This is a genomic window from Zhengella sp. (assembly GCF_041397485.1).
Lineage (GTDB): Bacteria > Pseudomonadota > Alphaproteobacteria > Rhizobiales > Rhizobiaceae > Zhengella.
This window is the reverse complement of sequence record NZ_JAWKWO010000002.1, coordinates 1-55,412: the sequence shown is the minus strand read 5'-3', so window position 1 is coordinate 55,412 and position 55,412 is coordinate 1. Positions and strand designations below refer to the sequence as shown.

Here is a 55,412-nt window from a genome sequence, read left to right as displayed (position 1 = left end):
TCATTGCCATATGCTTGAGCACGCAGCGGCCGGCATGACGACGTGGTTTGAAGTCATCTGAGTTCTCAGTGGAAAATAAATTGGAAGGGCATTATAGTTTTTTCATGCGCAAGTTGTTGTCATTGCTCATGTTTGTCATGCTGGTCTTCGGGGCATTTTTGCCGCCGACAGCGCAAACGCATGCGGGCGGGCCTATTTCAATCAGTACGGCGCATGACAATATGGAGATTGCCGATCTTGCGGCCTCCATGAAGTGTTGTCAGAAATCCGAGACGGGCATGGATCACAGGGCAGGCAATTGCGGGATGGATTGCCACTATCTGCCAGTGTTCCTGGCAAGTCAGCCATCGCCCGTCATGGCAAACGTGCGTAGCACGGCCCATTCAGGACTTCAGCGACAGCCAGTCTATTTTCCGCTGCGCCCTCCCATTTCAATCTGAGTTGTTTTTCACCGCCGCTTTAGGCGTCAACAAACACTTTCGATTGAGAGGGAAACATGCTTTCCAAACGCAGTTTCATGCTGGGCCTGGCGGCCTCGGCACTTTCGCCAGCATCAATGGCAAGGGCACACAAGCGCCCGTTCAAGCTTGATCCGCGGTTCGAGCCGCAGACCGTTCGCTTTTCCGGATACAGCCCGGGTACGATCATCGTCGATCCACGCAACCATTTTCTCTACCTGCAGACTGGCGTGGGAACCGCACGTCGGTATGGCGTCGGCGTCGGCAAAGCCGGATTGGCGTTCCGGGGTTCTGCAAAAATCGGGCGCAAGGCCAAATGGCCAAGCTGGACCCCGACCAAGAACATGATCCGCCGGGAACCGGGGAAATATGCCAAATACGCTAATGGCGTTCCAGGCGGTCCGGACAATCCTCTCGGTTCGCGCGCGTTGTATTTGTACCGCAATGGCCGCGACACAATGTACCGGATTCACGGCACAACCCAACCGTCTTCAATCGGGCGTTCCGTTTCAAACGGCTGCATCCGGATGATCAATGCGCATGTCGAGGACCTCTATGAGAGGGTTCCGGTGGGCGCAAGGGTGGTGGTGCTATGATGGAAAACAGTCCGCAAAAACTGTTCCCCTATGCGCTCTCCTCCAACGTGGCGAGAGTCCATGCGCAACCCATCGAAGGCGTTCGTGAGACACGCAATACCGGCCATTGGATCATGATCGCATGCTGCATTCCGATGGTCGGTGGTGCGGGATTGCTGCTCTGGGCCATGGGCCCTGACGCAAATTGGGCTGAACGGCTCGGCGCATTAGTACCAATCGGCATTTGTCTTGGTGCGCACCTCGTCATGCACAAGATCATTGGTCGGACCTGTCACGGCCAACACTCACAAAAAGGACAAGACCAGAAATGAAAACACTGATCAAAATCGCGGCCACTTCCTTGCTGGCTGCCAACCTGCTTACACTCCACGCCCATGCAGGCGAGACTGATGACAAGCATATTACCGTCTTCAAGACACCCTGGTGCGGATGCTGTCAGGTCTGGGTCGAGGCCGTCGAAAAAGCCGGCTACACGGTCGAGACCAAAGATATGGAAGACCTTTCCTCCATCAAACAACAGGCGGGGGTCGGCAAGGATCTTGAGGCCTGCCACACGGCGGTGATGGGCGGAGAGCGCAAATACGTTCTCGAAGGCCATGTGCCGCTGGAAGCGATGGAGAAGCTTATGTCCGAACTACCCGACATTCGTGGCATTTCCACACCGGGCATGCCGATGGGATCGCTCGGCATGGGTTATGATCCGAAAGCGCAGTACAAGGTGTTGGCCTTCACCGGCAAAACCGGAGAGACGCCTACGGTATTTTATGAGGCCGGAAAGCAATGAACCGGCGCAGCTTTATCATCGGGGCGAGTGCGACATCCGCACTTGCCCTGACTGGGTGTTCTACAATCGATGCCGTCGACCTTGAGCGCAAGGCAGCGCCCGCCGGGCCGCCGCCCGGTTTCGTCTCCATATATGGACCGATCCCCAGCGAGCAATTCCCGATACCGGCTGTCGATTTGACAAAGGTTCCGCAGCAGTTCTGGCGCAGGCAGGTCGATTATTCGTCACCCCACCCTGTCGGCACACTGATTGTGGATACCAACACATTCTATCTTCATCTGGTGCAGGAAGGCGGCAAAGCCATGCGCTATGGCGTCGGACTTGGGAGGCAGGGTTTTGAATGGTCTGGACGCGGCATGATCCAGTGGAAACAGGCTTGGCCCAAATGGACCCCGCCTGCTGAAATGATCGAACGTCAGCCCGAACTGGAGAAATGGAGCGCTGAGAATGGCGGCATGCCGCCCGGCCTGGATAATCCGTTGGGTGCAAGAGCGCTCTATATTTTTCAGAACGGCGAAGACACGCTTTACCGGATCCATGGATCGCCCGAATATTGGACCATCGGAAAAGCGGTCTCCAGCGGCTGTGTCCGTTTGATGAATCAGGACATCATCGACCTCTATAGCCGTGTACCCGGCGGTTCGACCCTAATCGTTGTGTAGGTCTTGCCATGTTTTCAAAACGCATTTTGATCATTCTTCTGGGCCTTTGCGCAGCCGGTGCAATGATCTTCTTCGGCGTGGAGTTGCTTGGACGGGACGATGCGCAGGCCAATGCACTGCTTCGTCCAGAAGATCGGAGCCTTGTTGCCTTGGGCAGCACAATTTACGCTGACAATTGCGCGTCCTGCCATGGCGCCAATCTGGAAGGTCAGGTCGAGGATTGGAGATCGCCGGGGCCCGACGGATTGATGCCGGCGCCGCCACATGACGAAACGGGCCACACATGGCACCACCCTGACGAAATATTGTTCAAGATTACCAAGCTCGGAATCGTCAAGGCTGCCAATTTGAAGGACTACAAATCGGCGATGCCCGCCTACGAGGGTATCCTGTCCGATGCGGAAATCGTTGCGGTTCTATCCTATATTAAAAGCACATGGCCGGACGAAGTCCGCGCCGGACACGACGAGATGAATGCACGTTATGCCATGGAACCGGCGGAGACGCGATAGAGGCTGAACAACCAGCCAACTTGAAAGGAATATCCCCATGCTGACACGCCGCAAAGTACTTGCAGGTGGCGCGGTTCTGGCTGCGGGTGCGGCTGCTTACGGCATCATGGATGGCCGTAGCTCCATAAGCCTCGCCAAAGCAGCAAATCTGCCGCGCCTCAAAATGCCGCCATTGCTGGATACACTGGCGTCTGGTCGATTTGAGCTAATGGCTCAAGCCGGTGAAACCCGCTTTTTCGATGGGAGATCGACACCGACACTAGGTTTCAACCAAGCCTATCTTGGTCCGGTTGTGCGAATTCAGAATGGACCGCTGCAACCGAAGGTCGCCAATGCCCTCACGTGGCCCGTCAGTTCGCACTGGCACGGCCTGCTGGTTCCCGGCGAACACGACGGCGGGCCGCATCTTCCGATTGCACCGGGTTCCAGTTGGTCGCCGGACATGGAAATCAGCCAACAGCCCTGTACCGCCTTCTTCCATACCCACATCCATGGACGGACTGCACAGGATGTTTATGCCGGGCTGGCCGGCGTAATCCACATCGTTGATGGCCGCGATGGCGAGCGAGGCTTGCCGGAATCTTATGGCACGGACGATCTGACACTCATTGTTCAGGATCGAAGGTTCACCGGAAACGGCAACATGGTCTACGCGAATTCCATGATGGACATCATGCACGGAATGACCGGCGAAACCATTCTGGTGAACGGCCAATTCGGGACCGCTGCCCATGTGCCCAAGGGCATCGTGCGACTGCGTCTCGTCAACGCCTCGAACGCGCGGATTTATTCATTTTATCTCAGTGACTCGCGACCGATGCATCTCATCGCCACGGATGGCGGATATCTTCCCCGGCCCATGGCACTTGAAACTTTGCGTATGGGACCTGGAGAGCGCGCTGAGATCCTGGTCGATTTCACGAGTGGGCAGGCCGTGTCGCTGATGAGCGATGGGGATCCCAATCAAGGGATGGGAGGCATGATGGGCCGCGCGCGTGGTATGCTCGACGGTTTGACAGGCGCGCGGCGTTTTGAGGTTTTGCCGTTCTTGGTCGATGAACGTCTTCCTGCATCTGTCGACCTCTTGCCTGATGCGATTGGAGGCGAACCGCCCGCGCTCGCGGATTCCGAAACCATCAAAACCAGACGCTTCTCGCTCGACATGGGCATGGGAGGCGGCATGATGGGACGCGGCGGCATGATGGGGGGAGGCATGATGGGCGGCTTCGCCATCAACGGCGATCCGTTCGCGATGAACGTGATCAACGAACGTGTGAACCTTGGCGATACCGAGAGATGGGTCGTGAGCACTAACATGCTTGCTCATCCGTTTCACATTCACGGAGTGGCGTTTCAAGTCATTCGCGAAAACGGCAGGGATCCGTTGCCCGAAAGTACGGGGTGGAAAGATACGCTTGTGATCGATCAGGAGAGCGAATTACTTGTTCGGTTTACCCATCCTGCGGGCTATGAAACGCCGTTCATGTATCACTGCCATATCCTCGAACATGAAGACGGAGGTATGATGGGGCAGTTTACGGTGAGTTGAGGCGCATCAGATGACAGACTTGGAGGAACATTGGGAAAAAGCTTACGAAAAGGGCGACAGTAGCGTTTCCTGGTTCCAATCGACGCCCGAACCGAGTCTGGGACTGATCCTAGAGCATCGTGCAATTGCTAAACGCGGCGTCATCGATATTGGCGCCGGGGCATCCGCATTGGGAGACGGACTTTTCGAGGCCGGACTTAGCGACATCACACTTCTGGACATATCGGCCCGTGCACTTGAGATCGCGCTGGTGATCAGCCCCACTTGAGTGGTCCGGTTTGATTGTTAGTGCATGATCGGCCTTTGGTCCATTGGGATGGTGGTTTCAGGGGCCGGCGGGCGGTAGCCCAGTGCACTGTGCGGTCGTTTCGTGTTGTAGTGTCTCCTCCATTGCTCGATCAGGATTTGCGCCTCCTTGAGGCTATAGAAGATCTCGCCATTGAGCAGTTCGTCTCGGAACCTGGCGTTGAAGCTCTCGCAGTATCCGTTCTCCCATGGGCTACCAGGCTCAATGTAGGCCGTGCTGGCACCGACAGCTGCAATCCAGTCGCGAACTGTTTGCGCCACGAACTCCGGGCCGTTGTCTGACCGGATGTAAGCTGGAACCCCTCTCAGGATGAACAGATCGCTCAGGGCATCGACAACGCTGGTTGCATTGAGCTTGCGATCAACCTTGATGTCCAGACACTCCCGGCTAAACTCATCAAGGATGTTCAACGTGCGGAACACTTTGCCATCATCGGTTCGACAATGGACGAAGTCGTATGACCAGACGTGATTGCGATACTCCGGCCTGAGCCGAACGCATGAACCGTCATTGAGCCAGAGCCTGCCCTTCTTCGATTGTTTCATGGGAACTTTAAGCCCCTCCCGCCGCCATAGCCGTTCGACACGCTTGTCGTTTACCTGCCAGCCCGCATCTCTCAGCAGTGCAGCAATCCGACGGTATCCATAGCGACCATACTGACGAGCCAGCTCGACCATGTCCGCGATCAGGAGTTCTTCATCAGCACGGCCCCTTGGTAGCTTGCGCTGGGTGGAACGATGCTGACACAGAACCCTGCATGCCCGGCGCTCCGAGACGTTCAACCGGTGGCGAACTTGGTCAATGCAGGCACGGCGACGGGAAGGGCTTAGAAGTTTCCCCGGGCAGCCTCAGCCAGGATGAGCTTGTCCAGCGTCAGATCCGAGACGGCTTTCCTCAGCCGCTCGTTCTCCTTTTGAAGCCGTTTGAGTTCCTTAAGTTGGTCGGTTCCCATCCCACCATACTGCTTGCGCCATCGATAGAACGTCTGCTCGGTAATGCGAACCTCCCGGATCGCATCAACCCGGGCCATGCCTTGGCCGACAAGCACCTCAACCTGCCGCAACTTCGTGACAATCTCTTCCGGCTTGTGTCGTTTCGTAGCCATTATGATCCTCCGTTTTCCTAACTATAACGGCGGACCACTTCATTGGGGGAGGATCAGCCGGCCGGGTAGGGTCGGGGCCGTAGGCGCCATCGCGGACAACTCTCTTGCCGTCGCCAACCACAACTTACATGAGGTAGAGGCGGAACGGCCTTCACGCGGTCGAACAGGATCAGATCAACTGTTGACGCACCGCAAGCGCCACGGCGTGAGTGACATTGGTGGCATCCAGCTTTCGCCGAGCATTTTGCAGGTGATACTCGACCGTCCGGACCTTGGTTCCGACGATTTGCGCGATTTCGGACATGCGCTTGCCTTTTGCCATCCAGCTCAGACAAAGCCTCTCTCTGGGGCTTAGCTTGACGGTGACAGCAGGCATCGGCTCGAGCATCCAGCGCCGCGCATAGACATCCACGTGCGCTGCAATCGAAGCGGCAAGGAAGGGGCATTTTACCAGGCAATTGTCACACCGGTTCGAGGACGCGAGCGTGAATAATACCGTCCTGCCAAATCCGGCCGACACGGGCACTGATATCCCCGATGCGATGCCATGATCCCCGGCTTCTCCAAGGAAGCGCACCTGGTCCGGCGACAATGCTCGTCCAAGATCGCGTTCGGACCACGCAAAGCAGCGTTCAGAACGGCGGGCTTCCTGCACGACGGGATCGATGCTCGCGTATTTCTTGTTGATATAGTGGCCTTGCCATGCGCGCGGGTACGTCGAAAACGTGTCGATCTCCGGCCCACAAACCGAGAGATAGGCAAACCAGTCAAACCCCAATTCGCCGGCGAACTCCTTCACCGCGGCTTTGACCGGCGCCATCCCCTGGGCCGTTTCTAGTGCGTCTCGCAACTGGTCGAAGGCTTTGCTCGGCAACGATCCTCTCCGGGTGTTTTTGTCCTCAATTCGGGTAGTCGCAATTTCGAGTTGCATCGCAATTCAGCCATAAGTGCGGCAACGGCCCCTGGGCACTCCCCCCTGTCTATCACGGCGACGACTCTCCATCCCCTGTGACTTTTCACAGCTGGCGGTGCGCCGCCGCACGGGATTCAAGAGACCGCAATTCAATGGGTTAAGGATTGGGTCATGCGCGTCGTCGCCATTTGCCGCACGAGGGCTACAAGTAGTGAGCAACGTCTGCTCGAGCGCATGCACGAACTGCGCGCCAAGGTCTTCAAGCAAAGGTTAGACTGGGACGTCCAGGTCGAACACAACCAGGAAAAGGACGAGTACGACCGGCTCGATCCGACCTATCTCGTGCTCGTCGGCCACGATGGTCAGGTGATCGGTTGCGCCCGGCTGCTGCCGTCCACTGGACCAACGATGCTCGGTCAGACATTTCCGTTCCTGGCCGACGCTTCCTGCGTGCCCAAATCGGGCCGCGTGGTCGAGAGCTCGCGCTTTTGCATCGACACTGAACGCAGCGACATCGTTTCCGCGAGCGGACTGCGCGATGCGACCCACACTCTGTTCGCCGGCATTATCGAATGGTCGGTGGCCAATGGTTTCGACCGGATCGTCACTGTTACGGACGTTCGGTTTGAGCGCATTCTCAATCGGGCGAAGTGGCCACTGGAGCGGCTCGGGTCTCCACATCCCGTCGGCAATACCATTGCTGTCGCGGGCCTCCTACCTGCCGACGAAGCCAGTCTCGAGCTGGTGCGGCCGTCGAGCTACCTCCCCCTTTTCCCGGCCGCTGTTGAAGCCGCCGCGGCCTGACCTGAGCAGCTCGGGGGGCGATTCATGAGCGAGTCGACACGACGGCTGATCCTCAGCCTGCAGGACGCACTCGGCGCCTCGATCACGAGCGCGCTCGATGATCCGAAGGTCGTCGAGGTGATGCTGAACCCCGACGGCAATCTATTCATCGAGCGGGTAGGGCAGGGGATAGCGGCGGCGGGGCGGATGGCCTCCCATGACGCCGAGACCGTCATCGGCAAGGTCGCCCACGCCCTCAAGACCGAAGTCGACCAAGACCGGCCGATCATCTCCGGGGAACTGCCCATTGGGGGGCATCGCTTCGAAGGGCTCTTGCCGCCGGCAGCGCCCGCGCCAATGTTCACGATACGCAAGCGCGCCTCGATGCTGATCCGCCTCGATCAGTATGTCGCCGATGGCATCATGACACCCGAGCAGGTCGATGTGATCCGCGATGCGATCGTCAACCGGCTCAACATCGTCGTGTCTGGCGGCACAGGGACAGGCAAGACCACGCTCACCAATGCAATCCTGGCGGAGCTGGTCGAGACCACGCCGGAGCATCGGTTGGTGATCCTGGAAGACACCGCCGAGATCCAATGCGCGGCGGAAAACCATGTGATCCTGCACACCACCGACACGGTCGATATGGGCCGTCTATTGAAATCGACGATGCGGCTGCGTCCAGACCGCATCATCGTGGGCGAGGTCCGCGATGGCGCGGCCCTCACTCTCTTGAAGGCGTGGAACACCGGCCATCCGGGCGGTATCGCGACGGTTCACTCGAACTCGGCCGCCGCCGCTCTTACCCGCCTTGAACAGCTCGTTGCCGAAGTCAGCTCCCAGCCGATGCCGGAAGTCATCGGAGAGGCGGTCGACCTGATCGTCTCGATCGAACGCGCTCCTGGCGGGCGAACCGTTCGCGAGATCCTGAAGGTCGAAGGCTTTCACGACGGGCGATACCTCACCACGCCGGTCGGCGCGTCGAAATCGGAATCCATGCAGGGAAGAAATCTTCATGTCGTCTAAGAAGGCTCTCACGCTTCTCCTTGGCCTCGCGGCCGCATCGCTCGTCATGATCGAACCGGCGCTCGCCAGCAGCGGGGGAGGGGGCCTGCCCTGGGAAGGGCCTCTCGAACAGATTCAGGAATCCATCACCGGCCCGGTCGCCGGCGCCATTGCGCTCGCGGCGGTCGCCATTGCCGGCGGCATGCTGATCTTCGGCGGCGAGTTGAACGATTTCGCCCGCCGGCTTTGCTACATCGTGCTCGTCGCCGGCATCCTGCTCGGCGCAACACAGATCGTCGGTCTCTTCGGTTCCAGCGGCTCGTCCATCGGCGTGCCGCTTAAGGCGCACGAACAAGCGCCGGCGGTTGCCCCGCATGGCTGAAAGGGAAAGCCGGCTGGCGACGGCGCGGATACACCGCGCCCTTTCGCGTCCAACGTTGCTCTTTGGGGCTGACCGTGAGCTGGTGCTTCTGACTGGGCTCGCCGCGGTCATTCTCGTCTTCGTCATCCTGACGACCGTGTCGGCGCTGCTCGGCGTGGGTGTCTGGATCGTGGTAGTCGGGCTACTGCGCATGATGGCAAAAGCCGATCCGCTGATGCGCCGCGTCTACCTGCGCCACATCAAATACCGGCCCTACTACCGGCCGACCTCCACGCCCTGGCGGACGTTCTGACTATGGTTGCGCTCAAGAGGTTTCGCCATTCCGGCCCGTCCTTTTCCGATCTGCTGCCGTATGCGGCCTTGATCGACAACGGCACGCTCTTGCTCAAGGACGGGAGCCTGATGGCCGGCTGGTATTTCGCCGGTCCGGACAGCGAAAGTTCGACCGATTTCGAGCGCAATGAGGTCAGCCGCCAGATCAATGCCATTCTCGCCCGCCTTGGCACCGGCTGGATGATCCAGGTCGAAGCCGTGCGCGTGCCGGCGACGGCCTACCCAGCACGGGACAACTGCCACTTCCCTGACAAGGTGAGCGCACTGATCGATGAGGAACGGCGCAAGCGTTTCGAGGCAGCGGACGGGCACTATGAGAGCCAGCACGCCATCATCCTGACCTATCGCGAACCGGAGAAGCGCAAGTCCGGCCTCGTCAAATATGTCTATTCGGACGATGAGTCCCGCGCGACGACCTTTGCCGATCGCGCGCTCGATCACTTCCGGCGTTCGATCCGCGAATTCGAGCAATATATGGCAAACGTCGTCTCGATCCGCCGCATGGTCACACAGGAGACCATGGAACGCGGCGGCAGCCGCATCGCCAAATATGATGATCTGCTGCAATTCGCCCGCTTCTGCATCGTCGGCGAAAACCATCCGGTCCGCCTTCCCGACATTCCGATGTATCTCGATTTCGTCGTCACGGCCGAGTTCCATCACGGTCTCTCGCCACTGGTCGACAACCGCTATCTGGCGGTCGTGGCGATCGACGGCTTTCCGGCCGAAAGCTGGCCGGGCATTCTCAATTCTCTGGACCTGATGCCGCTCACCTATCGCTGGTCGAGCCGCTTCGTCTTCCTCGATCCGATCGAGGCCCCCCAAAGGCTCGAGCGCACGCGCAAGAAGTGGCTGCAAAAGGTGCGGCCGTTCATGGACCAGCTATTTCAGACCAATTCGGGCGCGATCGACCAGGACGCGGCGCTGATGGTGGCGGAGACCGAAGACGCCATTGCCGAGGCCAATTCACAGCTCGTCGCCTATGGCTACTATACGCCGGTCATCGTCATGTTCGACGACGATGAAGCTCGTCTTCGCGAAAAGACCGAAGGCGTGCGCCGGCTGATCCAGGCCGAAGGCTTTGCCGCGCGCATCGAAACGCTGAACGCAACCGAGGCTTTTCTTGGGAGTGTGCCCGGCAACTGGTACGCCAACATCCGCGAACCGCTGGTCAATACCCGCAACCTTGCCGATCTGGTGCCGCTCAACTCGGTGTGGTCGGGCTCACCGGTGGCGCCGTGCCCGTTCTATCCCGACGGCTCGCCGCCGCTGATGCAGGTTGCAAGCGGATCATCGCCGTTCCGTCTGAACCTCCATTCTGGCGACGTGGGTCATACCCTGATCTTCGGTCCGACCGGATCGGGCAAGTCGACGCTGCTAGCGCTGATCGCCGCGCAGTTCCGCCGCTACAGACAAGCCCAGCTCTTCGCCTTCGACAAGGGCAAGTCGATGTACCCGCTGACGGTCGCCGTCGGCGGCGATCACTATGATGTCGGGGCAGGGGGGGCGCTAACCTTCTGCCCGCTTTCCCAATTGGAAGATGATGGCGACAAGGCCTGGGCGGCCGGATGGCTGGAAACCCTTGTCGAGCTGCAGGGTGTGAAAGTGACGCCCGACCATCGCAATGCGATCGCCAGGCAGATCGAGCTTATGGCCGCCTCGACGCGCCGGTCGATCTCAGATTTCGTGTCGGGTGTGCAGGTGCGGGAGATCAAGGACGCGCTGCGCCACTACACCGTCGATGGTCCCATGGGGCATCTGCTCGATGCCGAGCGGGATGGCCTGACCCTCTCGGATTTCCAGACATTCGAGATCGAGGAATTGATGAACCTCGGCGACCGCAACCTGGTGCCGGTGCTGCTCTACCTCTTCCGTCGCATCGAAAAGCGCCTGACCGGCGCCCCCAGCCTCATCATCCTCGATGAGGCCTGGCTGATGCTCGGCCATCCGGCCTTCCGCGAGAAGATCCGCGAATGGCTGAAGGTGCTGCGCAAGGCCAATTGCGCCGTCGTTCTGGCAACGCAGTCAATCTCGGACGCGGAAAAGTCCGGCATCATCGACGTGCTCAAGGAAAGCTGTCCGACCAAGATTTGCCTGCCGAACGGCGCAGCGCGCGAAAGCGGCACGCGCGAGTTCTATGAGCGCATCGGCTTCAACGAGCGGCAAATCGAGATCGTCGCGACCGCTCTGCCAAAGCGTGAATATTACGTCGCTTCGCCTGACGGCCGGCGTCTGTTCGACATGGCCCTCGGGCCCATCACCCTGTCTTTCGTCGGCGCGTCGGACAAGGCCGCCATCAAGCGCGTCGATGAGCTGCGCGTCCACCATGGCGACGAATGGCCCGTCCACTGGCTCAAGCATAGAGGTATCGAAAATGCCGAAGCTCTTCTTGCGTAGTTCTCTCGCAAGCGTCCTGATCGCTGTCAGCCCTGCCGCGCCGGCCCAAGCCAGCGGGGCGCTCACCGGCGCGACCGAGTTCACGCAGATCCTCAACAATGGGGAGCTGATCGCGCTCGGCGGGCAGAACGCCGAGCAGATCGCAAATCAGGTGACGCAGATCTCCAACCAGGTGGAGCAGATCGCAAACCAGATTCGAATCTACGAGAACATGCTGCAGAACACCATGCAGCTTCCCGATCACGTGTGGGGACAGGCTCAACAGGACCTCGCCAACCTGCAAGGCATCGTGCAGCAGGGCCAGGGCATGGCCTTCTCGATGGGAAACCTCGACGATGTGCTCAAGCAGCGTTTCGACAGCTACGCCGATTTCCAGAACGGTCTTCCGAACGGGCAGGATTTCTCGTCGAGCTATCAGTCCTGGTCGGACACCAACCGTGACACAATCGGTGGAACGCTGGCGGCGGCTGGCCTCACGGCCGATCAGTTCTCAACCGAAGAATCCACCATGGCGCAACTACGCTCCCAATCGGAGTCGGCTGATGGCCAGATGAAGGCCTTGCAGGTCGGGCATCAGATCGCGACCCAACAGGTCGAGCAGATGCAGAAGCTTCGCGGTCTCGTTTCTCAGCAGATGACCATGATGGGCACCTGGTATCAGTCGGAGCAGGCTGAAAAGGATCTCGCTCAGGCTCGCCGCGACGCCTTTTTCGGCTCTACCGCACCGTCCACCTCCGGCGGCCAACAAATGCAGCCTCGGTGGTGACCCCATGGCAACGCTCAAACTCCCCATCGTCGTCGTGATCGCGATCGTTGCCGCCCTTGCAGGCGGCGCGGCGTCCTATGTGTTCATCCCGAGCACCGATCCGGAAGTGAAAGCGCTCCTCCAGCGCCAAGTCGAACTTGCCGAGCAAGAAGCGGCGGGACGCGAGGCAGCCGCCGAGCGGGCAAAGGACTTTTTCAACGCCAATCCCGACGACTACCCCACCTCGGGAGGCCAGCAGATAGCGCCCCGCTGGGGCGACAACTGAGTCATGCGCGCTTCGATGCTATTGAGATTGGCTGGGCTGATGATCGCCGGGCTTGCCATGGTCGATCCGGCCTTTGCGCAGGACGGTTCGATCCTGACCGATCTCGAAAATCAGGTCGCCAGCGCAGCGCAGGGCTGGCAGGACACCGTCATCAATGCGGCAACCTCGCTGTTTTGGATACTGGCCGGCATAGAAGTGGGTATCGCGGCGATCTGGCTCGCGATCCAGGCTCCGTCGCTTGACACATGGTTTGCAGAGCTTGTGCGGAGAAGCCTCTTCATCGGCTTCTTCCTCTTTGTTCTGCAGCAGGGTCCGGACTTGGCCAAGTCGGTTGTCGATAGCCTGTTTCAGCTCGGCGCGGATGGCGGGTCGGCTTCGCCGGCCGACGTCTTTAATGCCGGCGTCAAAGTAGCATCCGAACTCTCAGAAAATGCCCGGTTCGGCCTTTGGGAGGACAATGCCCTCGCCATGGCCTCGGTCTTCGCGATGATCGTCGTTGTCATCTGCTTTGCCCTCGTAGCGGCGATCTTCGTGGCCGTTCTGGTCGAAATGTATGTCGGTCTGCTCGCCGGCATGATCATGCTTGGCCTTGGTGGCTCGTCCTTTACCAAGGATTTCGCGGTCCGCTACCTCGTTTACGCCTTCTCAGTCGGCATGAAGCTGATGGGCCTCGTGATGATCGCGCGCATCGGCTCCGAGGTGCTAATCGGCCTTTCGAACGATACGGCTTCCGACGATCAATTCCTCACTACCCTGACGATCGCGGGCATTTCGGTCGTCGTCTTCATGATCTCCATGTACGTGCCGAACATCATTCAGGGCGTCGTCCAGGGCGTTTCCGTCGGCAACGGCATGGAAGCCATCCGCAGCGGTGGCCAGGTTGCCGGGTTCGCGGCGGTCGGTGCTGGCATGGCGGCCGGCGGCGCCGGCGTCGTCAAAGGTGGGATGGCTGCCGCCTCGGCGGCATCGCAAGCCGGCGCATCGCGTGGCGCGGCTGCAATGGCCGGGTTGAAAGCCGCGGGTGGCGCGGTCGGCTCCGCGGCGACCGACAAGTTGATGGGCATCCCCGGCGCCAAGATGGGTTCGACCCTCGGCCTTGCCAACGACAAGCTGCGGCAAGGCACCAATCCGGGCACCAGTTCCAGAAGTTCAAACAAAAAGATGGACGCCGACTCGTGAGGTCGGCCGGCCGTATCAGGCGAGGCTAGATGGCGAAGCGAAAATACCCCGACAATCCGTATCTGGCCGCCCGCTATGAGTGGAACGAGCGCTACGGCAGCTACATGCGCGCGGCCTCGGCCTGGCGCACCGTCGGCCTGCTTTCGATGAGCATGGCGGTGATCGGGTTCGGCTATGCCCTCTATCAGTCGACACAAGTCAAGCTCGTTCCCTATGTGGTCGAGGTCGACAAGCTCGGGGCGGCTGTCCTGGCCGGCTTCCCCGCGCAGATCGAATATGCCGACGAGCGCGTTGTGCGCTCGATGCTCGGCGCCTGGGTGTCGAATTTCCGGTCGATCACCCCGGATGCGACCGTGCAGAAGGGATATATCGACCGCACCTACGCGATGCTGAAGCAGCAGGACCCGGCGACCGAGAAGGTCAACAACTGGTTCCGCAACAATTCGCCTTTCGATCGCGCCCGCACCATGACGGTCTCGATCGAGGTCAACAACGTCGTCGCCCTCTCGAACCAGAGCTACCAGGTCGACTGGAGCGAGATCGAGCGCGACCGCGCGGGCAAGGAACTACGCACCCGCCGCTTTCGCGGCATCGCCACCGTGACTCTTTCGCCGCCCCAGGACGAGGCGGTCATTCGTCTGAACCCGATCGGCCTCTACCTCAAGGATTTCGATTGGACAGCCCAGCTTTGAGAAACGCTCGCGGAGTAAGAGTAATGTTCAACCTCAAGAAAATGCACGCGGGCGTGTGTGCGGCAACCCTGTTGCTGGGCACGTTCGCCCTCAATGTCGCCGTTGCGGCCGATCAGCAGGGCCTCAGCGGCAACGAAGCGCGGGGAACCGGACTTTCCACTCAGTGGCAGGGCACGGCCGCGGTGATGACGCGGGGGCCGGACGGCAAGGTCATTTACCTCTACGGCCAAACGCAGCCGTCCGTCGTTTGCTCGCCCCTCCAGCTCTGCGAAATCGAGCTGCAGGCCGGAGAAGCCGTGCGTGACGTGCTGGTGGGCGACACGGTTCGCTGGAAGGTCGAGCCGGCAACCTCCGGCTCGGCCGAAGGCCAGAAAATCCACCTGATCGTCAAGCCTTCGGAACCCGGGCTCGAGACGTCCATGGTGGTGACGACATCGCGGCGCACCTACCACATCCGGCTCAGGTCGCATCATCGCGACTACATGGCCCGCGTTGCCTTCGAATATCCCGAGGACGTGCAGGCCAAGTTCGATGCCCTCAACGCGCGCGTCGAGGCGAGCATCATCCCCGGCGCCGGCGTCCCGGCCGAAAACCTGAGCTTCAATTTCACTATCAGCGGACAAGCCCGCTGGCGCCCGACCCGCGTCTACACCGATGGCGCCAAGACCTACATTCAGTTCCCCGGCCAGATGATGAGCGGCGATGCGCCGGTGCTGTTCGTCGTCTCGGGCGGCGAAAACCGTATCGTCAATTACCGGCTCAACGGCACGATGATGATCGTGGACTATGTGTTCGATCGCGCCGTGCTGCTTTCCGGCGTCGGCTCCCGCCAGCAGAAGATCACCATTTCGAGGAGGGGCTGATCATGCGCGCCATCCACCGACTTTCCCGTGTTCTGGCACTCGTTCTTCTCACCGGCGCAACAACCGGATGCACCACCACGGGCGGAGGATACTTCACGCCGACCGTCAGTGCCGATGCCGCCAATCTCTCGCCGGCCGCGGCTGCGGCCGTCGCCGGCGACATGGTCTCCAAGCTCGCCGAGCATGTTGGCCCGGGCACCGGGACGATCGTCATCAAGCCCGACGATTCCGCATTCGGCCTCGCGCTCGAAGAGTCGCTGCGCGGCTGGGGCTATGCCGTTGCTTCGAACCAGGAGGCCTCCGGCGACACGATGATCCCGCTCGCCTATGTCATCGACACGTTCGAGGGCGCCGTCATGACCCGGATTTCGACGCCTTCGGTGGAGCTGACCCGCTCCTATGCGATGTCGGCGACCGGCGCGACACCGACAAGCCCGCTGTCTGTCATGCAGCGTACGACCTGAGGGGGGAGCCATGAGTTCGCTCGATCTCTCTCCCGGCGCCGAAGGCGGCGACGAGAAGCCCAAAATCCGGCGCTTGAACAAGCTGCCGGTCTTTCTCTTCATCGGCCTGGTCGTCCTTTTCTTCGGCGTTATCATTTGGGGCCTCTCGATCCGCGGCCTCAACCGGAGTGGGGGCACGCTCGATACCTCGACCGGCGCGCCGGCGACCGATTTCGCCGACCAGCTCAAGCGCGGCGTTTCGGACGGCGTGATCGAGGAGCCGCGCCCCGCGCAGCAGATTCAGGTGGTGCAGCCGGTCGAACAGGTGGAGAAGGAGCCACAATCCACCAATCCTTTCCCGCGCCAGCCGACAACACAGCAACAGCAACAGACGGCGCCGGTCGAAAGTGAAGCCGACTGGCGTGAGCGGCTGCAAAGGGAACAGGACGAGCAGATGTTTCGCTTGCTGCATCAGCAGCGTATGGCCAGGCTCCAGGCCGACGATGCTGCCTACGATAGCCCGATTGCGGTCAATATCGGTAACGTAGGGCAAGCGGCACAAGCGGGAACGCAACAGGCGACGACGGGGCAGGGCGCGCCTGGCGATCGCGCCGGCATGGCCGATCTTTATGCGGCTGCGCTGCGCGCCGGCGGCGCCGGGCAACAGGCCGACCCGAACAACCAGGCCGGCAAGACTGACTTCTTCAATCAGAGCATTGCCGATCTCGGTTATCTGCCGAACCGCGTCGTGCCGCAGCAGTCGCCCTTTGAGCTCAAACGCGGTTCGGTGATCCCGGCAACGCTCGTGACCGGTATCAACTCCGACCTCCCCGGCCGGATCACCGCCCAGGTCAGCCAGAACGTCTATGACAGTGCGACCGGCCATCGGCTGTTGGTGCCGCAAGGGGCCAAGCTCTTTGGCCGGTACGATTCCAATGTCTCGTTCGGGCAAAGCCGGGTGCTGGTGATCTGGACTGATCTCATTTTCCCGAATGGATCGACACTGCAGATCGGCGGCATGGCCGGCGTCGACGCGCAAGGCTATGGCGGCTTCCGCGATCAAGTCGATAACAAATTCCTGCAGACATTCGGCTCCGCGATCCTCATCGCCCTGATCGGCACCGGCATCGACATGGCGGTGCCAGAAAGCTCGACGCTTGCGACGCAGGACACCGCCTCGGATGCCGCACGGCGCAATTTCGCGGAAAGCTTCGGCCGGGTAGCGGACCAGACCATCTCCCGCAATCTCAATGTCCAGCCGACCCTCACCATCCGCCCAGGTTATGGGTTCAACATCATCGTCGAGCAGGACATCATTTTCCCGGGAGCCTATCGCTGATGGCCAGGCTGTTTTCGCTCGCCCGCAATGCCGCCGCGGCCATTGCGGTTGGAGTGCTTCTGACCGGTTGCCTCGTGCCGGAAACCATCGACGCCAACATCGTGCTCGAGGGGTACGAGTACGACATGCGTGTCGAAACCCGCCTCGCTGATCCCCGCGTCGCTAAAGCGCTTGCCGACGGCCACGTGCTCACAGAACAGGAAGAGGACCGGATGCGGGCGGAAGAGCGCAAGGCCGCTCGAATGCCCGGCTTTGAGCGCTTCACCTATGCCGGGGAAGGGCGCTTTGATCTCGTCGTCAATCTCACCGGCGAGCTGGACGCAAGCGGGTCCGCAATCGGCGTGCCGAATACGCGGGCGAAGTCGCAAGCCGATAACTTCCTGAGCATTCGGCGCATGGACGACGGAACCATTGAAGTCAGTACGCCAGAGATTCCGGAACGAGCCCGCGCCGAACTCGATCAGATCGCCATTGTGCCCAACGGAACGTTGACCGTGACCGTGTCCGGCACAGTCATCCAGACCAACGCCGACGAAACGCCCGGGTCCTTCGGCGGAGCGTATCGCTGGAACATCTCGTCTTGGGATGACCGTGTATTTCTCAAGGTCAACCCGGCTTCTGATTGATGCAGCTTGGCCCCGAAGGAGGATGAATGCCCCGCTATTACTTCCACATCTACAGCGGCGAGGAGGAGTACCTGGATCGAAAAGGAGAACCGCACGATGACGACGCTCGAGCGATCGCGATGGCCCACCGGATCGTGTCGGAAATAGCCGAAGAACCGGAGCATCGTGAGATCGAGGTAAGAGTGGTTGGCCGAAAGGGAAGGGCGGTCGCAACGGTCGACACAAACGGCTTAAAATAGCGACGAAGTGCCAGCATATCCGTCTACACGGGCAAAGCACACAAGCCGCAGCTTCGCAGTGTGCTGGGACGAACGCCGGCACCGCGAGGGCGGTTGATCGGGCTCTGCTGCTGGAAAATGGGCTCCCGAAGCGTGCCGCTTTGATGACTATCTCAACTCGAATGGCCCTTCATCCCATTGGGCTTCCGTGAATAGGTTGAGCATGTCGCCTATGCGTCCGGGATCGGTGACCAGAAGGTAGTGCCAAGTGCCGTTTTGCCCCAGACGGTTGACGGCCGCTGTCCACCGTTGCGCGGCTTTGGCTTTGGCGTCCGCGCCGTCGGTCACCTGCCCCTTGATCTCCACAACCACGTTCTGATCCGTGTCAGTGACGAGAAGGAAGTCCGGGATATAGCGCGCCGGAAGTCCTCGATTGCGGTAGGGAATGAAGAAACCCAGCCGATCGTTCTTCACCCATTTTTTCACGCCGGGATGGCTGTCGAGAAGGAAGGCCGAGCTCTGCTCCCACTTCTGGGTGTCGGCGACCATCGCGTTGAGATGGCAGCGTGTCACCGGATAGATCGGCTTGGTCGTGTGGAAATCCACGAACAGCGTGCTTCCCCGACCGGCGGCCCCCTGCGGCACAACGGCGACTTCGGATTGGGCGGTCGAAGATCCCTTCTTGATCGCCTCAAGAAGAGAACCGATCGCAGCCTGCATGTACTCGCCGACCAGAAGCACGTCGCAGGGCTGGCTACCGCCCTTTCGATCCAGTTTCTCGGCCAGAAACCGCTTGGCCGCAAACGCGACCTTCGGGAAGAGCTGCTGTATCGGGACGGCTGCCGCTCCGTTGTCGGCCTGCCAGCGCGTGCAGATTTCCCGCGCCAGCCGGAACGCCACCTGCTGATCGCGGAACATCGCCCGCCAGTCTTTCAGTGAGAGAACCGGCTTCTCGCCGGGACCGTAGGCCGCAAGAGCGCCATCCGGGGTCGTGAGCGGGGTCAACTCAACGATCTGCGGAATCTTCATCGGATCGATGGTCACCTTGGCGACTTGATCCCAATCGACGAAGACCTCGAACTGACCGGACTGATGATAGCCAGTCACGATCGGAAAGGTGATCTCGAATGCCGCCTTCTCCGGCACGGAATAGATATGGTTGGGGTCTGGCTGCGGCGGCGTCGGCCCCGCCGGAGCGACCTTGAACGGGATCAACTCGAACGGCACGCCGAAGACCTTGGCCGTCTCTTCGGCGAACATCTGGGTGTCTTCGTTCAGCGCGTAGCTCTTGCGGCGCAGCGCGCGGCCCACGACCTGCTCGCATAGAAGTTGCGAACCGAACGGGCGCAGTCCGACGATGTGGGTGACAGTGTTGGCGTCCCAGCCCTCTGCGAGCATGGCTACAGAGACGATACAGCGCACGTCCCTGCCGGGCGGGATGCGCTCGTCGATCCATTTCAGCGCGCCGTCATTGTCGTCGCTCTCGACCTTATCATTGTGCTTGCGTACCAGTTCCGACCAATCCTCCGGCACCTTGCCGCCCGGCCACTCGGCCTTGCCCACGGTGTCGAGGATGAAGCGCAACCGGCGCGTCTCATCCTTGGTGCCGCCTTCCTCGATGTCTTCGATGACTTTGGAGTCGATGCGGACCGTCACTTCCTGGCCCGGCGTGTTGCGGAACCATGGCGGCGACACGCCGTAGCCGTCATTCCCGTTCGCCAGCCAAGCATGAACCTCTTTCGCGACGGCGGTGTCACGGCAGACCACGATGAACACCGGCGGCACAGGGTGCTTGTGTTGCTGCTTCGAGAACTGCTCCCATTCTACGAATCGCTGATGCCACTCCGCCGCCAGAAGATTGATCGGCGCGCTGGCATAGTTCATCACGATTTCGGGGGTCAGGTTGGTGCCGTAGCCCTCTTCCTTCGCCTTTGCTTGCACCCATCTCCAGATGTTGAAATAGGCGGCCTCTTCGGCACCCGTCACGTCCCGCGCGGGGAGCTGCGGGATTTTGACCAGCCCGGATTCGATCGCGTCGAGCAAGCCAAAATCGGACACGACCCACGGGAACGGCTTGCCGACCTCGTTGCCGGAGCCTTGAATGTAGAAGGGCGTCGCGGATAGGTCGATGCAGAGATTGATGCCACGCCTACGGCTGCCGCCCGCGAGCTTGTTGATCCGGTCGAGCCCTTCAATCCAGATTGTCGCTTCCCGCTCGTTCTTCTTTGCGAGGTCCTTGTCCTCGTCGAGTGACTGGTCGTCAGCCTCCGCGTCGCCGCGACGGTAGGCGTGGTGCGCCTCGTCATTGAAAATCAGCCAGTGCGGGCCGCGGCCTTTGCCGCTCCCCAGCTCGCGCCGGATGTCGTTGAGCGCAGCGACCATGTCAGGGTCCCACTCTCCGGGCTCGCCCTCTTCCATGATCAGCGTGATGGTCACAGGCGGGAGCGCGCGGGGATCTCCATCGGGGTCGGGCCGGTGAACGTCGTTCTCAGTGAAGCCCGTGCCGCGCTGCCCCCACCGCCTTGTCAGAACGATGCGGACAGAATCAATGATCGCGGTTTTCCCGGCGTTGTTCTGCCCGATAAAGACGGTGGTCTCGCCAAGGTCGATGGCGAGGTCTTTAATGCAGCGGAAATTCTGAATGTGGAGCCGGGTGATACGCACGGGTCAGACCTTAGGCAGCGTTCGGGGCGTTAGGCCCCGACGCTCCGGCCCGCACCGGCAGCCGCGCGATCTCCCGCCCGGCCCTATCTTCCGCGACGCGGATTTCAAAGGCGCTTTGCAGGTTGAGCCAGAACTGCGGATCGGTGCCAAACCAATGCCCGAAGCGCAGCGCGGTATCGCCGGTGACGGCGCGCTTTCCGGCGATAATCTGGCTGACACGGTTTGGCGGCACGTCGATCTGCCGCGCAAACTCGGTCGGCGATACGCCCAGCTCTTCCAACTCGTCCTTCAGGACTTCGCCGGGATGTACGGCTCTCATAAACATGGCCTGATCTCCTTCCTCAGTGATAGTCCACGATTTCAACATTGCTCGGCCCGGTCTGATCGGCCAGCCACTCGAAACAGATGCGCCATTGCTGATTGATGCGAATGGAATACTGTCCGGCGCGATCACTTTTGAGCGTTTCGAGCCGATTTCCTGGCAGGGCGCGGAGCGTATCGAGCGAGAGTGCCGCGTTCAGAATAGACAGCCGCCGGGCTGCCTGATCTTCAAAACCCTGAAAGGCCTTGACGAACTCTCCCTTCGCGAACTGCTCAGTCTTCTTGTCTCGATAGCTCAGGATCATGCATCATAGACCGTATAGGCCTTGACGCTTTACGTCAAGCGTCAATGGTCGCGTCAACTGCATGCGCAGCAAAACAGCTCCACCCTGCGACGTAGAGTGACTAGGCTGGCAATCGCATGGGCACGCGATGCACCATGGTCTACAGCCCTGACGCGGGTACGCTGCCTGCGAAGCAGACGCTGCGGGTGTCCAACGACTGCCCCTTGGATACGCCGGTCAAGAACGCCGAGCTGTATGTCATCGAAGCCTTCCCCGGCAAGCAACTGCGCGTCATCCTGACCGACCCGCCTGAGCGCTATCTTCGTTGAAGGTCCATTTTCAGCACGCCAGGTCGAAAACGGCCACTCCAAAAACGTTCCATAAGGTTGGACGCTCGCACGTCTCGTTAACACCACGGCTCGCGCCGGCCGCTCCACGTCCGCGCGAGGCCTTCGCGAACAAGAATGTCACCGGCATCCCGTCCGTTGACGCGGACTACGGCGAGCGTGCGGCCATAGCGATCGGCCCCTTCGCGCAGGATCTCCACGCGCTGACCGGCCAGCAGCTCTGCGAGCCTATGCTTCGAGTGCTGCGCCAGATCGCTTTCATAGGCACACTGTCCCTCGATTTCCGGCGCATCGATGTTGAAGATTCGGATCGCCTCTGCCTCCTGCGTCATGCCGAGCCGCAAGGAATCCCCGTCCCAGACGCGGATTTCGGTAGGTTCGCACGACAATACGCAAAGCATGATGGTGACGGTGATGTGGCTGCTCATTGCTCTTTATTGTTGTTGCTGATTCCGGAGAGATCGATGCGGATACCGGCCTTGTTCGGGTCTTCCTCCGAAAGAGACGGCTCCGATGGCCCGGTGCCCTCGGCCGCAACCCGCTCGCCAAGCTCCGCTGACTGCGGTTTGGCAAGCTCGGTTTCGCCAGGGTCGGACTCATAGAAGACTTGGCGGCCCTCGAACCGGCCGGTCTTGTAGGCGAGGATTGCGTCGTCAAGAGCCTCCTGGGCGGGCGCACCGTGCCACTCGGTGACTATGCGATAGACCTTGGCAAAGAGCGCGGTGCCCATTCCGATATTCTTGCAGGAATCGAGGAGGTCGGGGCTGAGCTCGGACTTGTCCTGAATGCCGAGACCGGCCGGATACTGTGTCACCCCTACCTTGACGACCGACTGACCCAAATTCTGCTGAATGAGCTGCATCGCCTCGTCCTCGGTGGTCGGCTTCGGTACAAGGATGATGCGCTCCCCTGCCCGCACCGTGACGGTCAGATGGTCGGCGCCGCCGGCTTCCTCGATGAACTTTTGGACGATCTCGAGCTTGAGGCTGGGATCGGCGCATTGCTGAATCAGTTCGGCATCGATCATGACCCTATCTCCTATTCGTTGAACGCCATCACCAGTGGCAGACCGAACAGCGAGGCCCAGGCCTGCGCGCTCGACCGCTGGATGGCGACGATATTGGTGTTGCCGGTCCACCAGGCATTGCCGGTCGCAACAATCACGTCCGGAGCATGCAACATCGACTGGATGACGGGCCAGATGATCAGCTGCTCATAGCAGATGAGCGGCGCAACCTTAAGCCCGGCGAACTCGAAGACCGGATTGGCGAAGAACCGCGCGTGCGCCCCGCCGGTGGTCCAGGGTTGCCACATGGAAACCGGGACCGGCATGCGCTCGCTGTAAAGGATCTCCGCGCCCTTCCCCGAAACCCCGATCATCACATTGTCGTAGCCGACAGGATCGACGATGGCCGCGCCGCCATTGACCATGATGTCGAGGCTGGAAAGCTCGCGCGTCCAAAGCCGCTCGGTGGTGGCACTCCACAAGCCCACGGCGCTTTCCGGCAGGATCGCGACACGGGCGCCGTCGCCGGCGGCGGCCCCGACCAGTCGTATTGTCGAGACCTGCTGACGATAATCGGCATACTGGCCGGGCTGCTCGAACCTGAACCTGGTGTCGATGCCCCGCCAGCCTTCCGGCTCGACCGGCGGCGTCCAGCTCGAGGCTGACCAGGCGAAGGCGAGCGCTGCAACGCCGGCTGCAATCGGCCATATGCGTGTCGTCATCGCGAGCAACAGGGCGGCGGTCGCGGCAAGGCCGAACCAGGCCCAGCCCGGGAAGAGAACTCCGGCTGCTGTGATCGGATGGGCCCAACCGACAATCCCGAACGGCGGCACGCTCATAAGGACGGCGGCGGTCGCGTAGCGAACGGGCCGGCGCCAGCCGCCGCGCGATGTCCACAGCGCAGCATGGACAGCAACAAACATGAGCGAGGCGGCAAGCCAGAGGCCAAGGCCGATGGCGAGCTGCGCGCCGAAAAAGATCGAGGCGCCGACCGGCAGGCCGCGCGATGCACCGAGAAAATGCGCCAGCGCGACCAGACCCGCAACCGTGCGCGAAGGAGCGAAGGCCCAAAGCGCCGGGAAGGCTATGCCGACGGCGAAGGCGAGCGGATGCCCGCTCCATCCGAATGCGCCGGTGATGACGCCGCCGGCGACGAACAAGGCCGCGTGCAGGAGACTACGGCGTGAAGGTGAGGACTTCCCGTGCGAGGCCAAGGACGCCGGCGGCCGGAAGCGGCCCAAAATATCTTGAATCATAGGAACCAACGAAATCGGAATGGAGAAACAATTCGCCCTCGGGCACGACGCCGCCCGTCCAGGGGGCCATCGGCCGTCCCTCGGCGTCACGGGAATGAACAGTGGAAGCTGGCAACGGCGCATCATCAATGATGACCTGGCCCTCGACACGGATGGACTGGCTGGCCAATGCGACGACGGTCTTGATGAGCGGTGCGGTCCCGGCCGGACACAGCCCGCGCGGCAGATATCCGCGCTCGCGGGCAAGATCGACGGAGGAACCGGCAGGCGGGCAGATGAAGATACGGTCGCCGACCGCAATCGGTCGGTCCAGCGTTTCTATTTGCCAAAGGCCCAACGGATATGAGGGTGTGACGTTCACCCGATAGCCGCCCCATGTGAAGGCTGCCGCCATCGAACCGAGGAGGACGGTGCCGGCGCCGATGATCGCAAGCGCCCTGCCCTGTCTCGTCATCGGGTCATGCCCTGATCGCGGATTTGGCTCTCGGCCCGGGTCTGCTGCTGCGCCCGCTCGTAGGCCGCAACGCGCTGCGCGGCACTGAAGCTCGGCCAGGCTGCGACCAGTTTGGAGCGGTCGCCCTCGGCGACTTGTGCCGCGGCTGCGTCATAGGCCGGACCCTTGGCCTCTTTCGAGCCAAGGAAGGCCCGTTCTCCAAACCGCTGGTCGAGCGCCTTGTTGAGCTGGTCAATCTCTGCCTTCACCATTTTGTCGGCCAGGGTAAAACCGAGCGCGGCCGAAAGGTCGTTGCGATCGATCGCATCGCGGATGCGGTCAAGCACGCTCTGCGCCGAACCGGACAATGCAGGAATGTCGACCCGGCTGCGGTCGCGCTCGCGCGACAATTCGACGGTGCGAAGATCTCCGATCTCGGCGCGTAGCCGCATATAGCGGGCAAGGTTGTCCCTGAGCGCCGGAACGTTGTTCAAGGCCCGCTGTCGCTCGGCCTTGGCCTCCGATGAGGCAAACATGCCGGTCTTGCCGCGCATTGCACCGAAAGCCTCCGGATCGCGACCGAGCTGGTCGACGATGCGGCTTTGCGCTGCCCGCCTTTCCGCTTCATTGGCGCCCATGATTGCGGAAAGGTTCATCGCAGTCATCGCACCATCGGGCTTCTCATAGACTTGGGCAACGCGGTCGCGAAGCTGGGTCCAGGCATGGGTGAGTGTGGCGTCTGATTGCAATTTGGCCTCCACGAGCTGCGGGATGGATTGGGCCCAGGTCGCGATACCGCGAATCCAGGGCTGGGAAACGGACGAGGCAGTCGCGGTCGCCGCAGCCGCTGCCTGACGATCGGCGGCACGGTCGAACCGCCCGATGAGGCTTGAGAGCCTGGCAGCGGCCGTCTCGAGCCGATCGCGCTGCTCCCTGATCCAACGGAGCTGGTTTTCGATCAGGGCTTTCGCCACGCGCGCGCCGTAGAGACCGCGACTGTTGGCATAGGAAAGCGCCTGTTCGTAGAGCTTCGATCCGGCGAAATCGAGTGTTGTGTCCTTGGCCCCACGCTTCGACAGGTTCTGGATGAGCCCGCCCGCCTTCTCGAAAGAGCGGCGTCCGTAATAAAGCTTCACGTCATGGCGATGCCGGGTCATCGCCACATAGGTCAGGTGCCGGTCGAGCGAGAGGGTCGCGAGCACCTTCACCCGATCGATGGTGGCGCCCTGCGATTTGTGGATGGTGGTCGCATAGCCATGATCGACATTGCGATAGAACCGCTGGTCGATGTCCACCCTTCTCTTGTCGTCTCCGATCTCGGCGACGAAGCGGCCCTTCTCTGCCTCGACAACGCGACCGATCATGCCGTTCTTGACGCCAAGCGAACCCTCGTTCTTCAGGAACACGATCTGGTCGCCAGCCACGAAATTTCGCATGCCGTCTTTCGTGCGGAAGGCGTGGCCTTGCTCGATCAAACCACGCTCGAGAAGCGCGCCGCGTGCCAGCTCGTTCAGTGTCCGCACGTCGCGGCGAAGATGCGCAAGGATCAGGCTCGATCGGTTCGGGTCGTAGTCTGCAATCCAGTCGCGGACGAGCGCACTTACCGCCTGGTCCTTCAACTCCATGCCGACCAGGCGTCCCTGCCCCTGATAGGCGGAGATCGCCGCTCCAATTTTGCCTCGGGCAAGATCCATCGAGGCAGCGCGCATCCATTGCTCACGCTGCCGATAGATCGTGCCGAGCTCGGCATAGCCGACGCGATCGGCAAGCGAGCGGAACGCAGCGCCCGCCTCGATCGGCTGCAACTGATCGGCATCGCCGACAAGAACAAGCTTGGCGCCGGCATGGGCAATGGCCGAAACGAAGTCCGCCATCTGGCGCGACGACACCATGCCCGCCTCGTCCATCACGAACACGGTCTTGTTGTCCAGGTGAAGACGGCCGCGCTCCCATTGAAGTTGCCAGGACGCCAGCGTTCGCGAGGCAATGCCCGCTTCCTTCTCCAGCCCCTCGGCGGCCTTGCCCGCAAGCGCCCCGCCGACAACGCGATAGCCCGAAGCCTCCCATACTTCGCGCGCTGCCTTCATCATCGTTGTCTTGCCGGCGCCCGCGCGGCCGACGATGATGGCAAGGCGCTCGTCGCCGGTGATGCGTTCCAGGCCGATGCTCTGCTCGTCGGAAATCTGCGCCTGGCCGGCAATGACTTCGGCCCGCGCGCTCACTGAGACGCCGAACCGGCCATTCGTCGCGAGATGCTCGGCCTGGTTCCCCATCTCGGCTTCTATGCGGATCATGTCACGCGTCGCAAAACGCTCCGGCAGTCGCTCGCCGGTTTCCGGATCGACCCCTTCCGCCTCGATCTTCACGGCTTCCGGGCTTCCCATGACGCGCGCCAACAAGTTCGCGAACTGGCCGGGATCATCGACATAGCGGTGCAGATATTTGGCGACGTCCCGCTCGTCGAAGACGCTCTTCTCGCGCGCGATCGCGTCCAGTATGATCTCCGGTCGGCGCTCTATCCGGCGTGCATTCTCGCGCCGCGTTTCCTCGTGCAATGCGAGCCGTTCAAGCCTGGCCGCGCGCCCTTCAGCCTCCGCCTCCCGCTGAATGTTTTTGCTGGCAACCCCGATATGCGTGGTCGGCTCCAGCTCGATACCGCGCTCGGCATAGGAGCGGCCATCGATACGAATGTCATGGCCGTTCAATTCGAGATGCTTGTTCTGCGCGGCGTACCAGGCCTCCCGCAAAGCGAGGAAGTCCGCCTTGTCACCAGCCCAGAGCTTGTAAATGATCTGACCGGACTTCGAGCGGACCGGACGTCCGTCCTCTCCGATCACGGGCACTTTCTTGCCGCCGAATCCCTCTTCAGTCAGCGGCCGCAGTGTCGTCATCAGATGCACATGCGGATTGCCCGGCGCATCGTGATAGACCCAGTCCGCGACCAGCCCGCGCGTGCTGACATGCTCGGCGACGAACTCGCGCATCATTGCGATATTCTGCTCGGTCGTCAGCTCGCGCGGCAGAGCCAGAATGAACTCCTTGGCGAGTTGAGCGTCCTTGCGGGTCTCGAACGCCTCCACCTTGTTCCAGAAGGCTTCGGATGCGCCGGCAACCGAGCGATCGGCAACAAGTGCTCTCGCCCAGTCCGGCGCATCGGCCGGCAACACGAACTCGTCATGCACCATGCCGGGCTTGCGCGAGAAGTCGGCCACCCTGCCCTCGCGCTCGTTCTCCATGCGGGCGCAATGGCGATACGCGGCCGCCGCGACAGCGCTGCGGCCTTCGCCGCGGCTGATCAGTTGGGGCGTGAAGTGCGTGATCGCCACGGGACAGGTGCTTTCTCGATCCGAACGCGAATGCAGTTCGGTCGAGCGCGGTCCCTCCCGGGGGCCGAACGCAGCAACGTTGCTTGAAACGTATTACTGCGCCCTTGGACCGTTCTTCCGAACGGCGGGATTCTTCCCGCAATGCGTAGGCTTCGCCTACCTGTGGTTTTTCGCAGGGTGCGCTGCGCGCACGTCCAATGCGACTCTCCGCATCGCATTGACCATCCCCGCAACCGGAGAACCAGCCGATGAGACGACCCTCCTCCCGCATCCGCGAGGAAATCGAACGCCTGCAGGAGCAGCTGAAGCTTGCCGAGACCAAGGAGGCCGAACGCATCGGCCGGCTCGCGCTAAAGGCCGGATTGGGCGACGTGAATGCGTCCGACACAGAGCTGGTCGCAGGCTTCGAAGAGATGGCAAAGCGATTTCAAACGAGAACGAAGCAGAAGGCATCCGAGCCGGCTGCTCGCTCTCAAGCGGACGCTTCTGATGCATGAACGCCGCTATCGGGCGTCACAAACGGAAGCCCGAAAGAAGGATGCGCGCGAGAAGATCCAGCTCGGCGGGCTCGTCGTAAAGGCGGGGCTTCGCAGCGAGGATCGCGCCGTCATCCTAGGCGCACTAGTCGAGGCTGCCGGGCAGCTCGGAGACAAGCAAGAGCGGGCCCGATGGGCAGCAATCGGAAAGGCGATATTCGACAATGACAGCAAAGAAGCTGATGCTGCTGGCCGCACCGGCATTGATGATGTTGGGGATCGTGCTCGCGCTCCAGGGGATTGAGACCTGGCTTGCGTCATTCGGGAATTCGCCGGAGAGTTATCAGACGCTTGGGCGGATCGGTCTTGCCCTGCCCTATGCAGCTGCCGCCGCGATCGGTGTCATCTTCCTGTTCGCCGCGAATGGCTCACTTGCAATTCAGTCGGCCGGCCTCGGCGTCCTGATCGGCGGCCTTGCCGCCGTCGCCTTCGCAGCGTTGTCCGAGATGACGCGCCTGTCCACCTTCGCCAGCCATGTGCCCGAAGGAACGATATTCTCCTACCTCGACCTCTACCCCATCGGCGGCGCGGCGACGGCCTTCGTCGCCGGCATGTTCGGATTGCGGGTTGCGCTGCGCGGCAATGCCGCGTTTGGAGCGACAGGTCCGAAACGGCTCTCCGGCCGTCGCGCCATCCATGGCGACAGCCATTGGATGAACGGCGCCACAATCGCTCGTCTCTTTCCTGAAAGCGGCGGTATCGTGCTCGGCGAACGCTATCGCGTCGACGAGGATGCCGTCGCCGGCATCAACTTCGATCCGCGCCGCAAGGAGACGTGGGGCAAGGGAGGAAAGTCACCGCTGGTCTGCTTCGACTGCGGCTTCGGCTCGACCCACGGCATCGTCTTCGCTGGTTCCGGCGGTTACAAGACCACCTCCGTGGTCGTGCCGACCGCACTCAAGTTCAAGGGCTCGCTGATCGTCCTCGATCCCTCGACCGAGATTGCCCCTATGGTCGCCGCGCATCGCGAGGCGCATGGGCAGGACGTCCTGATTCTCGATCCGAAACGCCCCGACATCGGCTTCAACGTCCTCGACTGGATCGGCCGCTTCGGCAATGCGCCAGAGGAAGACATTGCCTCGGTGGCGGCCTGGCTGATGTCGGAGAAGCCGCGCGTCACCTCTGGCGCTGACGATTTCTTCCGCGTCTCGGCCGAACAGCTCATCACCGGCGTCATCGCCGACGTGATGCTGTCCGATCCGGACGATACGCAACGCGAACGGTCGTTACGCGTCGTTCGCGCGCGGCTCGCCGAGCCGGAAGAAACGCTCAAGGAAAAGCTCGCCGATCTTTATCAAAGCTCGACCTCCCGGTTCGTCAAGGAGGTCATCGCCCCCTTCATCAACATGACGCCGCAAACCTTCTCCGGCGTTTATGCGACCGCCGCCAAGGAGACGCACTGGCTCTCCTACGACAGCTACGCAGCCATCGTGTCGGGCAACACTTTCAGGACCGACGATATCGCCAACGGGCGCACGACGGTGTTCATCAACATCGATCTGTCGACGCTCGAAAATCATCCCGGCATGGCCCGTGTCATCATCGGTGCGTTCCTCAAGGCAATCTACAATCGCAACGGAGACATGCAGGAACGCGCCCTGTTCCTTCTCGATGAGGCCGCCCGCCTCGGCTACATGCGCATCATCGAAACCGCCCGCGATGCTGGCCGCAAATATGGCATCACCCTGCTGATGCTGTTCCAGTCACTCGGTCAGATGCGCGAAGCCTTTGGCGGCCGTGATGCGACCTCCAAGTGGTTCGAGTCCGCGTCCTGGGTGTCGTTCTCGGCCATCAACGATCCGGAGACAGCGAAGTACATCTCCGAGCGCTGCGGCATGACCACCGTGGAGGTGAACCAGGTCAGCCGAACCTCGCGCGACATGGGTTCGTCCCGCACCCGCTCCCAACAGCTCTCGCAACGCCCGCTGATCCTGCCGCATGAAGTCACCCAAATGCGCGCCGATGAGCAGATCATCCTGACCGGTGGCAATCCGCCGCTGCGGTGCGGTCGCGCCATCTACTTCCGCCGTCCGGAAATGGCTGCGCTCGTCGGCAAGAGCGGTTTTCAACCGAAGACGGGAGCGGCTGGATCCTAGCTAAAACGGAAGCCGTCCCGCCCCCGTTTACCACAAGCTCGGGGGCTTCTCTTCGGCGCAATGTGGGAAGCGCGTTCAGCCCCCTCGCCTGCTCCGCTTCGCTCCGCCCCGCCGTTGGCGGTGTGGAAAACAGGGACGGCACGGGGCTCTGTATCTTGGCCGCCTGACGTCGGCCGCTCACACAACTATGCTCGCTGACGAAAAGGGTTCCTTCAAGCATTACGACAACGCCCACATGGGTGGCTGCCAGCAAGGACTCTAAGTATGATTTCGGTATTCGGACCGTTGCTGACCATTGCCGAACGGCGGGTAGGGTGACGGCATGATTGTAACAGACGTGGCGATCTCCAACGAGAAGGTCTGCTTGCGTCGAAACCACCCCCTTCAGATACGCGAGAGATCGAAGCCGAAAGGCGGCAGACGCCGCAAAGCGGTTCCTTCACGACAGCCCGGCCGCGTAGTGACGCGCGCTGCTGTGAAATGTGGGGATGCGGAAACATAACGGGAACAATCTGCTCGCAGGCAGCAGGAAAGCGCCTATACTCGCGCCATGAGCAAGAGAATCACCGACAACCAGGTTCTGGGTGAACTTGGCGAGACTGCGGTCAAGAAGATCGTGCTCGAAACAGGATTCATCTATGAGAACCGTGGCAGGCTGGAGGCCGGAACCGACGGCCTGATTGAGTTGCGCGATCCGCGCAGCGGCGCCCCGCTTGGAAAACTGTTGGGCGTCCAGGTGAAGGCGACGGCAAGGGGCCAGTATATTCGGGAGACCGACCGCCAATTTGAGTATGTGCTGAAGGCAGACGATCTCGCCTATTGGCGCAGGTACAACATCCCGGTCATCATCGTGCTGTGGCGACAATCCGACGGATCCGCGTATTGGAAGGATGTGACAGACAGCCTGCGCGGTGATGAGCGCCGTCTTCGGTTCGACAAGGACGAAGATGTATTTGGTCCCGGTTGCGCCGACCGCCTGGCCGCTTTGACGATCGACCGGCATACGCCCGGTGTTTATCTCCCGCCTCTGAATACGGGCGAGAACGCCATCATGAACATGATGCGTATCCGGCCGCCGGACGAGATATTCGTGGCCTCGTCACCGTTCGGCACAGGCAGAGACGCCATACCTGATCTGCTTAAGCAGAAGAACACGCGCTTCGACTGGGTCATTCGCAAGCGGCGTTTTGTATCCTTCTTCGATCCGAGAGAGTTTGGAACAAGCGCCATTGTCGACCTCGATCAGGTCGAAGCGGTTGAGACCGCGCTCTTCACCCAGAACGATGATCCCGATGACACGAATGACACGATCGATCTCTTGCGCCGCAGTGTCGTGCGCCAGATATCCGGCCAGATCAGCCATCTTGCCAAGGAGAGGCTGTTTTACTTCCATGCCCTGGGGGTCAACAAATCGCGCCGCTACAAATACGCCTCAAGCGTGAAAGACGCATCGGCCAGGGTGGTGGGCTATTATCCGAACAAGAAATTTCCCGACAAGCCGGGCTATGTCCGTCACCACGCCGCGAACTTTCGCTTTGAACGGCTTGGCGATGAGTGGTTCATCGTTATCGATCCGACGTTCTATTTCACGCGCAACGGGTTCATTCCGCATCCTTTTCCCGGCGCATTGCTGGCCGGGAAGAAGCGGCTCGAACGTAACGCGGCGGTGCGTGGGCAAGTCATCATGTGGCAAAGCCTTCTTGCGGAAAGCGCCGTGCAAAAAGATGACCTCTTCGAGAAAACGGGCGCAAACGATCATCTCATTGGTTTCGAGCATTTGCCGTTGATAGAACTGGCGCAGGCCGTTCCTGAAGATACGTGGAACCGTACCGACCCTCGAGCCAGGGAGATGGAAGCTGCGGACCTGTTTGAGGAAGGGCTGTCCGCATGACATTCAGGACGCGCGTGTTCGATGAACCTGTTCTGGAATTCGGCGACGGCGGGCAGCATTGCGATCCGCGGCAGGGCTTACGCGAATTCGGGCCGCTTCAGCCCCGTTCGGGTGAAGTGGTGCGCGTGGGCGTGATTGGCACCGACGATACGGTCGCGGGGTTCACGGAGTTTCTTGATGAAACAGGACGGGGCATCGAAAGTGAGGGCAAGCAGCTGATCAACCTGAACCCGGACTTTCCGGGTCTGGGCAATCAGAATCCGTTTCGCTGCAAGTTTGAGGTGCCGGATGGTGCGGCAGGTACGCTGTCTCGCAGCCAGGTCAACGACATCCGGGCCATAGGCCGGCATGACGAGGCCGTGCGCCAGGCCGTGGAGATGATTTCGCAGCAGTTGACTGCCCTGATCGAAAGCAGCGTCAAGCCGGACGTCATCGTCCTAGCCTTGCCCGTTGCGTTGATCGAAAAGCTGGTGAACGCAAAGAGCGAGGAGGGAGAGGCAGCGGAGGATGAAGACGAGGATGACAGGGACGGCCTGCTGAATTTTCGTGACCTGCTGAAGGCAAAGACGCTGCACCTCGATGTGCCGACGCAGATTGTCTGGCCTGATACATGGGACGACGCTGCCAAGATCCCGCGCAAGGTGAAACGTGGCAGCAACCGCCAGACGCAGGCCAAAGCAACCCGCGCCTGGAATCTGCTGAACGCTCTCTTCTACAAGGCGGGAAAGGTCCCGTGGCGTCTGTTGCCGGATGATGCGGGCCTGCGGACCAGCTTTCTCGGCATCGGCTTCTACCGTGACGTTGATGGCCAGCAGCTCTGGACCAGTACAGCGCAGATGTTCGATGAGCGCGGTCGCGGTCTCATTCTGCGCGGCGCCCGTGCGCAAACGGAGTCTAAGGGCCGTCATCCCTATCTCACGGCTGAGGATGCCGATGACCTGGTGACCCAGTCGATTGCTGCCTATAAGGCCCATCACCGTCATGTCCCCGCGCGTATCGTCATCCTGAAGACCTCCAGGTTCAGGGCGGAAGAGGCTGAAGGAATCGATGCCGCGCTGCACCGCGCCGGAATCGACCTCAGCGATCTAGTCTGGGTCCAGGAAAGCTCGCCGATCGCCATTTTTCGCGACGGGAATTACCCGGTATTGCGGGGCACCTTTGTCGATCTTCGAGGAAAGGGTCTGCTCTACACGCGCGGCAGTGTGCCGTACTATGGCACGTTCCCGGGACTGCGGGTTCCGCGTCCATTGTTGCTGGTGCCGCACGAGAACTGCGACAGCGCCATCACCAAGATTGCCGGAGAGGTTCTGGCGCTGACCAAGGTCAACTGGAACAGCACGCAGTTCGACCAGAAACTGCCTGCGCCAATCAAGGCGGCGCGGGAGGTCGGGCGTATCCTGAAGCATATTGAATTCGGAACGGCGGTTTCGCCTGATTTCCGCAGATACACATAATCCCTTCTACAAGTGGAAGTGCGACACAAAGGCGAAGTCCAAGGAGGTTGACCGACCGCGCACGGCCGGTCGACAGGCATAGCTGAATGCCTCGTCCAGAGGGTTTGAAACTATCGGATAGGGCCACCCCTATCGAGAGACCGTAATTGTGCCCTGGTGCGCACCTGAGCCTGGGCCCTGTCGAGCGCTTTCAGTACGCCTCTCGCTTCCTCGAGCTGCTTCTCATCGACGCCGTGCCTAGTGGCAAGTGGACCCAGATTCTTGCCCGAGCGCAATGCGGCCAAATCATCGCCGAAACGGCGCTCGAATGCGCTCGTAGTCTGCCGCAATTCGACCTTGAGGTCGGGCGAGAGCACATCACCCCGATCAAGCGCGCTCATGAGCTGATCGCTCGGCCGCGGGACCTCCACGCTCGCCCGCCGCACTTCGTCATGACGGTGCTGCTGCATCGTCTGCCGGATACCATGCACGATCTTGAGGTAACTCTCGGCGATCCCGCGAAGGGCGGACTGTGCAGCGACAGCGTTGCGATGCGCCTCCCGCTCCTGCCGGCTCGCAAGAATGGCGCCCTTGCCCGCGAGCGGCCCGAACCGTTCTGGGGCATCCCGCAGCTCCAAAATCATCTGCCGATCGCCGATCTCGCCGTCAAAAGCGGCACTCCTGATAGTTTCGACCACCGGCCGGTAGTCGGTAAATACCGTCTTTGCCGTGGTGACAAGGCGTTTCATCGCCTCGGTGGCGCTTTCGGAAGCGGCGATCCGTTCTAGCAGCTCGACCTTCGGAACTTCCGTGGCGAGGGTCCGGCCGGGAAGCAATGCAGCCCGTTCTACCTGCCCAATGTCGGTGCGGCTTTGGGCCTCCATCCGTGCCTGGCTCTGCTCGCGCGCATGTTCGCGTTGGCGCGCGTCGGTGAGGATGCGTGTCAGATAATGGGTTTCACCATGGGTGCCGACCACCAGCGCGTGACGGACATATTCAGCATTCGCACGGATCAACTGACGGTCCAGCGCGAAGCCCTTGGCCGCCGCAAACTGGTGCATGAAGGTCATAGTCGTGCGCGTATTGCCCTCCCGGAACGGATGGACCTTCCACACGTCGATGATGTTGCCTGCAAATGCGGCCATGTCCTGCGGCCGGGACAGGTCCCTGAGACCCGACCAGTCGCGGGCATTGAGTTGCTTCAGGCAGTGCTCGGCCTGGAGGCGCGCCAGATGGAACGGCGCGTACTCGACACTGCCGCCGCCCAGCTTCTCCTCGGCCTTGACCATATCGATGCGGCGGATTTCGCCGGCGAACGGATACACCGGGGCAAAGATGCGCCGGTGTATTTCCAGCAGGTGCGCGAGTCCGAATTCGGCTTTGACCGGATTGTCGTACAGACCCTTCAACGTCTTCAGGGTTTCTCGACGCTCCTTGCTATCGAGTTTGGCCTGATCCCTGATGTTGAAATGATTGATGAGGACTGTGGTGCCCGGGTAAAAATATGGGTCACTCATCAAGCGGCACGGGCACGCCTTGCTTCGACATAGGCATCGCCCAGCTGATCGCAATCCGCTTCGCTCAACAGCCCGGCCTCTTCACACAGGACGAGGAACTGTTCGAAGAGGTTCGGCTCGTCTCGCGACACAGCCATTGCCGAAAGCGCAGCCTTGTGACCATCGGTCAGCATCGCTGCGACGATAGGCTCAAGCTGTGTCTGGTCGAGGGTCTTGATGACCTGTTTGGCAAGCCGCAACGCGTGCGCGCGATCCGCGACAACGGGGCTTTCCACTAGCGTTGAGGTCATGCTCCAGGCTCCAATAACTTGCTCTTTTGTATAGCCGATATTCGGCTCGAAAGCCAGTCTCGGCGGTCCTTTCACAGCTAAGGCCGGACATCCCTTTTGACCGCGGCGTCAAGCATCAGGCCCCGCCCGGATGGCGGGGCCCTATGCTGGTGGCGCTCAGTCCCGGTTCGGTCTGGACCAGATCAGCTGCAGGCCTTCCTCGCCTTCCACCTCGACTAGGGTGGCATAGATCGGAGCGGGGAAGCTCGGATCGTCCAGCTTGACCGAGAGGTAGTCGCGACCCTCGTTGGAGGTCTTCTGCCAAGCGGCGCCCAGTTCGACGTTGGCTGCCGCGAAGATGCGGAAGTGCGGACCTTTGTCGGAAGAGTTCTCGACGCGGACCAGCTTGGCCTTGACGTTGAGGTTGAGGGTCTTGATCGTGCCAGTGAAGCCGTTGCCAGTCGAGGTGAAGGTGCCGATGGTAGCCATTGTCTCGTTCCTTTGTTTTCTCGGGCCGCGACCATCGCGACCTCGATGGCGGTCGACAGACCGGAGGCGATCGACACGCACCCCGAGGGGCCGGAATGAAATGGAGGGCGGCGGGAAGAGACTTTCTTGATCCGCAAGGAATGGACGCGCAGCGGCCAGGGGAAGAAAGTCGAGACCGACGTTGCGGGGATAAGAGCGAGACCGAGCGCAGCGAGATCGCCCTTCGGTCAGACCAGCCACATCGAGGACGCAGGTGGGCGTGCCCGTCGCAGAAACAACCGGAATGAAGACGGGCGTCTCTTCATCGGCATCACCGCCTGGGTCTCCGTACGGCGAGAGGCGCCCATCCCCATCCCGGCCTCCCATCATACACCGGCCCACGGCGGAGTTCCCTGACGGCAACGGTCGGCCTTGGCATCAGGCCGCCTCCGCAACCCTGGCCGCCGGCTGAAGACCATGCAGGTAGGTGGCTGCGCGTTGCGCATGCGCGGCGGCCGAGAAAATGAAACGCTTCTCGTCGGAGAGCACCTCGAGCCAGGACTTGAGGTAACTGGCGTGGTCCGGCCGCGGCTCGAGCTCCGGCACGATGCCGAGGTCCGCGCAGAGGTACACCGACCCCAGTTCGGCGATCAATTCCTCGCGGCTGCGTTCGCTCCGATCCTTGTGGTAGCGGCTGAGATCGCGGTTGACCCGGTGGACCGGAGCTGTCCAGTGGATGGTCTCGTGCGCCCTGACGGCAACGAAGGATTCCGCATCGCGGAAGCTCTCGAAGACCGGAAGCTGGATGTGGTCGGATGAGGGCGCGTAGAACGCCTTCGTGCCTCCATAGACGACCCTGGCGCCTGTCGCGTCGAAGAACGTATCGGCGTGGGCAATGCGCGTGGCGGGATCGATCACCGGCTGCGGCGCACCATAATAGTGATCCGGCAGTCCCTCGATCTGGTCGACATTGAAGACCGAATAGGCCTCGAGGAACGGGATGCCGCGCTCGACCTCATCGCCACGCTCGTCGGTCTCGGTCCTGGTGAACTGGCTGGCATAGACGACGGTCGAGCCGGTCTCGCCCTTGCGGACATGCCCGCCAAGCTCGACCGATTGCTTGAACGTCATCCAGATGGGCGAGGCGAAGCCTCGTGCGACGGCCTCCGACCACAGGAGGATCACGTTGATGCCCTGGTAGGGCGTTCCATTGTGGCGCAGCGGCCGCGTAATGCGACCGGCGGTGTTGGCAGTACTCCAGGGCTTGACCCACGGACGAACACCCTTCTCCAAATCCGCGACGATGCGGTCGGTGATCTTGGCGTAGATGTCGACACGGTGTTTCTTGTCTTTCCTGTTCATCATCAGAACCTCCATTCGAGGCCGCGCCGATCGCGGCCGTCACGAGGTCCGACCGCGGAGGACCGCAGGTTCGCGAACCCGGGAGGATCAATCGGAAGAAGGAGAGACGTCGCAGCCGGGCCGGAACGACAGTGGAGGACGGCCTCGCCGTTTCGCGGAGCGAGGACCGGAGCAGGGCCACCGATCGTGACGGCCGCGATTGCGCCGGTATCGCCATGGGTCTTCCTGCTTCCCTCATTACCTCTCGGTCCCGCGCAAGCCAGCGGCGTCGGCCGCAACATAGAAAAAAGGCCGACGCCCCATTGGGTCCGGCCAGCGAAGAAACGGACAAGGAAAGGGCGGAGCCGAAGCCCCGCCCGTATCGGCTATCCGAGAGCGGCCATCTGGAGGTCGGCGGCCTGCCGGCTGACGGTCTGGCCGGGATTATCGGCCTGGCGCTCATAGGGCTTCCAGCTCTCGCCGACGACGTGCTCGTAGGCCGCGACCATGCCCTCGGCCGCCATGCGCAGAGCGTGGGCCTGGATACCCATGTCGGCAGCGAACTCGCGCTTGCGTTGGGCGGCGCTGTCGAACCCGACCGGGCCGTCGCGATCCTCGTCGCGCATGTCGTTGGCGAGCCGGGCGGTCGCGTCCTTGGCCTCGGTCACGGCCTTGGAGTAGAACTGCCCCGCTCCGAAAGCGGACCCAACATAGGAACCGACGATGCGCTGGAGATGGATCTGCATGGCCTTATCGGAAAGACCCTCGGAGAGGGCGTCGGCGCTCTCGATCAGGGTGCGCTCGTGGAAGTCCCGGATACCGTCGCTGTCGAGGACGGCAAGTCCGAAGCTCTCGGAAATGAGTGCGGACTGATTGGCGTCCGGGCAGCACAGGCGCACCATTTCGAGGGTGGTCCCCTTGCGGAGTTGGACGACGCGAGCCTTGGTCTTCGTGGAGCGGGTTGAACTGGACATTGAGCCTTCCTTTCTAGCGATGCCCTTTGGGCGATCCGGCCCGGTGCCGGTCTTCCCTGCGGGTGCGGTCGAAAGGAACCGGCGGAAGCTGGACGCTTCAGGGTCCGGGGCCTGCCAGGCGAGCAAGGTTGGCTTGCGGGCAAGCGGGGTCTGCGACCCTGCGCGGGACGCGGGCCGGCCTTGCCGAGATCGGCGGGCGCCGGCCGCTCCGCGGCGCGATAGCGGCCTTGAAGGGGCCAGCCGCTGGTTCAGACCGCAGCAAACCCGCCGGAAAGACCGGCACGGGGTCGGTCCCATGAGACTGGCTTGCGAGAGGATCTCCGACAGATCAATCCGCTCCGCCGGCATCACGACCGGACAGCCGCCACAGGGGCTCTACTCGGACATTGCCCGGCTACCCGCACAGCCCCGCCACACGTTCCGACAGGGCTGCCCTCCCGATCGCAGGTCGGGGCACGCGGAATCGCGCATGGAGATGCGCTGCAACGGATCAGGCCGCGCGGAGGCCCGCCATATCCGGCTCCGGATCGGCCTCCGACAGACCGTGGCGGCGGCGGAAGGCGGCGATCGCCGCATCCTGGCGGGCGAGTTTGCGTGTCAGCCCATCGACCTCGCGGTGTCGGGAGAAGGCCAGCTCCGACAGCGTGGCCTGGTAGAGCTGCTCGTCGGCATGGCTCCATGTCGACCTGGACTTCCGGTAGTCGCGTGATCTAGCGCGGAAGGTGGTGATCAGGCGCTCCGCACGCGCCACGATCTGCCGCTCGATCAGCCGGAGATGGGCATGCGTCTCCCGGCGGGCAGCTTCCATGCGCGCCAGCATGGCGATGTGCTCTGCAATCGTCATGACGCGGCCTCCAGCAATCGTTTAGATGTGGACGTGAGGGATCTTGGCCAGGCGTCGGGATACCAGTGCCGGATTGTCTCCTCGGCGCACCGCTTCTCGAAATCGGTGAAGAGATCGGGAAAGGCCTTCGCAACGGCCGCCCAGCAGCAATCCTCCTCGTAGAAGCAGTCGGCGCTCCTCAGAAGGGGATGGATATGAGCATTGCGGTCAGGGTCGAGATGGAACCCGCCATAGCTCGGGGTCGAATGGCAGACGATGCCCTCGGCATAGTGCGTGGCATGATCCGATAGCCCCCAGGGGGTTGCGTGCCGAGCCGGGATGCTGCGACGGGCCAATCTACGCAATTGCCGCTGATGCTCCGCATTCTCCTCGACACGGGCACGGAACGCCGCCTTGCCGTCGAGCTGCCCGCCGTGACCATAGAAGCTGGACTGCTTCCATTCGTAGATGGGCAGAGGCAGCTTCCAGGCATGGCCGAGATAGTATTCGCCGTTCTGGCGAGGGATCATCGCAAAGGCATTCTCGCCAACCAGCGCCGCGAAGAGGCCATCGCTCGTTCGCCCGTAATACACTTCCGGGAATCCGGAGGTGTTGTCGGTCATTGCCTCGGATTGAGGGGCGTTCATGCCGCCCTCCCCTCGACGACGTCGGCCGCCACGGTGTTGGCGGATACGTCCTCGAGCACAGCGTTCGGATATCCATGGGATTGCAGCCAGACCTCCGCGTCCTGGCGGCTGGCGGCAAGATGGACGAGTTCGGCGCCCTCGCCGGCACGGTCGAAGACCCGGACCGAACCCGATGCGGGCCGGGAGGTCACGACGAATTTAAGACCGCAATCGACCGAAAAGCTCTTGTGGACGCGCAGGACGATGACGCCGCCGCTGCCATAGTCGCCTTCATGCAGCGTGAAATGCGCGGGAGATGAATACTGCGGAGTCTGCCGGGCTGGCGTCTTGCCGATCAGGCGGCCGCCGCCATTGGCGCTTTCCCATGCCGAGAGTTTCTTGCGATGGCGCTCCGGCGGGCGCGGTGCCCCGTCGGAGTAGCGGATGATGGAACCGAGCGGGGCGAGATCGTAGATCAGTTGAGCGGACATGGTGGTCTCCAATGCTCATGGTGGAAACGGAACCGCCGCCGGCGCGACTGCCGACGGCGGGGATGGTTCGGGATGATGTGGATTGGCGGCCTATTCGGCGGCGACACGCCAGGCTTCGGTGTTTTCGACGGTGTCGTGGTCATCGACCGGATGATCGTGGGCGGAGGCCTCGGTCTGATCGCCGTCGAGCTCGTCGACTTCCGGCACGCTGCCCTCGTCATCCTCGTCCGGCGCCGCATGCCGGGTCGCCCAGCTCGTCAGCTCAGCGACGTCGGGCGCGAACAGGGCCGAAGGATGGACGAACGTACCTTCCTTGAAGTGCTCGACAAGGGCGGCGCGGGTATCCTTCACCCGGGCCCGCGGCAGGACCGGCGTGCCCTTGCAGGACGCTTCCAGTGCCGGCCGCGACAGGCACGACATGAACTCGTCCGAACCCATGTTCGGCAGGAAGCCGTCGGCGCCAATGGTGTCGCCGGCGACCCGAGCGACGATGCCGCTGTTGGTGCGGTTCTCCCGACACGAGAGGACCTCGATCAGAACCTTGCGAGCGGCCTGGTGGAGCGTCTCACGGTCGTAGTCGAGCCTGCCGCCTTCCCCGAAGAGAAGGGCTGCATGGCGCTCCAGCCGCGCGTGGCCATACACCGTGTCCGAGGAACCGGAATCGACCGAGACGTTCCTGCCTGCGAAGGCGAGAATGAGCAGCGCCATCAGCGTGTCCTCCTCGATCGGCGCGCGGGCAAGAGCGTCATGGAGGGCGTCGGTGCGGAAGTCCCCGATCATCTCGATCCCCTTGCGCGTCACGTCCGGGCGGGACTTGGCCACGACCGTTGTGTCGCCGGCATCGTCCGACGCGGCCCCCTTGCCGTTCGGCTTCTTTACCTCGGGCATGCGATAGGCCACTGTCTGCACCTTGCCATCGCGGTCGAGATACATAGCGGTATGATCCGACTTGCCGGGCTTGCCATAAATCCGCTCGGCCTTGGGCGGCAGTTTGGCCTCGCCCCACTGGCCGGCCTCGACGATCACGCCGCGCTTGGGCAGATGGTTCGTCATCCACTCCTGCTGTGCACCAAGGAACGCGTCGACATCGGTCGTATAACGGCTGTCCTCATCGGCGGGGGCGAACAGATCCTCGACCCATGCGATGCCGTAGGCCTGGGCCAGATCGTCGCCGAAACTGGCATGTTTGGCGAACATGCGGGTCCTGGTCAGACCCTGCGCGACAGCCCACCATGAGACCTGCGGATCGGCCTTGGACGGCTTGTGCTTCTTCCAGATCTCTTTCTGATCCTCGAGCGCGGCGGAAGCGATGGTACGAAGCTGGCGCTCATCGGGCATGTCGCCCTTGGCCATCTGATCGAGCATGGCCGGCAGCACGTTCGCCAGAAGCCGCAGCTTCTTGATCTGGCGGACCGGCAGCGCCAGCGCGATGGCGATCGCCTCCTCGGTCCAGTTGAGCGCGACCAGGCGCTCGATCGCCCGCCACTGGTCGACGGGATTGAGCTGCTCATGGGCGAGCGTCTCGGCCAGCGAGCGCATGGCGCCGCCGTCCTCGGAGCGCTCGATCACTAGCACGGCGATTTCCTCAAGGCCCGCCGCGATCGCCTGCTTCACGCGGCGATGCCCGGCGTCGATGACATAGCCGTTGCCGCCATCGGTTTCCGGCGCGACGACAGGCGGCTGCACGATGCCGACGGCCTTGATCGTGGCAAGCAGCAGGGCGTCCGCCTGCGGGCTGGACTTCGAACGCCGTGCCTTGTCGGGATTCTCATTCAGCGCACGCGGATCGACAAACTTGAGTTCCATTGGGATGCTCCGTTTTCGGGGTTGCGGACCACGCCGGTCGCGGGTCCTTCTCCGTCTTCTTTCCGAAGACATCCCCCGGCCCGCGGAGCGGACGGGCCGGTGCAACTGCCTGTCGAGCATCCCTGCTCGGCAGGCCAAGCGGGGCTATCAGCCCTGCGAAGGACGACGCGGCCGGGATCGCGAGCCAGGCGGTTGAGCGCCAGCGTCAGCGGTGCGGCCGATCCGCGAGGAGGGTTTCCTTTCCCTCCCGATTTCACCAAATTCCGTCTCCGCTTGGAGGGTCCGGAGAGCTAGCCGCCGGAGTGGCTCGCGCAGCTGATATGGGAACGAGTGGCGCTATATTATCCACGAGCGGGCTCTTGCCGCCTATTTGCCGTTCGCATGCCGATCGTCTGCCTCCCGTTTTGGCCAATCCCGATGTAGGATGGTGTCAAGTGGAAAGAGGCACATATGAAGAAATACACCCAAAAGGGAGCCACCATCAAAGAGTTGCGTGAGGGGCTCGACCGTCTGAGCACGCAAAAGGAGATGGCAGCAGAAATCGGCGTCAGCGAACGCATGCTCCGCATGATTGAAAACGACAACGCCGCTATTCCTATCACGACGGTCGACCGATTGGCCAAAGCACTTGGCGTCCGCCGCGAGCACATCATTTTTTCGGAAGGAAGACCGGCGGAAGTACCCTCGCCGCTACCCGTTCCTCCTTTCCCGCAAATGGACTCTGCCTCAGAGGAGCCGCCGCAGATCATTCCGCGCTTCGATTGGGATTATGCCTACGCCACATCGAACGAGACGCGCCTCTACCACGAAGCATCGCATTCCCATGACCTCGTCACGGCAATCGAAATTGCGCTGACCGAAGAGACTAGCGCCTACGCGGAAGAGCTGTTCGAAATCCTTGGCGGTCTCACGTATGCGAAGAGGGACATACTGAAGGATATCGAGCCCGGGAAAGAGATCGCGCTGCGCCGGCGCATCCGCCAGCTTCTCGTCTTGCTGAAGGGCAACGATGTCTGGGCGTATGAAACGTCGTTCTTCCGCCGCCTTCCCGAGCGCATGACACTTCCGCCCGAGTGCGAAGAGCACACGCTGCAGAGCAGGCTGCTTGTCGCCCTCGCACCTCCGGGAGAGTATGGAGAGACGTCTTTGCGCGTGAATATCGATCACGGCCAGCCCTTTGTCTTACTCTCCTTAAAGTCACTCAAGGCTAGGTCGGGGCGGGGTGAGGATGCAGGGGCTTAAGGACGAAGCGCCTACGATTTCCGCGACGCCGGACCTTGGGCAGGTCTTCGGCGAGAGCGACGCATTTGCCGAGATCTTGGCATGGTCGCGCGATCGTCCGGTATGGCAGCGGGATGCGCTAAGGCGCCTTGTTGCCGGCGGGCCGCTTTCCTCCGACGACCTGGACGAGCTGACAAAACTCTGCCTCGACCCGACTCTTCCGCATGAGTTTTTGTCTGGCGATCACGTCTCCGCACAGCAAACCACGGGCGCACCGATTTCCCTGCTGCGTATCGAGAAACCAACGGGCATAAACGCTCTCGCCCCCGACCAGATGCTCGAATTCTCCAAGACCGGCCTCACGGCAATTTACGGCGACAACGGTTCGGGCAAATCCGGCTTCGTCCGTATTCTCAAGCACGCGTGCCGGACGCGTGACCGCGGGGTGAAGATTCTCAGGGACATTGAAGGCAGTCCTCAGGCGCCGCAGTCGGCAAGCCTGGCCTATGTGCGTGGACTGGTCGAGCAGAGCTTCGCATGGACGCCCGATACGCCGGCGAATCCCGATCTGCCGTCAATCAGCATCTTTGACTCGCGCAGCGCAAACGTCCACGTCGAGAAGACCAACGCGGTTGCTTACATCCCGCAGCCGATGCAGGTCCTCGAAGGCCTCGCCGGCGCTTGCGACAAGCTGAAAAGCAATCTGGATGCCAAGCTCGCCGAGCTGTCTGCCCAGACGCCGCTTTCAATCAGGAACTCTAAGCTCCATCCGGCCACGGCGGCAGGTGCGTTCGTCCTCGAACTTTCCGCCACTTCGAATGTCGTCCAGCTGGATCTGCTCGCAAAACTCTCCGACGACGAAAACCATCGGCTGATCACGCTCGAAGGCGATCTTGCACAGGATCCGCAGCGCGCCTCGACGCGTCTTGCCCAGCACAAGAGCCGTCTCGACGATGGTGCTGCAATGCTGAAGCGGCTTGCGGAAGCGGCTTCTGCAAACGCCTTTCAATCCCGCGAGAAATTGAGGGGGGAACGCGACGCTGCTGTTTCGGCCGCTCGGCTTGCGTCTGATGACTTATTCTCGGCATCGCCGTTGCCACATATCGGTGAACCGACATGGCGCGCGCTCTGGGAGGCTGCCCGGAAATACTCCGATGACGTGGCCTACCCTGAAAAGCATTTTCCGGATGAAGAAGGCCATGACGAGCTTTGCGTGCTTTGTCAGCAGCCGCTGGGTGATGAGGCAATCAAGCGACGCAACGCTTTCGAGGGTTTCGTGAAGAGCAGCACGCGCGCGGAGGAGGAAGCCGCCGAGTTGCGCTTTCGCGCGTTCCTGACAGACGCACGCCAGGTGAGGATCGACATGAAATCGATTCTCGAGCTGACCAGATTCATTGATGGTGATGTCGGCGACGCGGAACTTGCGATTTCAGTACGGAGATGTGCGTTGATCGCAGCCTGGCGACTGCGCGCGTTGCTTCGAGAAACCGCGGAGCCGCAGCAGCTAGCGTTCTTGCCGGAAGCCGAGCTCGCCGTTGCGTCAGCTTGCTTAGGAGCGCGGGCGGCCCAACTGGCGGCGGACCACGGCAGCCCCGAATATACAGCCCTGCTGGATGAATATCGGGAACTCAAGACACGCGAGGGGCTTTCGGCGCTCGTGCCCGACCTAAAAGCGGAGATCGAGCGGCTCAAGGTAGCGCGGGAAATCAGGAAGGCCATCAAGGATACGGCCAAGCGCGGCGTTACGGACAAAAACAAGGACCTCTCGGATCGCATCGTTACCAACGCGCTTCGCGGGCGGTTCGCCCGAGAGATCGAAAAGCTGAAGCTCGCGCGCATGCCCGTCGAGCTGAAAAAGATCAAAGACGCAGCGGCGGTGTCGTACTTTCAGGTCACACTGGTCGAGAAGCCGGACGAGCCGGTCGGCGATATTTTCAGTGAAGGCGAGCACCGCTGCGTGGCGCTCGCGGCATTTTTGGCCGAGCTAGTGACCGCGAAGCAATATTCCGGCATCGTCTTCGACGATCCGATGTCCTCCCTCGATCACATTCATCGGAAGGGTGTCGCAGCCCGGCTTGTCGAGGAATCCGCGCACCGGCAAGTCGTCGTTTTCACGCACGATCTCGCGTTTCTTTTCGAACTGCGCCGGGAGGCGGAGGCGAAGGCGATGCCGATCCACTACCAAACGGTAGCTCGCAAACAGAGTCGTCCGGGCTTCGTTGAAGCCGAGCTTCCGATGAAAGCGAAGTCCGCGTGGCAGTTGGGCCAGGCGCTCCGGTCCGAGCTGAAAGCGGCGAAACCTCATTTCGATGGTTGGGCCGACGCCAGGCGGACGATCTTCGCCAAGGGTATCATCGAGCAGCTCCGCGAGTCGTGGGATCAAGGCATTGCCGACTTCATCTTCCCCGTGCTGGGCAGGTTCGACAATGCGATCAGGGGAACGAGCCTGTTCAAGCTAGCCGTTCTCGAAGAAGCGGACGTGAAAACCGTCACAGCCGCGCGCGGTCGTCTCTCCGAAGAACTTCACGCGACGGCGGAAACGCTGAACCCGGAAACCGTCACGCATGCGGACCTTCTAGACGAGGTCGTCAAGCTGGAGAGCTGGCTCACAAGCATTGCCGATCGCCAAAAGGACGCCAAGAAGCCCAGCTGAGCCATGACATCCAGAGCTGCAGACGACACCCCCGCAATAGAGGACGAGACGCTCGCGCTGAAGCTGGGCCGCATTGAAGCTTGCTCGATGCATATCCGGGACGATCTCGGCCGCAATCTGCTTCACGCTTACGTGGCTTGCCTCAGCGCGGCGGAACTGCGCACCGCCACACTCCGCTATCTTGAAGCGGATCAGGTGCTCATACGGGCGCTCCGAACACGTCTTATCCGCGTTGGGAACGATGGCGGCAACACGAGCGAACTCGACCGATTAAGCGCGGACCTGATTGCGCTGCCGGCCAGGGGCCGCCGCATAGGCCCGCGAACGGACAGCCTGCTTTCGGCCATCTATCCGTTCCTTTCGGTGGAGGCGCGGAAGGCAATCCTCGATCGTTGGTTTGATCGAGGAAACAAGGCTGCGGCCGCACGTTGGCTGAAGGCGATGGCGAATGACGCATTGCTGCTCGATGTCGAGCTCGCATGGGGCGAATGGCAAGCGAGCCGCGATCCATTGCCAGCGAAAATATTCATTCAGCACGCTGCGGGCACGCGCATCGCCGAGGCGCTTCCCGAGCTCATCGCCCATGCCGCGGAAGGATGGCTCGTCAGCAAAGCCGTGCTTAAGGCGCCCACGATCTCGGAGGAATCCTGGCGCTCGATCAGGGGAAAATTTCCGGCAACCTATACTTATCTTTGCGCGAAATTGCACCGCCCGCTGACTGAGGCGGAAGCGCTCGCCATCGTCGAGGAGACAACCGGAGGCCCGTTCGGCGATCGCGGTCTAGCCATCTGGTCGATCGGCCAGATGAAGATGATGGGAGTCCTGGACGAGCTATCGGCGCGCTACGACGAACTCCTGAAGCAGGAGATGGAGATGTTTCTACACGGCAGCGCTCCCTTGCACGGCGCGAGCGATCGGGATTGAGATATGCTTTGGGATCAGAAGGGCGTTCCCCAGAAAGGATGGACCTGTGAGGGCGTCACCGACCTCGGCTTCCCCGACGGACAGTGCGAAATGTGCGGGCGGGCGGAAATCCGCTACGTCCACCACATGGCCCACGAAGAATATCAGGATGGGCTCGATGTAGGCTGCGTCTGCGCGGAAAAGATGGAGGACGACTACGTCAATCCGCGTCGCCGCGAACAGGATCTGAGAAACGTGGCCGGCCGCCGGAAGCGGTGGCTCACGCGAAAGTGGAAGGTGTCGCAGTCAGGCAATCCTTACCTCAAAACCGATGGCTTCCACATCGTCATTTACCCACTTAGCGACGGCTCTTGGGGCGGCAAGATCACCGAGCTCGGGACCGGGGCCGCGGTTACGAACAGGAAGCGCTATTTGGACGCCAACAAAGCCAAGCTCGGCGCGTTTGATGGTGTGATCTTCCTCAAAGGAAAAAGGAAAGGCCCTTCGGGAGGAAGCAATGGCGCGCAAGGATAAATACGGGAGCTACGAAGAGCTCAGCCAGAAGGAACGAGAGAACGTCGACTACAACGTCACTGCGCGGCCTGTTGCCGGCGGCAAGGTCGCAATCGCGGCGCCCCATGGGGGCGGGATCGAATTCCACACCGCCGAGCTTGCGGAGTCGATTGCCGGTGACGATCACAATTTTTACGCATTCAGGGGCCTCAAAAAAACGGGCAATCGCACCCTGCACCTCACCTCTCATCGGTTTGACGAGAAGCGGGCGCTGACGCTGATCGAGTCTTGCGAGAAGGTGATTACCATTCATGGTCTCGAAGGAGACGCACTGTCCCTGCAAGTCGGCGGTCGCGATGCTGAATTGCGGAGCCGCGTTCATGAAGCACTGCGCGCTGCCGGTTTTGACAGCAACGTCGTGACGGAAGGCGAGTACGCCGGCATGGAACCGCAGAATATCTGCAACCGTGGCAGCACCCGTGCCGGGGTACAGCTCGAAATCTATGCCGGCCTTCGGCAGGCGCTGAAAGACAACGACGACGCCTACGCCAGATTTGTCGACGCGCTTCGCTCCGCGCTGTAGGTGCCGAGTCGTCGATCTCGCTCGTTTCGACGTGGGCTCGGTTGCTGCCGCAAATCGGCGTCCAGCCGGTCAGCTACCCGCTTCTTGCTCTTTTGTGTTGTAAGCACATGATCCACCGCTTTCGGCAGCCGGCGAGGTTTCTCAGATCCTGTTCACGCCGCCCGGCGAGTGCCACCTTCAGCTACCCCAACCACAAGGCCGGGATTGTTATCCGTGCTGGCGGCGAGATCGGCTTCGAGATGGGCCAACTGCTCCCGCTTCAACTCAAGCTCGGCCTCGAAGGCAAAGGCTTCGCCAATACGTGGCTGATAGGACGCTACACGCCGGCGGGCATCCTCCTGCCGACGGCGGTAATTGTCCTGCTCGCCCTCGAAGTTCGACAGAGCATGCTCGAGGCGAGCAATCGCGCCGAGCGGCGTGACCGTGACGGGAAGCTCGGTCTCGTAGTCGGCGCCGGTGCGCATCAGCATGGTGGTGTAGCGATATCCGTCCCGACCGAAGAGCCCGCCTGAGAACTCCAGGTCGAAGCCACCGATCGAGCCTATGACCGTGTCACCCTCCTGCTGGAGCTGAACCAAGGTCAGGATTTCCTTCATCAGTGCGCGGCCGGCGAGCTTGCGTTCGCGGAACGCATCGCCTGTCACCGTCATTGTGAAGGCATCGCCGGCGGTCGGCACCAGGCGCGCGATGTCCTGTCCGATTTCGGCAATGCGCCGGCCCGACAGCTCGATCTCGCGCTCCGCCTCGCGGACCTGACGACGGATGGCGTGCTGGTCATCGATATGAGCGGCATGGAGCCGGTCGAGACGGGCGATCTCGGCCTCGAGCCCCGCCTTCTGCATCAGGCGCTGATCGCCCGATGCGATGGCCTTGGCCATTGCGAACTGGTTAGCCTGCCCCTCCCCCATGTCCTCCAGGCGTCGAATGGATGTGTCCCCCGAGAGAGCCGCGGCGATGAACCGGGCCTTGCGCTCGTTGTTCTGCCACATGGTGGCGTCGAGCGAACCGAGCGTCGCATACGCAAAGAGCCCGATCTCGTCGTGCTGGTTGCCCTGGCGGACGATGCGGCCTTCGCGCTGCTCGATCTGGGACGGCAGCCACGGCACGTCGAGATGGTGCAGCGCCTTCAGCCGCGCCTGCACATTGACGCCCGTGCCCATGGTTTCAGACGATCCGATCAGGATACGGACCTTGCCGGCATTGAAGTCGTTGAACAGCCGCTGCTTGGCCTCGGACTTCTTGAAGTCCTGCATATAGGCGATTTCTGAGGACGGCACGCCGAGGCGAACCAGCTCGTCGCGGATCCAGCGATAGGCCGAAAAGCCGCGGGAGGCTTCGACATTGATAGTGCCGAGATCGGAGAAGATGAGCTGGCCGGCGCCGGGCTTGTCGAAGGGCTTGCCGTCCTTGCGGAGATATTCGCTTGTCGCCGTCTCCTGCCAGATGCGAAATGTGTTGCGGACAAGCGCGTTGAGCTTGTTGCCGTCCTCGCTATCCATGGCCGGCATGACCAGGCGCAGGTCGATCGCGGCATGGCGACCGTCGGTGATAACCGAGAGCAGGATGTCGTCGCCGGGCTGCGCCGACCCGTCGCGCTCCTCGATCGCCTTGATGCGCTGATCGAGATGGCGCTGATAGGCCTTGAAGGCAGGGGTCGGCTCGGCGGTGATGATCTGGCGCTTGCCGCCGGCGATCTCCGGCACCTTGACATAGGTGCGCAGGTCGGCGGGCTGGACCACGTCCGCGAATGACCGGAACATGGCGATCAGCTCGGGCACGTTGACGAACTGGGCAAAGCGCGTGACCGGCTTGTATTTGCCCGATGGCTGCAATTCGAGTTCGGTCGAGGTGTCGCCGAAGGTCGATGCCCAGGCATCGAACTCGTGCAGCCTGCGTGCGGCGAGCGACGCGTTGTCCATCAGGCGCTGTACGGTGAACATTTCGCCGAGCGTGTTGGTGATCGGGGTGCCGGAAGCGAGCACCAGCGCCCTGCCCGGATTTTTCGTCTCGACGAATCGGGACTTCACATAGAGGTCCCAGGCCCGCTGCGAACCGTTCGGATCGACGCCCTTCAACGTTGACATGTTGGTGGCGAAGGAGAGCTTCCTGAACTCCTGCGCCTCGTCGACGATGATCTGGTCGATGCCGATCTCGGATATGGTGAGCAGATCATCCTTGCGGGTCGACAGTGCCTGGAGCCGCTCCTTGTGCCCCTCCTTCATGCGCTCGATACGCTTGCGCGAAAGCCGGTCCTCGCGATCGACCTTGGTGAGCAGGTCCTCGTAGAGTTCGAGCTCGTCCTGGATCATCTGCTGCTCGAAGGACGAGGGTATCGAGATGAAGCGGAACGCCGAATGGGTGATGATAATCGCGTCCCAATTCGCGGTTGCCGCGCGCGACAAGAACCGATGGCGCTTCTCCTTGACGAAGTTGGTCTCGTCGGCGACGAGAATTCTCGCATTCGGATAGAACGCCAGGAACTCCCGCGCGGCTTGCGCCAGGCAGTGGCCGGGAACGACCAGGATGGCCTTGTTGATGAGCCCGAGCCGGCGCTGCTCCATGATCGCGGCCGCGATCGAGAGCGTCTTTCCGGCGCCGACGGCGTGGGCGACATAGGTCGAGCCAGCCGAGATGATGCGCCAGATCGCACGTTTCTGATGCCCATAAAGAGAAAAGGCGCCCGAGGCGCCTGGAAGCTGGAGGTGGTCCCCGTTGAAGTGTCGTGGGGCGATGTTGTTGAAGGTGTCGTTGTAGAGCCGCGCCAATCGGTCGGTGCGATCCGGATCGGACCAGATCCACGTCTGGAACGCCGTCTTGATCTTCTGCAGCTTCTCCTTGGCGGCCTCGGTCTCGACCGTATTGAGGACGCGCCGCTCCGTGTCGCCGTCCTTGATGGTGTCGAAGATTTGCGGGATGGAGGAATTGAGCGCGTCGGACAAAAGCTGCCCAGCATCGCGGCGATGCGTTCCCCATTCCGTCGTGCCGGCGGCGCTCCAGCCGAGCTGGCGGGCATTGACGGTCCAGCAGGCCAGTTCCGGCGTGTGGTGGATGGTGATGTCGGCTTCCATCGTCTCCCTCACGAAGGCGACGATATCGGCCGCCGGAATCCAGGGGGCGCCGAGACGGGCGGTGATGTCGGAGGGCCGCAGATCGGCCGGTTGGACTTCCTTTAAAGCCGCGACATTGCGAGAGAAATCGGGATCGAGCGCCGCGGCGGCCTCTGCGGCCTCCAGCTTCGAGCGGACGGCACCCGAGAGATAGGCATCCGCCGTCTGCCACGACCCATCGGCAGGATCGCGGAAGATGGCATCGCCCAGTTCGGCGATCACTTCATCCACGTCGCGGTGCAGCAGTTCGGCGATGTGGTCGGGATCGACATGACCGCGCTCGTTCAGCACCACGGCAAGGGCATCGGCGGCCGAACTGATGACGGGCGGCGGCGGAGGCGCGATCACGCGCTCGGTGAAGACTGGCCCGGGTCTGGCCGTATTGGTCTCGAGATCATAGTCCTCGATCGACGCCACCAGCCAGCAATCGGGATCGTCCAGGAACGGCTGGAGATTGGGACGGCGATGCGTCTCTCGCACTTCGCCGGATTCCTCATCCTCCGTGGTCGAGACGGTAGTGAAGTTGATCGGCCCGAACGCGCGCACGAAGTTCGACCAGGCAATGCGCAGCTTGACCTGGGCCGGCTTCCACGGCCGGTCGCATTCCTGGAGTTTCAGCACCTCGCGCACCGCATCACGGATCGGGATTAGCTTGCGGATGATGCGGGCGTGTTTCTCCGAGACACCGTCCGAACGCCTGCCCTTCCTGACGGCGATGGTTACGGCCTCGCCGTCGACCATCTGCATCAGGGCGGTGTTCTTGCCGATGAAATAGCTGCCCTCACGGATAGAGGCTTCGCCTGCCGTGGCGACATCGGGTACGCCCTCGTCCCCGGCGTCAGCCTCAATGTTTTCAGGCTCGCCATCATAAAGTGCCTCCGGAAGGGCAAGGACGGCCGTGGTCAGGGCTGCATCGAGATCGACGCCGGCGCGCGGAAGGCAGGTATAGGTTTCGTCGGGACCGTAGATGCCGCGCCGCAAGGCGTGGTCCCCCAGCACCAGGTCGGGATGTTCGGCGAACCAGCGATTGACGCGGATCGCGCCTTCGTCCTCGGTGGCGGCGCGAACGTCCACGAGGTCGAGCCAGGCGACGTCGCCGGCGGCTTCACCCTCCCCTCGCTTGCGGAAGAACAGGATGTCAACGACGACATCGGTGCCGGCTTCGGCACGAAAACTGCCCTCGGGCAGGCGGATGGCGGCGACCAGATCGGCTTGTCGTACGATCTGCTCGCGCGCCCTGCTATCGGCCTTGTCCATCGTGCCGCTCGAGGTGACGAAGGCGGCGAGACCTCCGGGCTTCAGCCGGTCGATGGCCTTGACGATGAAGAAGTCGTGCAGCCTGAGCGAGAGCGCGCGGAAGGCCCGGTCGCTTCGCACGATCCGGTCGGAGAAGGGCGGATTGCCGATCGCCAGGTCGAAGTGCTGCGGCAGGTCGATCCGGGCGAAATCGGCATTGAGGGTCCTGCCCCGCGGCTGGAGAAGCCGGGCAATGCGGGCGGTAACGGGGTCGATCTCGATCCCGGTCACATGCGAAGCGTCCCGCAGATCATCGGGCATCAGCGCCGGAAAAAGCCCTGTTCCGATGCCCGGCTCGAGCACACGGCCGCCGCGAAAACCGAGCCGCTGCAGGCCCGACCAGACGGCCCGGACGATATATTCGGGGGTGAAGTGGGCATACTGGGTGCAGCGCGAGAGCGAGGCATAGTCGCCGGCATCGACGGCGCTTTCCAGCTCGACGCCGATCTCTTCCCAGCCCTTGCGAAAGCCGTCCTCCCCCGGCCGACGAAACACACCATTGGCCAGTTCGGAAGCTCCAAAGCCGGTGAACCTGATCAGCGCCGCCTGCTCCGCGGTGGTCGCCGAGCGCTGCTCTTCAAGAAGATCGGCGGCGAGCCGGATCGCCACAAGATTGTCGCGGGCGCGATCGCGCCAGGATCTGGCGAGGCCGCGCATGCCGGCGAGATGGAAGTTTTCGCCCTTCGGTGCCCTGCGCGAGAGTTGCGTGTCCGCCGTGGCGGGCACGGCGCGCGCGGAAGACTGCGGGGACGGATCGTCATCGTCCGGATCATTGGCCGGACTGTCGGAAAAGGCGGTCACGCCGAGGCTGAGCCCCGAGGACAGTGCCGTATTGCCGAACAGGTCGAGTGTGAAGGGGTCGTCATGGGACATGGGATAAATCTCCTGGAATTGGGCAAGCGCGTTCACGCGACCGGCGTTTGCGGCCGCGTGGAGAGCTGGTGAGCGTGTGGGATGGACTAGCGGGCGATCAGCGACAGCGAGACTTCGGTCTCGGTCAGTTGCACACGCAGATGCGTGCAGCGCATGTTCCGATCGAACATCGGGATCAGTCTGTCGGCGTCGAGGAACTCGATGCCGTCGTCACCGCCGAAATGGCGGTGCTTGTAATGCCACCAGTCCGGATTGCCGATAGGATGGCACTCGTCCGAATAGACCACGAGCGGACGGGCGCCGTCGGCGAGTTTGCCGTTCGACATGATGTAGACCCCCTGGTCACCGACCAGCCAGAGTCCCGGCTTTTCATCCTTGCCGGGCTTGATGCCGTAGTAGGGATTGCGAAATCCCCCATTGGCGGCGGCATCGGCTTTGCCGCGCTCGATCACCTTGCGAACGCCGAGAATAGGAAATGTGAACATCACAGCCTCCGATCAGGCTGCAATTGCGGCGGGCAGGTAGCGAAGATGGACCGGCAGCTTGGCGCTGATCTGGGCCTCGGTGAGGTCGTCGAGCAGCTTCAGCACCGTGCCCTGCGGGCCACCGTAGACGGTGATGGTGCGAGCGCCACGGTCACGCTCTGGCCAGCGCTCACCCGCATAGCCGCGATAGTCGGCATGGGTCGTGCTCCAGATGTGGTCGAGCCGCTCCGTGCGCGTCATGGCACGCACCGGGCGGGATTCCCGCTCGATGATCACATCGCGCAGGCGCGCGGCCGAACCCTTGGCCGACATATCGCAATAGGCGTGGAAATAGCGGATGCGGCCATCGATCGAGAGCGCGAAGAAGACGCTGGTGATCGCGCCGGTCATGAACTCGCGCAGCGCGAACATGTCGCCGCGCGTCCAGAGCGGCGGCAGGATCTCGAACATGTAGTCATGCTCGGCCCGGCCGATCTCGAACCATTCCCCATCATAGAGCCGGCCGGTGAGGCGTGCCTTGCTCATCGGCGCCTGGCCATGGCGATCGAACATCTGGAACATCTGGTGGCGCGAGGCGATGCCCTCGAAGACCTTGCGGAATGGGGTTTGGGTGATCATGGCGGCTCCTGTCGTCCGTCGGCATCAAGCGCGATCCTGTCCACCCGACCGGATCATCATCTTCATGCCTTCTCATCACCCCTTCGCGCGGCCGCCTCTCCGGTCCGGCGGGTCAAGGGCCGGCGCAAGCCGGGCGCAGCCTCCCTTGACGCGACGGCCGGGCATGCGGCAGCGATTCCGCTCTCCTTTCCCCCTCCATTCCCGGGTTTCCTATCCCCCCGTCCTTGTAAATCGCTGTTCCAATCCTGCGTGGAAGGCCGCAGCCGCTCGTATCGGCACCCGGTCTCGCGCACGATCTGCTGCAGACGACCGGCATAGATCTCGCCCTGCCGATCATTGTCGGTGGCCGCGACGATCAACATGTCGGCGTTCGCGGCGATCGCCCGGATCGCGGCATCGCTGGCGGGCGACCACCCGCCCCCGGTACTGACGTAGAGGGTGTCGGCGCGCATCCTCTCGAGCGCGGCAAGGCTCATGGCGTCGATCGCCGCCTCGGTGACGCAGAGCCGAAGCGCTGCTTCGTTGCCGAGGCGGAACAGTTCCTTGGCTCCGTCGGTGGAGAAGCCACGCCACTGCGGGCCGCGTTCTTCCCATCCGATCAGTTGCCTGGTTTGGTCGACATGCGCCGTCCAGATGCTGCCGCTCGGACCCTCGCGCAGCAGGCCTTGTGCGATAGCGGCCTGCAGAATGGATATCGGGATCGCACGCTCATCTGCCAGATATCGCCAGGCGCGCGATCCGATGGTCGGTGGTCGCCGACGCCGCCATCGCTCAGTGATCGAAAGAGGAGTGCCTGTGCGTTTCGGGCGGCTCCAGGACGGCGTGGCCAGAACATGGTCGACAAGACTGCGAACCGCCTCGACGGCCGCCGGAAAGGCGATACCGGCCAAGTGACCTGCGAGCGTGAAGACGTCGCCCTTGGCGTCCGACAGCGGATCGAACCAGCCCCTGCCGTTATGGATGACGATGATGATCTCACCTTCGCCGCGTCGGTACTTCACGGCGCGCGCGGTGCTCTCCTTGACGTCCACCTTCCAGCCCTCGCGCGCGAGCACGGCAGCGCAGGGCACCG

At 62.0% G+C, this 55,412-nt stretch carries 57 protein-coding genes (1 of these 57 running past the window's edge); 34 read left to right on the top strand and 23 right to left on the bottom strand.

The genetic code is table 11. The features are described 5' to 3' along the window. The 9 genes from R3D65_RS06260 to R3D65_RS06220 form a co-directional block, all read left to right on the top strand. Positions 1–61, top strand: partial view of a multicopper oxidase domain-containing protein gene (locus R3D65_RS06260; protein ID WP_075995226.1) — the 3' portion only. It extends 332 nt beyond the left edge of the window; only the last 61 of its 393 coding nucleotides appear in the window; its start codon lies off the left edge, out of view; the stop codon is at positions 59–61. A gap of 7 nt (positions 62–68) precedes the next feature. After that, positions 69–440 carry a hypothetical protein gene (locus R3D65_RS06255; RefSeq protein WP_371274376.1) on the top strand — a complete coding sequence of 124 codons (372 nt, stop codon included), beginning with the start codon at positions 69–71 and terminating at the stop codon, positions 438–440. A 116-nt stretch (positions 441–556) separates the two neighbouring features. Beyond that, entirely contained in the window at positions 557–1,054 is a 498-nt protein-coding gene (locus tag R3D65_RS06250; protein WP_371274997.1) for a L,D-transpeptidase, read from the top strand. After that, a complete protein-coding gene (locus R3D65_RS06245) occupies positions 1,051–1,365 on the top strand; it encodes a hypothetical protein (protein WP_075995224.1) in 315 nt (104 codons plus the stop codon). The genes R3D65_RS06250 and R3D65_RS06245 overlap by 4 nt, the downstream gene beginning before the upstream one ends. After that, positions 1,362–1,838: a DUF411 domain-containing protein gene (locus tag R3D65_RS06240; protein ID WP_075995223.1), complete on the top strand. Its 477-nt coding sequence runs from the start codon at positions 1,362–1,364 to the stop codon at positions 1,836–1,838. The genes R3D65_RS06245 and R3D65_RS06240 overlap by 4 nt, the downstream gene beginning before the upstream one ends. After that, positions 1,835–2,500 (top strand): L,D-transpeptidase, encoded by a 666-nt coding sequence (locus R3D65_RS06235; protein ID WP_371274375.1) that lies wholly within the window; start codon positions 1,835–1,837, stop codon positions 2,498–2,500. Before R3D65_RS06240 ends, R3D65_RS06235 begins: the two co-directional genes overlap by 4 nt. An 8-nt stretch (positions 2,501–2,508) precedes the next feature. Then, positions 2,509–3,012 carry a cytochrome c gene (locus R3D65_RS06230; protein WP_075995222.1) on the top strand — a complete coding sequence of 168 codons (504 nt, stop codon included), beginning with the start codon at positions 2,509–2,511 and terminating at the stop codon, positions 3,010–3,012. A gap of 37 nt (positions 3,013–3,049) precedes the next feature. Then, on the top strand, positions 3,050–4,561 hold the full coding sequence (locus R3D65_RS06225) for a multicopper oxidase family protein (protein WP_371274374.1): 1,512 nt from the start codon (positions 3,050–3,052) through the stop codon (positions 4,559–4,561). Between the two features lie 10 nt (positions 4,562–4,571). Then, positions 4,572–4,829 carry a hypothetical protein gene (locus R3D65_RS06220; RefSeq protein ID WP_371274373.1) on the top strand — a complete coding sequence of 86 codons (258 nt, stop codon included), beginning with the start codon at positions 4,572–4,574 and terminating at the stop codon, positions 4,827–4,829. A gap of 17 nt (positions 4,830–4,846) precedes the next feature. Here R3D65_RS06220 and R3D65_RS06215 read toward each other — a convergent pair. Both R3D65_RS06215 and R3D65_RS06210 read right to left on the bottom strand, forming a co-directional pair. Beyond that, positions 4,847–5,973, bottom strand: a protein-coding gene (locus R3D65_RS06215) for an IS3 family transposase (RefSeq protein WP_371274372.1) whose coding sequence is annotated in 2 segments (ribosomal slippage) — positions 4,847–5,709 and positions 5,709–5,973 — 1,128 coding nt in all. Because the reading frame shifts where the segments join, the coding sequence is not laid out codon by codon here. 169 nt (positions 5,974–6,142) lie between these two features. Beyond that, positions 6,143–6,847 carry an autoinducer binding domain-containing protein gene (locus R3D65_RS06210; protein ID WP_197435281.1) on the bottom strand — a complete coding sequence of 235 codons (705 nt, stop codon included), beginning with the start codon at positions 6,845–6,847 and terminating at the stop codon, positions 6,143–6,145. 210 nt (positions 6,848–7,057) lie between these two features. On the opposite strand from R3D65_RS06210, the gene R3D65_RS06205 reads away from it, so the two are divergent. The 14 genes from R3D65_RS06205 to R3D65_RS06140 are packed head-to-tail and all read left to right on the top strand — an operon-like array spanning position 7,058 to position 18,201. Further along, on the top strand, positions 7,058–7,690 hold the full coding sequence (locus tag R3D65_RS06205; protein ID WP_156715764.1) for an acyl-homoserine-lactone synthase: 633 nt from the start codon (positions 7,058–7,060) through the stop codon (positions 7,688–7,690). Positions 7,691–7,714: 24 nt separating this feature from the next. Further along, the gene (gene trbB, locus R3D65_RS06200) at positions 7,715–8,698 is read left to right on the top strand and encodes a P-type conjugative transfer ATPase TrbB (protein ID WP_156715762.1); all 984 of its coding nucleotides are present in this window, start codon (positions 7,715–7,717) and stop codon (positions 8,696–8,698) included. After that, on the top strand, positions 8,688–9,059 hold the full coding sequence (locus R3D65_RS06195; protein WP_156715760.1) for a TrbC/VirB2 family protein: 372 nt from the start codon (positions 8,688–8,690) through the stop codon (positions 9,057–9,059). Before trbB ends, R3D65_RS06195 begins: the two co-directional genes overlap by 11 nt. After that, positions 9,052–9,351 (top strand): conjugal transfer protein TrbD, encoded by a 300-nt coding sequence (locus R3D65_RS06190; RefSeq protein WP_156715758.1) that lies wholly within the window; start codon positions 9,052–9,054, stop codon positions 9,349–9,351. Before R3D65_RS06195 ends, R3D65_RS06190 begins: the two co-directional genes overlap by 8 nt. A gap of 2 nt (positions 9,352–9,353) precedes the next feature. Further along, positions 9,354–11,789 (top strand): conjugal transfer protein TrbE, encoded by a 2,436-nt coding sequence (locus R3D65_RS06185; protein WP_371274371.1) that lies wholly within the window; start codon positions 9,354–9,356, stop codon positions 11,787–11,789. Beyond that, positions 11,767–12,555 carry a P-type conjugative transfer protein TrbJ gene (trbJ, locus tag R3D65_RS06180; protein ID WP_156715754.1) on the top strand — a complete coding sequence of 263 codons (789 nt, stop codon included), beginning with the start codon at positions 11,767–11,769 and terminating at the stop codon, positions 12,553–12,555. The genes R3D65_RS06185 and trbJ overlap by 23 nt, the downstream gene beginning before the upstream one ends. Positions 12,556–12,559: 4 nt before the next feature. Next, a complete protein-coding gene (locus R3D65_RS06175; protein WP_156715752.1) occupies positions 12,560–12,820 on the top strand; it encodes a DUF2749 domain-containing protein in 261 nt (86 codons plus the stop codon). 3 nt (positions 12,821–12,823) lie between these two features. Next, on the top strand, positions 12,824–13,999 hold the full coding sequence (gene trbL, locus R3D65_RS06170) for a P-type conjugative transfer protein TrbL (RefSeq protein ID WP_156715750.1): 1,176 nt from the start codon (positions 12,824–12,826) through the stop codon (positions 13,997–13,999). Between the two features lie 29 nt (positions 14,000–14,028). Further along, entirely contained in the window at positions 14,029–14,691 is a 663-nt protein-coding gene (gene trbF / locus R3D65_RS06165) for a conjugal transfer protein TrbF (RefSeq protein ID WP_046110280.1), read from the top strand. A 41-nt stretch (positions 14,692–14,732) separates the two neighbouring features. Continuing rightward, the gene (gene trbG, locus R3D65_RS06160) at positions 14,733–15,554 is read left to right on the top strand and encodes a P-type conjugative transfer protein TrbG (RefSeq protein WP_246188832.1); all 822 of its coding nucleotides are present in this window, start codon (positions 14,733–14,735) and stop codon (positions 15,552–15,554) included. Positions 15,555–15,556: 2 nt separating this feature from the next. Beyond that, positions 15,557–16,018 (top strand): conjugal transfer protein TrbH, encoded by a 462-nt coding sequence (gene trbH / locus R3D65_RS06155; RefSeq protein ID WP_156715746.1) that lies wholly within the window; start codon positions 15,557–15,559, stop codon positions 16,016–16,018. Between the two features lie 10 nt (positions 16,019–16,028). Next, on the top strand, positions 16,029–17,336 hold the full coding sequence (gene trbI / locus R3D65_RS06150; protein WP_156715744.1) for an IncP-type conjugal transfer protein TrbI: 1,308 nt from the start codon (positions 16,029–16,031) through the stop codon (positions 17,334–17,336). Beyond that, complete coding sequence (locus tag R3D65_RS06145) at positions 17,336–17,962, top strand: hypothetical protein (RefSeq protein WP_156715742.1); 627 nt, start codon at positions 17,336–17,338, stop codon at positions 17,960–17,962. Before trbI ends, R3D65_RS06145 begins: the two co-directional genes overlap by 1 nt. A gap of 26 nt (positions 17,963–17,988) precedes the next feature. After that, complete coding sequence (locus R3D65_RS06140; protein ID WP_156715739.1) at positions 17,989–18,201, top strand: hypothetical protein; 213 nt, start codon at positions 17,989–17,991, stop codon at positions 18,199–18,201. A gap of 147 nt (positions 18,202–18,348) precedes the next feature. On the opposite strand, the gene R3D65_RS06135 is transcribed toward R3D65_RS06140, so the two are convergent. Genes R3D65_RS06135 through R3D65_RS06125 form a run of 3 tightly spaced genes read right to left on the bottom strand, consistent with a single transcriptional unit; the run spans position 18,349 to position 21,470 of the window. Continuing rightward, on the bottom strand, positions 18,349–20,844 hold the full coding sequence (locus R3D65_RS06135; protein WP_156715737.1) for an AAA family ATPase: 2,496 nt from the start codon (positions 20,842–20,844) through the stop codon (positions 18,349–18,351). Positions 20,845–20,854: 10 nt separating this feature from the next. After that, positions 20,855–21,169 (bottom strand): HigA family addiction module antitoxin, encoded by a 315-nt coding sequence (locus tag R3D65_RS06130; protein ID WP_156715735.1) that lies wholly within the window; start codon positions 21,167–21,169, stop codon positions 20,855–20,857. Between the two features lie 16 nt (positions 21,170–21,185). Beyond that, positions 21,186–21,470 carry a type II toxin-antitoxin system RelE/ParE family toxin gene (locus tag R3D65_RS06125; protein ID WP_156715733.1) on the bottom strand — a complete coding sequence of 95 codons (285 nt, stop codon included), beginning with the start codon at positions 21,468–21,470 and terminating at the stop codon, positions 21,186–21,188. Positions 21,471–21,604: 134 nt separating this feature from the next. Between R3D65_RS06125 and R3D65_RS06120 the strand changes: the two genes are divergently transcribed. Further along, entirely contained in the window at positions 21,605–21,778 is a 174-nt protein-coding gene (locus R3D65_RS06120) for a hypothetical protein (RefSeq protein ID WP_156715731.1), read from the top strand. Positions 21,779–21,855: 77 nt separating this feature from the next. On the opposite strand, the gene R3D65_RS06115 is transcribed toward R3D65_RS06120, so the two are convergent. Genes R3D65_RS06115 through traA form a run of 5 tightly spaced genes read right to left on the bottom strand, consistent with a single transcriptional unit; the run spans position 21,856 to position 27,817 of the window. Further along, positions 21,856–22,224 (bottom strand): thermonuclease family protein, encoded by a 369-nt coding sequence (locus R3D65_RS06115; protein WP_156715729.1) that lies wholly within the window; start codon positions 22,222–22,224, stop codon positions 21,856–21,858. Then, positions 22,221–22,823: a TraH family protein gene (locus R3D65_RS06110; RefSeq protein ID WP_156715727.1), complete on the bottom strand. Its 603-nt coding sequence runs from the start codon at positions 22,821–22,823 to the stop codon at positions 22,221–22,223. The genes R3D65_RS06115 and R3D65_RS06110 overlap by 4 nt, the downstream gene beginning before the upstream one ends. An 11-nt stretch (positions 22,824–22,834) precedes the next feature. Continuing rightward, positions 22,835–23,962 (bottom strand): conjugal transfer protein TraB, encoded by a 1,128-nt coding sequence (locus tag R3D65_RS06105; RefSeq protein ID WP_246188824.1) that lies wholly within the window; start codon positions 23,960–23,962, stop codon positions 22,835–22,837. A 16-nt stretch (positions 23,963–23,978) separates the two neighbouring features. Then, a complete protein-coding gene (gene traF, locus R3D65_RS06100) occupies positions 23,979–24,512 on the bottom strand; it encodes a conjugative transfer signal peptidase TraF (RefSeq protein ID WP_156715722.1) in 534 nt (177 codons plus the stop codon). Further along, positions 24,509–27,817, bottom strand: coding sequence for a Ti-type conjugative transfer relaxase TraA (gene traA, locus R3D65_RS06095; protein ID WP_343041060.1), 3,309 nt, complete (start codon positions 27,815–27,817; stop codon positions 24,509–24,511). Before traA ends, traF begins: the two co-directional genes overlap by 4 nt. 248 nt (positions 27,818–28,065) lie before the next feature. Between traA and R3D65_RS06090 the strand changes: the two genes are divergently transcribed. The 5 genes from R3D65_RS06090 (at position 28,066) to R3D65_RS06070 (ending at position 33,794) form a co-directional block, all read left to right on the top strand. Beyond that, positions 28,066–28,314 carry a TraC family protein gene (locus R3D65_RS06090; protein ID WP_156715718.1) on the top strand — a complete coding sequence of 83 codons (249 nt, stop codon included), beginning with the start codon at positions 28,066–28,068 and terminating at the stop codon, positions 28,312–28,314. Continuing rightward, on the top strand, positions 28,307–28,597 hold the full coding sequence (gene traD, locus R3D65_RS06085; RefSeq protein ID WP_156715716.1) for a conjugal transfer protein TraD: 291 nt from the start codon (positions 28,307–28,309) through the stop codon (positions 28,595–28,597). Before R3D65_RS06090 ends, traD begins: the two co-directional genes overlap by 8 nt. After that, positions 28,518–30,449 carry a Ti-type conjugative transfer system protein TraG gene (traG, locus tag R3D65_RS06080; RefSeq protein WP_156715714.1) on the top strand — a complete coding sequence of 644 codons (1,932 nt, stop codon included), beginning with the start codon at positions 28,518–28,520 and terminating at the stop codon, positions 30,447–30,449. The genes traD and traG overlap by 80 nt, the downstream gene beginning before the upstream one ends. A 550-nt stretch (positions 30,450–30,999) precedes the next feature. Next, positions 31,000–32,340 carry a DUF4365 domain-containing protein gene (locus R3D65_RS06075; protein ID WP_156715713.1) on the top strand — a complete coding sequence of 447 codons (1,341 nt, stop codon included), beginning with the start codon at positions 31,000–31,002 and terminating at the stop codon, positions 32,338–32,340. Continuing rightward, positions 32,337–33,794, top strand: a complete 1,458-nt coding sequence (locus R3D65_RS06070) for a hypothetical protein (protein WP_156715711.1) — start codon at positions 32,337–32,339, stop codon at positions 33,792–33,794. Before R3D65_RS06075 ends, R3D65_RS06070 begins: the two co-directional genes overlap by 4 nt. A gap of 110 nt (positions 33,795–33,904) precedes the next feature. Here the strand turns inward: R3D65_RS06070 and R3D65_RS06065 are convergent, their stop codons facing one another. From R3D65_RS06065 to R3D65_RS06025, 9 genes are all read right to left on the bottom strand, one after another. Next, positions 33,905–35,290 (bottom strand): Fic family protein, encoded by a 1,386-nt coding sequence (locus R3D65_RS06065; RefSeq protein WP_156715709.1) that lies wholly within the window; start codon positions 35,288–35,290, stop codon positions 33,905–33,907. Next, entirely contained in the window at positions 35,290–35,580 is a 291-nt protein-coding gene (locus tag R3D65_RS06060; protein ID WP_156715707.1) for a hypothetical protein, read from the bottom strand. The genes R3D65_RS06065 and R3D65_RS06060 overlap by 1 nt, the downstream gene beginning before the upstream one ends. 156 nt (positions 35,581–35,736) lie before the next feature. Continuing rightward, positions 35,737–36,048, bottom strand: a complete 312-nt coding sequence (locus R3D65_RS06055) for a DUF736 domain-containing protein (RefSeq protein WP_156715705.1) — start codon at positions 36,046–36,048, stop codon at positions 35,737–35,739. A gap of 417 nt (positions 36,049–36,465) precedes the next feature. Continuing rightward, complete coding sequence (locus R3D65_RS06050; protein ID WP_156715823.1) at positions 36,466–37,389, bottom strand: ArdC family protein; 924 nt, start codon at positions 37,387–37,389, stop codon at positions 36,466–36,468. Between the two features lie 365 nt (positions 37,390–37,754). After that, positions 37,755–38,342, bottom strand: a complete 588-nt coding sequence (locus tag R3D65_RS06045) for a hypothetical protein (protein ID WP_156715703.1) — start codon at positions 38,340–38,342, stop codon at positions 37,755–37,757. Positions 38,343–38,832: 490 nt separating this feature from the next. After that, the gene (locus R3D65_RS06040; RefSeq protein WP_156715701.1) at positions 38,833–39,186 is read right to left on the bottom strand and encodes a hypothetical protein; all 354 of its coding nucleotides are present in this window, start codon (positions 39,184–39,186) and stop codon (positions 38,833–38,835) included. Beyond that, complete coding sequence (locus R3D65_RS06035; protein WP_156715699.1) at positions 39,183–39,812, bottom strand: hypothetical protein; 630 nt, start codon at positions 39,810–39,812, stop codon at positions 39,183–39,185. Before R3D65_RS06035 ends, R3D65_RS06040 begins: the two co-directional genes overlap by 4 nt. Continuing rightward, positions 39,809–40,282 (bottom strand): hypothetical protein, encoded by a 474-nt coding sequence (locus R3D65_RS06030; RefSeq protein WP_156715697.1) that lies wholly within the window; start codon positions 40,280–40,282, stop codon positions 39,809–39,811. Before R3D65_RS06030 ends, R3D65_RS06035 begins: the two co-directional genes overlap by 4 nt. 90 nt (positions 40,283–40,372) lie before the next feature. Beyond that, positions 40,373–42,088: a ParB N-terminal domain-containing protein gene (locus R3D65_RS06025; protein ID WP_156715695.1), complete on the bottom strand. Its 1,716-nt coding sequence runs from the start codon at positions 42,086–42,088 to the stop codon at positions 40,373–40,375. A gap of 450 nt (positions 42,089–42,538) precedes the next feature. Between R3D65_RS06025 and R3D65_RS06020 the strand changes: the two genes are divergently transcribed. From R3D65_RS06020 to R3D65_RS06000, 5 genes are read left to right on the top strand one after another with little or no spacing between them, the layout of a single operon-like run. Further along, on the top strand, positions 42,539–43,330 hold the full coding sequence (locus R3D65_RS06020) for a helix-turn-helix transcriptional regulator (RefSeq protein WP_156715693.1): 792 nt from the start codon (positions 42,539–42,541) through the stop codon (positions 43,328–43,330). Further along, positions 43,317–45,962, top strand: coding sequence for an AAA family ATPase (locus R3D65_RS06015; protein WP_156715691.1), 2,646 nt, complete (start codon positions 43,317–43,319; stop codon positions 45,960–45,962). The genes R3D65_RS06020 and R3D65_RS06015 overlap by 14 nt, the downstream gene beginning before the upstream one ends. A 3-nt stretch (positions 45,963–45,965) precedes the next feature. Next, positions 45,966–46,886, top strand: coding sequence for a hypothetical protein (locus R3D65_RS06010; protein WP_156715689.1), 921 nt, complete (start codon positions 45,966–45,968; stop codon positions 46,884–46,886). Positions 46,887–46,889: 3 nt separating this feature from the next. Continuing rightward, entirely contained in the window at positions 46,890–47,399 is a 510-nt protein-coding gene (locus R3D65_RS06005) for a hypothetical protein (protein WP_197435280.1), read from the top strand. Next, positions 47,383–47,961 carry a poly-gamma-glutamate hydrolase family protein gene (locus tag R3D65_RS06000; RefSeq protein ID WP_156715686.1) on the top strand — a complete coding sequence of 193 codons (579 nt, stop codon included), beginning with the start codon at positions 47,383–47,385 and terminating at the stop codon, positions 47,959–47,961. The genes R3D65_RS06005 and R3D65_RS06000 overlap by 17 nt, the downstream gene beginning before the upstream one ends. Positions 47,962–48,113: 152 nt before the next feature. On the opposite strand, the gene R3D65_RS05995 is transcribed toward R3D65_RS06000, so the two are convergent. From R3D65_RS05995 to R3D65_RS05980, 4 genes are all read right to left on the bottom strand, one after another. Then, positions 48,114–53,237: a helicase-related protein gene (locus R3D65_RS05995; protein WP_371274370.1), complete on the bottom strand. Its 5,124-nt coding sequence runs from the start codon at positions 53,235–53,237 to the stop codon at positions 48,114–48,116. 86 nt (positions 53,238–53,323) lie between these two features. Further along, on the bottom strand, positions 53,324–53,722 hold the full coding sequence (locus R3D65_RS05990) for a DUF3085 domain-containing protein (RefSeq protein ID WP_156715819.1): 399 nt from the start codon (positions 53,720–53,722) through the stop codon (positions 53,324–53,326). 12 nt (positions 53,723–53,734) lie between these two features. Next, entirely contained in the window at positions 53,735–54,340 is a 606-nt protein-coding gene (locus R3D65_RS05985) for a DUF1419 domain-containing protein (RefSeq protein WP_156715817.1), read from the bottom strand. Between the two features lie 62 nt (positions 54,341–54,402). Then, the gene (locus R3D65_RS05980) at positions 54,403–55,410 is read right to left on the bottom strand and encodes a DUF3991 domain-containing protein (RefSeq protein WP_371274369.1); all 1,008 of its coding nucleotides are present in this window, start codon (positions 55,408–55,410) and stop codon (positions 54,403–54,405) included. Between the last annotated feature and the right edge of the window lie 2 nt (positions 55,411–55,412).

What these genes read in the sequence shown, in the direction of transcription:
- R3D65_RS06235 (WP_371274375.1), top strand. Translation starts at nt 1,835, where the DNA reads ATGAACCGGCGCAGCTTTATCATCGGGGCGAGTGCGACATCCGCACTT.
- trbH (WP_156715746.1), top strand. Translation starts at nt 15,557, where the DNA reads ATGCGCGCCATCCACCGACTTTCCCGTGTTCTGGCACTCGTTCTTCTC.
- R3D65_RS06055 (WP_156715705.1), bottom strand. Translation starts at nt 36,048, where the DNA reads ATGGCTACCATCGGCACCTTCACCTCGACTGGCAACGGCTTCACTGGC.
- R3D65_RS06030 (WP_156715697.1), bottom strand. Translation starts at nt 40,282, where the DNA reads ATGTCCGCTCAACTGATCTACGATCTCGCCCCGCTCGGTTCCATCATC.
- R3D65_RS06000 (WP_156715686.1), top strand. Translation starts at nt 47,383, where the DNA reads ATGGCGCGCAAGGATAAATACGGGAGCTACGAAGAGCTCAGCCAGAAG.
- R3D65_RS06045 (WP_156715703.1), bottom strand. Translation starts at nt 38,342, where the DNA reads ATGTCCAGTTCAACCCGCTCCACGAAGACCAAGGCTCGCGTCGTCCAA.
- trbG (WP_246188832.1), top strand. Translation starts at nt 14,733, where the DNA reads ATGCACGCGGGCGTGTGTGCGGCAACCCTGTTGCTGGGCACGTTCGCC.
- R3D65_RS06245 (WP_075995224.1), top strand. Translation starts at nt 1,051, where the DNA reads ATGATGGAAAACAGTCCGCAAAAACTGTTCCCCTATGCGCTCTCCTCC.
- R3D65_RS06225 (WP_371274374.1), top strand. Translation starts at nt 3,050, where the DNA reads ATGCTGACACGCCGCAAAGTACTTGCAGGTGGCGCGGTTCTGGCTGCG.
- R3D65_RS06120 (WP_156715731.1), top strand. Translation starts at nt 21,605, where the DNA reads ATGGTCTACAGCCCTGACGCGGGTACGCTGCCTGCGAAGCAGACGCTG.
- traF (WP_156715722.1), bottom strand. Translation starts at nt 24,512, where the DNA reads ATGACGAGACAGGGCAGGGCGCTTGCGATCATCGGCGCCGGCACCGTC.
- R3D65_RS06205 (WP_156715764.1), top strand. Translation starts at nt 7,058, where the DNA reads ATGCGCGTCGTCGCCATTTGCCGCACGAGGGCTACAAGTAGTGAGCAA.
- R3D65_RS06010 (WP_156715689.1), top strand. Translation starts at nt 45,966, where the DNA reads ATGACATCCAGAGCTGCAGACGACACCCCCGCAATAGAGGACGAGACG.
- R3D65_RS06025 (WP_156715695.1), bottom strand. Translation starts at nt 42,088, where the DNA reads ATGGAACTCAAGTTTGTCGATCCGCGTGCGCTGAATGAGAATCCCGAC.
- R3D65_RS06065 (WP_156715709.1), bottom strand. Translation starts at nt 35,290, where the DNA reads ATGAGTGACCCATATTTTTACCCGGGCACCACAGTCCTCATCAATCAT.
- R3D65_RS06035 (WP_156715699.1), bottom strand. Translation starts at nt 39,812, where the DNA reads ATGAACGCCCCTCAATCCGAGGCAATGACCGACAACACCTCCGGATTC.
- R3D65_RS06190 (WP_156715758.1), top strand. Translation starts at nt 9,052, where the DNA reads ATGGCTGAAAGGGAAAGCCGGCTGGCGACGGCGCGGATACACCGCGCC.
- R3D65_RS06195 (WP_156715760.1), top strand. Translation starts at nt 8,688, where the DNA reads ATGTCGTCTAAGAAGGCTCTCACGCTTCTCCTTGGCCTCGCGGCCGCA.
- trbJ (WP_156715754.1), top strand. Translation starts at nt 11,767, where the DNA reads ATGCCGAAGCTCTTCTTGCGTAGTTCTCTCGCAAGCGTCCTGATCGCT.
- traG (WP_156715714.1), top strand. Translation starts at nt 28,518, where the DNA reads ATGACAGCAAAGAAGCTGATGCTGCTGGCCGCACCGGCATTGATGATG.
- R3D65_RS06145 (WP_156715742.1), top strand. Translation starts at nt 17,336, where the DNA reads ATGGCCAGGCTGTTTTCGCTCGCCCGCAATGCCGCCGCGGCCATTGCG.
- R3D65_RS05990 (WP_156715819.1), bottom strand. Translation starts at nt 53,722, where the DNA reads ATGTTCACATTTCCTATTCTCGGCGTTCGCAAGGTGATCGAGCGCGGC.
- R3D65_RS05995 (WP_371274370.1), bottom strand. Translation starts at nt 53,237, where the DNA reads ATGTCCCATGACGACCCCTTCACACTCGACCTGTTCGGCAATACGGCA.
- R3D65_RS06130 (WP_156715735.1), bottom strand. Translation starts at nt 21,169, where the DNA reads ATGTTTATGAGAGCCGTACATCCCGGCGAAGTCCTGAAGGACGAGTTG.
- R3D65_RS06140 (WP_156715739.1), top strand. Translation starts at nt 17,989, where the DNA reads ATGCCCCGCTATTACTTCCACATCTACAGCGGCGAGGAGGAGTACCTG.
- R3D65_RS06050 (WP_156715823.1), bottom strand. Translation starts at nt 37,389, where the DNA reads ATGAACAGGAAAGACAAGAAACACCGTGTCGACATCTACGCCAAGATC.
- R3D65_RS06230 (WP_075995222.1), top strand. Translation starts at nt 2,509, where the DNA reads ATGTTTTCAAAACGCATTTTGATCATTCTTCTGGGCCTTTGCGCAGCC.
- R3D65_RS06090 (WP_156715718.1), top strand. Translation starts at nt 28,066, where the DNA reads ATGAGACGACCCTCCTCCCGCATCCGCGAGGAAATCGAACGCCTGCAG.
- R3D65_RS06005 (WP_197435280.1), top strand. Translation starts at nt 46,890, where the DNA reads ATGCTTTGGGATCAGAAGGGCGTTCCCCAGAAAGGATGGACCTGTGAG.
- R3D65_RS06020 (WP_156715693.1), top strand. Translation starts at nt 42,539, where the DNA reads ATGAAGAAATACACCCAAAAGGGAGCCACCATCAAAGAGTTGCGTGAG.
- R3D65_RS06250 (WP_371274997.1), top strand. Translation starts at nt 557, where the DNA reads ATGGCAAGGGCACACAAGCGCCCGTTCAAGCTTGATCCGCGGTTCGAG.
- R3D65_RS06240 (WP_075995223.1), top strand. Translation starts at nt 1,362, where the DNA reads ATGAAAACACTGATCAAAATCGCGGCCACTTCCTTGCTGGCTGCCAAC.
- R3D65_RS06075 (WP_156715713.1), top strand. Translation starts at nt 31,000, where the DNA reads ATGAGCAAGAGAATCACCGACAACCAGGTTCTGGGTGAACTTGGCGAG.
- trbF (WP_046110280.1), top strand. Translation starts at nt 14,029, where the DNA reads ATGGCGAAGCGAAAATACCCCGACAATCCGTATCTGGCCGCCCGCTAT.
- trbL (WP_156715750.1), top strand. Translation starts at nt 12,824, where the DNA reads ATGCGCGCTTCGATGCTATTGAGATTGGCTGGGCTGATGATCGCCGGG.
- trbB (WP_156715762.1), top strand. Translation starts at nt 7,715, where the DNA reads ATGAGCGAGTCGACACGACGGCTGATCCTCAGCCTGCAGGACGCACTC.
- R3D65_RS06040 (WP_156715701.1), bottom strand. Translation starts at nt 39,186, where the DNA reads ATGACGATTGCAGAGCACATCGCCATGCTGGCGCGCATGGAAGCTGCC.
- R3D65_RS05985 (WP_156715817.1), bottom strand. Translation starts at nt 54,340, where the DNA reads ATGATCACCCAAACCCCATTCCGCAAGGTCTTCGAGGGCATCGCCTCG.
- R3D65_RS06060 (WP_156715707.1), bottom strand. Translation starts at nt 35,580, where the DNA reads ATGACCTCAACGCTAGTGGAAAGCCCCGTTGTCGCGGATCGCGCGCAC.
- R3D65_RS06175 (WP_156715752.1), top strand. Translation starts at nt 12,560, where the DNA reads ATGGCAACGCTCAAACTCCCCATCGTCGTCGTGATCGCGATCGTTGCC.
- R3D65_RS06185 (WP_371274371.1), top strand. Translation starts at nt 9,354, where the DNA reads ATGGTTGCGCTCAAGAGGTTTCGCCATTCCGGCCCGTCCTTTTCCGAT.
- R3D65_RS06015 (WP_156715691.1), top strand. Translation starts at nt 43,317, where the DNA reads ATGCAGGGGCTTAAGGACGAAGCGCCTACGATTTCCGCGACGCCGGAC.
- R3D65_RS06110 (WP_156715727.1), bottom strand. Translation starts at nt 22,823, where the DNA reads ATGATCGATGCCGAACTGATTCAGCAATGCGCCGATCCCAGCCTCAAG.
- R3D65_RS06070 (WP_156715711.1), top strand. Translation starts at nt 32,337, where the DNA reads ATGACATTCAGGACGCGCGTGTTCGATGAACCTGTTCTGGAATTCGGC.
- trbI (WP_156715744.1), top strand. Translation starts at nt 16,029, where the DNA reads ATGAGTTCGCTCGATCTCTCTCCCGGCGCCGAAGGCGGCGACGAGAAG.
- traD (WP_156715716.1), top strand. Translation starts at nt 28,307, where the DNA reads ATGCATGAACGCCGCTATCGGGCGTCACAAACGGAAGCCCGAAAGAAG.
- R3D65_RS06125 (WP_156715733.1), bottom strand. Translation starts at nt 21,470, where the DNA reads ATGATCCTGAGCTATCGAGACAAGAAGACTGAGCAGTTCGCGAAGGGA.
- R3D65_RS06220 (WP_371274373.1), top strand. Translation starts at nt 4,572, where the DNA reads ATGACAGACTTGGAGGAACATTGGGAAAAAGCTTACGAAAAGGGCGAC.
- R3D65_RS06115 (WP_156715729.1), bottom strand. Translation starts at nt 22,224, where the DNA reads ATGAGCAGCCACATCACCGTCACCATCATGCTTTGCGTATTGTCGTGC.